The sequence below is a fragment of the Paenibacillus sp. JQZ6Y-1 genome (genome assembly GCF_040719145.1).
GTDB classification, from domain to species: domain Bacteria; phylum Bacillota; class Bacilli; order Paenibacillales; family Paenibacillaceae; genus Saccharibacillus; species Saccharibacillus kandeliae.
Map to the genome: position 1 here is coordinate 57,672 of NZ_JBFDUZ010000005.1, position 57,671 is coordinate 115,342.

Genomic DNA, 57,671 nt, shown 5'->3' on the forward strand with positions numbered 1-57,671 from the left:
AAGCTTTCCACCAGCTTATTTAAAGTAAGATCATTTGTGGAACGATTTGGGAGCGGGCGAATATTAAAGCAGCGTAGCGCAACGAAAAACCCGTCCTTGAGAGCGGACGGGTTGAATTGATTTGGACAAATAATTTTATATGCTGTATCTTACCAATGAAACTCAGCAGATTCATATTCTATATAGGATGACGTTGCCCCTACACTGCTCCAAGAAGCAAAAGATCACTTATTTACGTTCAGGTAATGTAATTTCGTCTACATAATTGGTAGCCATCATTTGCGCTACTTGCGCCGGGTCTTGCGTTTGACCGAGTACCCACATCATCTTGGTCGTTAGCGCTTCCGTTGTCATATCATAACAAGGGATTACGCCTTTTTCCAATGCGCGTTGACCGACCTCGTAGATGGTTAGATCGCCGCCTTCGTACAGACATTGCGTCGTTACGACGATGCTAACGCCCTTTTGCACCAATTCTTCGATCTTGTCGATCAGATTGATTTCCTTGAATGGTACACCGCCCATGCCGAAGCCCTCGACGATAATACCGCGATACCCTAGCTGATGCACCGCATCGAAAATGTCCGGTCGCATCCCCGGAATCAGCTTGATCAGAAACACATCTGGTGAGTAATGGTCGTTATAGCTATGCACTGGCGGATGCGAGATTGCTGGAATCTCGTTATAACGGATATGGTCCTCTTCGAGATAACCGATATACGGATGATTGATGCTTTCAAAGGCATCGTAGCTTTTCGTTTTAACTTTGGAAGCACGGGCGCCGTTAATAATTTTGCCATTGAATACGACAAATACACCGGTCAGCTCGCTAGATGCTGTACGGAACGCATCCTTGATATTTTTACGGGAATCACTGTATTCCGCCAGCACAGACACCTGCGAACCGGTAATCACAACCGGCTTGTCCAGCTTGCCCAACATAAAGCTCAGTGCAGAAGCTGTATACGCCATCGTATCTGTACCGTGAGCAATGACGATGCCATCATAGGCAGGCAGCTGCTCATGCACGGTGCGAGCAATGGTCACCCACTCTTCCGGCTGGATATTGGTGCTGTCGACACTCATTAGATTCATCGCTGCAATATGACAAATATCCTTTAATTCGGGTACAGCTGCTACTACATTTTCCGCCGATTGGGTTGGCGTCAAACCATGACCTTCCGCCGATGAAGAAATCGTACCGCCTGTGTTGATAAACAAAATATTTTTCATTGCCCGCTTCCCTCCGTATCGTATACCTGACAACAACTAAATTTAACACTTTTACGTGGTGGTGTAAATTGATATATACGAATGAATATAAGGAAAATGATACGGGCTTTGATAACTATATCGTTTGATCCATGCGCGAATGCTCCATTTGCAAAAACTCATCCAATCGGCGCTTCTGATGCAAATGATGACGATAGTGCATCTCTGTCAGCATAAACCATTCTGTAGCGGTCAAGTCGCCAAGTCGTGGATGTCTAACCGTGTAATGGGACGGGATATGCTGTACTCGTGCTGCCAATGGCTGAATACGGCTACGTACCTGCTGTAGACCTGCTTGCAGCTGTTCTCGGCTCATAGGCTGCTGTGGAGTATATGCTGGATGGGGCGGTACTCGAACTGGCTCAGGCGGAAAGGAGCCTTTTGCAAACAACATCGTGCCAATATCTGTTTTGCCCTGTGCTTCCGAATGAGTGGCGTTACCCTGAGCCTGCTCCTGCTGCTCCGATTGACGTATACATTCGTCAATATTGGCAAACTGCATACCCAGTGCGGAGCCGATCAAATGATTGTACATTTGCCCCAACGACCATTGCTCCTCGCCCGGCTTCCGTGTTAACTGCTCCATATCATACCGTGCCAGCTGTTCTGTATAGTACGTAATCGACTGCTCCAAGCGTTGTGCGACCATATTCATATCCATTTTCTTTTCCTCCTCTGTGTGTAAGTGGCGACTGCATCTAGAATAGTCTGCGCTACAAGCAGCCACCGCTTTACCTCATACATGAAGTATATAAAAGAGCTACTGACAACAGCATGTCAGTAGCTTTTCAGCATTTGATGAAGTTCTTGGGTAATTTCGGTGCGCAGCTCTTCCGGCTCCAATACGACTGCCCCGCTGCCCCAGCCGATAATTGTATGAATCACATCCTGAACCCGGCGCACACGCAGCGTCGCGACCGTGCCCTGATGCTCTTCCATCAAAGAGTCCAAGTAAAAGCTGCCGCCTTCTTTTAGCCGTGCCGCAATCGCTTGACTGACCTGTACCCTCACTTGGATATGGCGGTCATCTGGCGCTCGGTACTCATGAAATGCAAAGCCTTCTGGCCATACAAACTCCTGCTCCTGCATACTCAGATTCATCATACGTGACAGGCGAAAATGGCGAATCTGCTGCCGCAGCGTACAATATCCAACCAGCATCCAGCAGGTACGTGTCAACACTAGTCCGTAAGGTTCCACCGTGCGTAGCTGCCGACCAGAAGCAGCAAGAGACTCACCCGGTTTCACATACTCAAACTGTATTCGTTTTCTAGCGGAAATGGCTTCGCAGATGAGCGGGATATGACGATTATCCTCTGGCAGTATATCGCCTTGCGTCCCGATCAGCCGAATAGATTCACGAATCGCCGATGCTTGAACCAGCACCTCATCTGGTAAGACAAATGCCAGCTTATTCCCTGCCTGCTCCGCTTCCCGCTTATAATATCCGCCAAAATGCTGCTTCACAAACTCTGTACCTAGCAGCGCGGCAACCGCTTCATTGGCCGTCAAGCTGACCGGTGGCAAAAAGTAGCCTTCCATCAGCGCATAGCCCTGTCCCGGTGAACCCATGAGCGGCACGCCCGACTCGCTTAGCGCCTGCATGTCTCTGTAAATCGTGCGTACGCTCGTCTCGAATGTATCCGCCAGATCCTGTGCCTTGACCATATGTGAACAACGCTGTAGTTCCAGCACAATCGCCAGCATGCGCTCTGTTTTGTTCATCCGCCGTTCTCCCTTCTGATTCGTCGTGGTTTTTTGGATTGGTTATGGGTATTCGAATATCCATTATGTACAGCCTTATCTATTTCACATTACTCGTTAATCTTTTCAGAAATATAATAAGAACCGAATCCTTGTGGTTTATGCAATTAGTAGATCCAAAAGACACGTATCGCAAAAAACACCTGTACCTCTCCTTGTGAAAATTAAACAAGATAAGAATGCTTTTTGAGGTTAATCCCCTGTACATAGTGAAACAAGGTTTAGGTAAGTACTCATGAAGATTAAAAAATATCCTTACTAAATAATGGATAAATGTAAATTAAATCTATTATCCACAAATGCATTCTAGGTATGTTTGTAATTTTTTCATCTGTAGCTGTGAAATCGAAGGCTTACCATTTTGATAAATAATTACAGCTTGCTAAACTTTATTTACTTCAGCTAGGGTAGTTAAAAACTTTAGAAGACGCAGGGTTAAAATCCCATAAAATGTTGGTATGCTTATTCACCTCATATATTTTGTACTTTAAGTTTAAAGTTAAAATAACTATACTTTTTAATTTCGATAAATTCTATTAGGACTATATAGGATATTAAATGCAAGAATAGAGTGTTGGATAGTTTTCTCGCAAATCTACATTCGACTACAACAACTATAAAATTCGGCTATTAAGGTATTGACTACAACTCGAGTAAGTGCTATAGCGTAATTTGAAGCGAAACAGTATACTAATAAAGTACATAAAAAACAATAATTTTCTTTGTGTTCCAAAAATTGTATTTATATTTGAAAGGGAGGTATGCTGCTTGACTAAAGCAGATTTTTTAAAGGTAGTAGCTTCACATGGATATGATATTTACTTTGGTGCGAAGAGGCATCTGGCTACATATGACATTATAGAAAAATTCCCGAAATCGATTGCGTTAATTGGTGTATGTATCGGGGTTGTTCAACTATGGAAGCCGAATCTTCCACACAATGATCTGATTTCAGTAGGCTTAGTATTAATTAGTATTCTTGCATATACGATTACCCAGTATGATGCTGAAAAAGAGAAATATAACAATGTTGGTAAAGAGTTGATACGTCTATATAAAGAGCTTAAAGCGCTGTACTATAAGGCTAAAGGCGATCAGAATTTTAATTATGAGCATTATGAGCTTGAACTAAATCGCATTTTGGATGAGTATAGTAACTTAGGTATATCAAAACAGATTTTTTTCTCTAACACTCGTGCTCATATTACATTTTTTGGAGAATCACAAATTGAATGGATGAATGAGCAGCTAGAGTTTAAACTTTGGAAAGATAAGATTCCAGGAGTATATAAAATATTGATTTATTTATTTTCAATATTAATTGCTCTCCTTATAGTCGGAGGCCTGGTTAAATTATTAATTGATTATCTAATATAAAGGGGACAGAAAATGCTAAAAGATTCATTTAAAGAATTTGCAGACGCTATAGCTGTAAACGTACAAAAGCTAACTGTAGATGGAACTGAAACAGAGGAGCAAAGTGATGATTCTGACAAAGACGATCCTAAAATGTTGAGTCGGTATTATCGTATTGTTAATAAATTAAATGATACATACTGGCAAGAAGATGATGATCAAGATCATGGCCATATTATAGGATCTTTAGGCAGAAAGACAGCTATTAAAGGAATTAGTGATATGGATATGCTCTTTGTATTGCCATCTGAAGTAAAAAAAGATTTTGATTCTCGAGAAGGAAATGTCCAGTCTAAGCTGCTGCAGGAAGTCAAAGGGCGAATTAAAGAAATCTATCCAAATACGATTGTACGTGGCGATGGACAAGTTGTTGTTGTTAGTATGAAAAGTGCTAAATGTGAAATTGAAGTCTGTCCAGTTTTTGAACGGACAGATGGAGCTTTTGATTATCCAGACAGCAATGATGGAGGGCGCTGGAAAAAAACGAATCCCATTCCTGAGGCTACAGAGTCGGAAATTATGATCGATCTTACAAATGCTCACTATCAAAATGTTTGTCGAATAATCCGAGCTTGGAAAAACAACAAAGGTTTTAAATTTGGAGGATTGTTAATTGATACGCTAGTGTATAACTTTTTTAAAGATGAGAGATATATACACTATCAGGAATGTGACTTTGATAGTTATTTACAGTTATTTATTGATCTATTTAAATACCTCAAAGATCAAGATGCAAATAAAAAATATTGGTTGGCTTTAGGTAGCCGCCAGCATGTGTATAAAAGCAACAGTAAATTTATTACTCGCGCTAAAAAAGCTTATAATAAACTAAATGGTTGTACGGAGGAAGACGATAATATTTATGAATTGTTACAAGATGTTTTTGGTACCGCTTTCCCAGCACCTACGCTCATAACCAAAACTTCCAGTGCTACGGCTTCTTTCTCCAAATCCTTTAGTAATACCGAAGAATCCATTACAAATATGTTTTCTGTTGATATTCGTTATGAGCTTGAAATTGATTGTGAGGTTGATCTTTCAGGTTATCGTAGAAAATCACTTCGTGAAATGCTTAGAAATACTCTTCAATTGCCTGCAAGAAAAACGTTAACTTTTAAGATTACGTACAATGAGTTTGAAGAAAAATATAAAAAAATACGCGTTGACGATCAGAAAAATTACAACAGTTATCGTGTGTATTGGAAGGTCCTCAATCGAGGATCCGAAGCTAGAAGTAGAGATTGTATCCGAGGGCAGATTCGTTCAGGGAAAGAAACCAAAGTAGAGGTTACTTCTTTCAAGGGCAAGCATATTGTAGAATGTTATATTGTCCATGATAATGTAGTAGTGGCTAAAGATCGTATTTTAGTACCTATTGATCCAAGTGCCATTTAAGTATAGATTTTAAAACACCTTTATCAACAGAAAATGTTAAATTTATTAGAGTAATATCTAACGCTGCATTCTATAAAGAACAGCACCTATGTGTCTATAGGTGCTGTTTCCATTTATATTGTAATCGATATAATATCACTGAGTTTTAGATATACTGCTTCATAGTCACTCGCGTATACGATCAGGACGCAAATTATTTATAATGACCTCTGATTTTGTGTGATCGATTCACCTGTTTTTCAAGTTATCTTAAAATAATTTTTTTTCACACCCAAGCATCATATATAAAGGCTTTTGACTGAAACGATTATAGGGTTCACATAACATAGTCGATACCCCATCACATGAAGCACCTCCAGAATATCCGCCATTTCAAGTTCGCCGACCAAGAGGAATCTGAAACAGACGAATCCGAACAAGCTTATCGCGTACCTGTGGACGTCTCTACACTAGAACCAGCATTCACACCAAGCCCGACTACCGGTTTTTCTTCCGGCTGCTCTTCCTCCACCGTCCGCTGATCCGACAGCAGCAGATTCAGTACAACCGCTGCAATCGAGCCTGTCACGATACCATTTTGCAGCAATGGTTGTAGGAAGCTTGGCATTTGACCGAAAATTGCTGGCAATACTGCCGAACCGACACCAATCGCAATACTGCATGCCACGATCATCAGATTGCGATCATTGCGCAGATTCACTTCCGCCAGAATCGACATACCGGATGCCGCGACTGAACCGAACATCACAACCATCGCTCCACCCAGAACCGCACTTGGAATCACAGTTGTCAGTGCCGCTAGCTTAGGCAGCAGTCCGAGTACGACCATGATGCCGCCCGCTGCGAAGATCACATTACGCGTTTTTACTTTGGTCAGCGAGATCAGACCGACATTTTGTGAGAAAGCAGTATAAGGAAACGCATTGAAAATACCGCCCAGCATAATCGCCAGACCTTCGGAGCGCAGCCCATTCACGATCCGGCGCTGCTCTACCTTTTGCTCGGTTGCTTTACCGACAGCGATATACACGCCTGTCGATTCCACCATGCTAACGATGTTCACGATGATCATCGTCGCAATCGCCACCCAGCTAAACTGTGGTGTACCAAAATAAAACGGCTGAGCCACACGCAGCCAAGACGCTTCCCCTACAGAAGCAAAGCTGACCATACCCATCGCGGAAGCGAGCAGGGTACCAGCTACCAGACCAACCAATACCGAGATCGAACGCAAAAAGCCAGTCGCAAACCGATTCACTAGCAAGATCACGATCAACGTCACTAGCGCCAGCAACAGGTTATGCAGTGCGCCAAAGTCAGCGCTGCCCTGTCCACCAGCTACATTGTTCATCGCTACCGGAATCAACGATAGACCGATAATGGTTACGACGGAACCTGTCACGATTTTCGGGAAAAAGCGCAGCAGCTTACCATATAATGGTGCAGCCAGCACGACGAATATCCCCGAAATAATAATCGCTCCATACGCAGTTGGTAGATTGCTCGTCGATGCAATCGCAATGATCGGACCAACCGCTGTAAACGTACAACCGAGTACAACGGGCAAACCGCTACCAAAATACCGAGTGCTCAGCACTTGCAGCAAGGTTGCCAGACCGCACGTGAACATATCCGCCGCGATCAGATACGCAAGCTGCTCCGCTGTCAGATGCAGTGCATTCCCGATAATCAGCGGTACCGCGATCGCTCCAGCATACATCGCCATCACATGCTGCAACCCCAGCGACAACACTTTACCCCTATTCATTCTATTTTCCATTGAACTGAACCCCTTTTTCGTAAATGTAAAATATGGTATTTCCCTTGTTGCATTCGGCTACGCTGTGTAAGTATGCTTATCGTAGCTTCAAAATCAGAGCATGTAATTCATTTTGCGATCAATTTCATATGAAGCATAAGTTTTATGTCTATTTTTGTGCATTGGAATATTTTGGTGTAAATAAACATTACATATATAGAGCGTAATTATACGTATGGTGATAATCGCAGTGTATTCCTGTCATCGTTGATTCGAGTTACGTTAGATAGCTATGCTTTCACGGCTACTGGAACGAGCGGCTGTTCATCAATAAACTCCACATGCCCTGGCGACATTGCCGAGATGCGCGCCAGCGATTGTACGGCAATATGGCGTTGCTCTAGCAAGCCGCGTCCTTCCTGAAAGGTCTTCTCAATCACACAGCCTACACCAACCAGATGCGCACCTGCCTGCTCCACAATATCCGCCAGTCCGACTAACGCCGCACCTGTTGCCAAAAAGTCATCCACGATCAGCACACGCTCGCCGGGCTGCAAATAATCCTGCACAATGCTCACCTGATACGTCTCGCCGCGCGTAAAGGAATGTACAGATGCCGCATAGACGCGGTCGCCCTGCGTAATCGCCTTTTTCTTTTTCGCATAAACAAACGGTACATGTAGTGCGATCCCTGTTGCCATCGCGAACTGAATGCCGCTTGCTTCAATTGTTAGAACCTTAGTAATCTGCTCGTGCGCGAACAGTCTGGCAAATTCCTGCCCAATCGCTACCGCTAGCTGTGTATCCACCTGATGATTCAAAAACGAATCGACCTTCAGCACACGGTCGGACAGGATATTGCCTTCCGCCTGTATGCGTTGCTCCAATACTTTCATATCTATCTCTCTCCTCGGTTTGGTATGCGGGGAAACCTATCGTTTCCAAGTGAAACATGCCGTAAAAAACAAAAAAGACAGGTCACCTGAGTTCGTTCCTCAAGTGAAGCCTGTCTGTAGGATTGTTCCAATACAGAATGCCAAAAAAGGCATTCCCGACTGCTGCCGTACGCAAATACAACGGCAGCAGCCAGCACGTTCTTCACTCATAGTCGGACAATTGCAGTGGTCGTCCGGTAGAAACTCCTGGGCCTTATTCCCAATATTATATGAGTGTCACGACAGCATAATGCCAGATGGATTGTCCAGTTTCCGCATGTCGCTTTATGAAATTATATATGTATACTACACGCATTCATGTTAGCTTTCAAGGATAATTTTCATATTTTCATAGATGAGAATGAATGCTGACTTTTTACTGTTATATCGATTCAAATAAAAAAGTTGCGATTTATTAATCTTCTAATCAATAATCTTTCTTATGCTATTTTTAGAATTTAGTATTCTAATTTTCTATCTTATAGACATATGATTAAACACTACTACTTGTAAACTTTTACTTAAAAAATCTATTTTATGTGTACATTTATAATATTCTCATTATGAAAAGGTAAATTAAGTGAAACGTGTAGTGGATTCCGCAAAAAACCTGTTCAGCATTATTGATTCGCATTCTGCACATTACATAGATAAAACTTCACTTGTTGATCTTGGGAACATATTGGATTGTATATTAAAGCAAAACACCCATCCGCACTTTCTGGCAGATGGGTGTTTTGCATTTCACTTTGTACATAGATTGTTTTAACAATATATACCTTTTCTCCTTACACCTTCACCTCAGCACGCCGTGAACGTAGCTTAATCCCCGTCACCAATCCAACACCGAGCAGGATAATCAGCAAACCGAGCAGCATCCCTAGCGACAACGGCTCATCCAGAAACATCCAGCCCCAGAAAATGCCGAACACGGGAACGAGAAACGTTACACTCAGCGTCTTCACTGCTCCCACACTAATAATCAGGCGGAAATACAGCAGGTAGCCGAGCGAAGTAGACAACAGCGCCAATGCCAGTACCGACCAGATGACCGATACGGATGGAAGTTGAGTCGGTAGGAAGAACAGCGCTATCGGCAGCAGCAATAGTCCAGCTGCCAGCTGCTGTCCAATCGCCAGATTTAGCGGCTGCTCCCCTTTAAATGCACGCCCCGAGTAGATGCCGCCAACTCCATAAAAGAGCGCCGCTCCTAGCGACATGGCTATCGCACCTATAGTACCGGTGCTGCCAGCATGTGCATTCCAACTGACGAGTACGATCACACCTGTTAAACCGAGCAGCAAACCAGCGATTTTGCGCGCAGTCAGTGGTTCCTTCATCCATACATAGGCGATGATCGCGGTAAACAGCGGTGTCATCGAATTCAAAATGGCTGCCAGCGAAGCATTCATGCTGAGTTCTGCACCAGCAATTAGGCAAAAGGGAATCGCAGCATTACATGCGCCAAGTATGAGGTATTGCTTCCATTTATGTAACAATTGAGGTCGTTTGCGTAGCAACAACGCATATAGCAGCAGTGCCAGCCCAGCGATGAGCACGCGCAGATCGATGAGTACGAGTGGACCTAGCACTGGCACAGCTACGCGCATAAATAAAAATGACGCTCCCCACATTGCTGCCAGCAATATGAGCATTAGGGTATCTTTTGCTTTCATCTGTTTCGCTCCTTATCTGTAGAGGCTTATCAATATCTTCTATCTCCATTATATCGTGTATGCCAATAGGATACCGCCAAAAAACAGGCAGCACATTCAGAACGATGCTTGGACATGCCACTCCAGCACTACAACACAAAAAAGCGAAGCGTACGGCTGTAAGCCGCATCCACTTCGCTATCCTATGTAGCCCTACTACAAAATAGAATGGAATCACTCTCATCTTCCCATACAGATAGGGCGATTTATCGTCCCTGTGCTCACCTGCTTTATGCTAATAACGATACTTGTCCTTATTTCGATTCTACCTAAACAAAAACTACATAAACTACACAATACCTCGGATCTCTTCCAGCGATTCGATTCGTTGTTCGCGCAGCCATTGTTCCAATCCCTGCACGAACAGCTCTCCTGCTCGCAGATGGGTAAAGTTGTGCGTGCCAATCTGCACAGCCTGTGCACCTGCCATGATGAATTCGATCATATCCTCTACCGAAGCGATACCGCCCATACCGACGACCGGAATGTGTACCGCATGTGCCACCTGATGCACCATACGCAGGGCAATGGGCTTAATGGCTGGACCCGATAAACCCGCATACAGATTGTCAAACGCACTGCGGCGTCGATGAATATCGATCTTCATAGCGGAAAAGGTATTAATCAGTGAGACGGCATCTGCTCCCTCCTGCTCACACATTTGCGCCATCTGCACAATATTTTGTGCATTGGGCGATAGCTTGATCATGAGTGGGATGTGCGTGACTTCTCGTACCGCACGTACGATAGGGCGTGCCATCTCCGTATCGACGCCGAACTGGATACCGCCTTCTTTGACATTGGGGCAGGAAATGTTTAGCTCAATCATCTCCACACCGCGCTTCTCTATCTGGATGCGCCGCTTGCTATCCTCGCTGATCAATCGGGCGCCTTCCACGTATTCCTCTGCATTTGCTCCGCCCAGATTGGCGATAATGCACGGTCCGAGCGTCGCCATCTGTTCCAGCTCATGATGTAGAAAATGCGCGATGCCCGGATTTTCCAAACCTACGCTGTTCAGCATACCTGAAGCTGTCTCCTGCAAACGGCAGCCTCGATTGCCTGATCGGGGATGTAGCGTCAGCCCTTTGCCAGAAATGCCTCCAAGCACACCGACATCGTACAATTTTGCATATTCTTGTCCAAAGCCAAACGTACCGGATGCCATAATAACAGGATTATTTAGAGACACCGCGCCTATTTTACAATGAAGCAAGCTCACGCCACAGCACCTCCCCTGCTGGAAATACTGGTCCTTCTTGACAAGTCCGACGATTGCCGTGGGCAGTTTGAACGGTACAGCCAAGACAAGCACCAATACCGCAAGCCATCCGCTTTTCGATAGAGATATACAATTGCGAATGCGTACATTGGTCTGCTAGTGCCTTTAGCATTCCTGTCGGTCCACATGCCATCACAGTATCGTAGCGATCCGACTGTACATACTCCAAAATGCTGCGCGTGGGATGGCTCATGACCTGAATCTGCTGCGGAGTCGCTGCTGCTTGACGATATTTTTCCACGGCAAACGGCTCTCCGGTATACCCAAGAAATACGTCGGCATGGCGGTAATTTTGCAATACCGGTAGTAACGGTGCCACACCCATGCCTCCGCCAACCAGTGCCATTCGTCCGGGCTGTGCCAGCTGTGGAAATCCGTTGCCAAAAGGACCTTCCAGCAGCACCTGCTGCCCTATATCCAATTCGGCTAGCAATGCCGTCCCTCTTCCATGTACCCGATACAAAAAGGTAATCGTCTCTTCGCTCCGGTCATGGATACTAATTGGGCGTGACAATAACGGATACCGATCTCCACGGTATCCGTCGTCACAGCGCAGCATATAAAATTGTCCCATCTCTCCGTCATAAGTTCCGGCAACGGTCATCCGGTAAATATCGTCAATCAGCCGTATATTGCTCACAATCTGTCCCATTTTCATCCGCCCCCTTTAACCGCCATCTATCATAGCAGGCGAGGCAGATATAGGTTGTAATTCTTCTCACAATAGAATGGGAAAAGAGGCAACATTGGCATTCGATATCATCGCTATCTTTGGTGTGCCATTGAGTGCTTCCTATACTCCTGTACACTTCTGCATGCCATACATACTTCTATATGCCTTTATACATATGGATCTACAGGGAATCGTTCGGCATCACGAATCCATCTCTTACCGCACCAACCAGTGTACAAATGCGGGCATCATCACATACAGCCCGAGAACGCCGAGGATGATCAGCAGCATAATGGTGAAATGAATCCGGCGGTGCATCACCAGCACTGCAATATATTCACGAATAAATGCCCCCGGCAAATAATACGGGGCGGTATGTGTACCGATTCCATCGCCATGAATCCCCGCAATACGGGCATAGATGCCTGCGCGGAATACGTGAAAATTGTTGGTCACAAATACACAGCTATACGAGCGTCCCTGCATAATCTCTTCAATCAGCATACGCGAATAGCGCATGTTTTGCAGCGTGTTGGTAGAGCGATCTTCCACAATGATATGGTTATCCGGGATGTCATACTCTAGCAAATACAGCCGCATCGCTGCCGCTTCGGACACTAGCTCATCTGCCCCTTGCCCACCGGAAACGACGATCATCGGCGCTTTGCCCAATTGCTGTTGCTGACGATACAACTTAATGCCGCCATCGAGTCGGCTGGCAAGCAAAGGCGGCACTCGGTCCTTGATCAGTCCACTGCCAAGTACGATCACATAATCGGTCAGATAGCCCGGTCGGTGAATATTGTATAATAGCGACGAGACAAGATAGCAGATCACGAGAAAGCCAAAATAAATCATATACAGCTCCAGTACAACTACAGGCAATTGCAGCCAGCGTACTGGTGGTACGATCAATGTGAGAACAGGTACAACTACAATCCCGATCCCAACAACGACGGGCAGCAGATTGCGCAGCTTCCATCCTTCTTTACTCAGCAAAATGCGTCCGTTGTATACCAGCCCAATCGCTACACCAAGCAGCAGTACTGGCGACATCAGCAGCACGATCAATAATAGAAAAATACTAGCATATTGCCAGAATCCTTGCAGATTACTGACTACGTACAACGCCACGCCGAATAGCAATGCCAGCAGACCGCTTGTTAAATACACACCATTTTGCAGGCGTCTACGGTCGACTGCATAGCTAATGCCGAACAGTGTCAGCAGGATGGCAGCCAATCCCAGTATATACATTTTCGTTTCTCCCCTATTCCATATCATCTCTCGCTATGTCTTTGTCGTTTCTATTCGACAGCCTTTTCGCTGTCGGTTGTTAGGTGTCTCATGTAGAGGATGCTCTGCTTTCATACTACCACGTTGACAGCAAATATAACCTTACAACAATGTAAGCCACACGTAAGCCAAATCGATCCCACTTCCAACCTATCCGCGATAAGATGAACACATCCAAACACGCGGAAGGAAGTTGATGAAATTGAAAAAATGGATTATTGCATTATCGTTGGTTGCTGTAGCAGGTGTCGCTGCTTTGAGCTTTGGCATGTATCACTTGATGTCTGATCGTGATCGCGCCAAAATGAATCCTTTTGTGCAGGAGCAATACAGTTATGTACAAATAGATAACTCTGCTATTCCCGCAAACATCAAGGATGAAGATACAGTCGAGTACACATTACCCGCTTGGAGCGAAAACGGAACCGTGCAAAACACAAGCTTTATGGGAATGAAAAAATTGCGCGAAGGCGCATATGTACAGCTGATCTCCAAAGGCGGCTATATCGACTCCTACAAGGAAGTCACCGCCGACCAGCTACCTGAAACAGTACGTCAGCATATAACGGAAGATTCCAGCAGCAAGGAAGCCACAAGCAAGAATATGACTAGCAATACCTCTGCTCCATAAGATAACACCCGTTATACTCGCGTAGCTTGCCCTGCGCATGTTTATCCCACTCGGAATCCACTTCGGGTGGGTTTTCTATGTCATAATAAATCATACATCCGACATGATATACCTAAACAAATGGTATGTCGTGAACTTGGACTTCTTCACTGTGACGGAATCTTCTTTTTTATATTGATACCATCAAATCTATACCATCCCATAGGAGACGATAACTATGCAGAAAATTATGATCGTGGAGGATGACCGCAAAATCGCTGGTCTGCTGCAAGCTCATATTGAGCGATATGGCTTCGAGGTGGTGGTCACCGAGCATTTCGACCGTGTATTGGAACAGTTTCAACAGATCAAGCCCGATCTGGTGTTGCTGGATGTGAATTTGCCTAGCTATGACGGGTATTATTGGTGCCGTCAGATTCGCAGTCACTCCATCTGCCCCGTGCTGTTTATCTCGGCACGCGCCGGAGAAATGGACCAGATTATGGCACTTGAAAATGGTGCCGACGACTACATTACCAAACCATTTGATTACGGCATTGTGATGGCGAAGATTCGCAGCCAATTGCGCCGCGCGTACGGCGAATACGCTACGCGCCAAGAGGAACGGTTGGTGCAAAAGCTTGGCTTGACGCTATACCCAGAGCGATTGGAACTGACCTATAACGAACACACCATTCCACTCACCAAAAAGGAAGCAGATATTATCGAAAGTCTGCTGGAACGTCATCCGCGCGTTGCCAGTCGCGAGGCACTGCTGGAAAAGCTATGGGATGATCAGAACTTTGTCGATGAGAATACGCTTAACGTCAATATTACCCGTGTCCGCAAAAAATTGCAGGAGCTGGGCTTGGAGCAGGCGGTGGAGACTGTGCGTGGGATCGGCTACCGCTTGCAGATTGACGATGGCAGCGAAGCGGGGCGTGACAACGTATGAAGCTATTTTTCCGTGAATATCGGTTGCTGCTGTTGATGCAATGCCTTATTTTGTTTGGTGCGCTGAGCATTTACTGGCTGGATGGCTACCATCATTTGCTGCCAGCGCTCTATTCGGTCTTTCTAGGATTGTTTGTGACGGCTCTATATTTGACATATCAGTATATCAGTCGGCGGCAATATTATCGTGTGCTCAGTCAGCCGTTATCCTCGCCAGAGGATCTATTGCTGCGTACTGATCAGACGCCGATTGGCGAAGCATTGCAGACGTTGCTGCGTCATCAGTATCGATATTATCATGAGCAGCTGGATAAGAATCGACGCGAGCAGCAAGAGCATCTGACTTTTATGGATCAATGGGTGCATCAGATGAAGACACCACTGGCAGTGATCGAATTGACGGTACAGCAGGTGGACGAGCCAGAATTTGCTAGTATTCGCGAGGAATTGGAGCAGATGCGTGCCAATCTGAATATGGTGCTGTATATGGCGCGGCTGCGCAACTTTCAGCAGGATTTTCATATCAAATCGCTGTCGCTATCACGGATCATTAGCGAAGTGGTGCATGACCACAAGCGCTCCTTTATCCGCAACGGCGTGTATCCAGAGGTGAAGGAGACTGATGGCGAGCTGGTCGTAGAATCGGACGAGAAGTGGCTCTTTTTTATGTTATCTCAAATTATGCTAAATGCGGTCAAATACTCATCTGGCAGCGGGCAAAAGGTGCATGTCACTTCCTTTATCCGTGCAGGGCAGGCGGTCGTACAAATTCGCGATCATGGTGTCGGCATTCCGGCGGCGGATCTGAATCGGGTATTTGATGCCTTTTTCACCGGAGAAAATGGGCGGCATTTCCGCGAATCGACTGGCATGGGACTGTATTTGACGCAGGAAGCAGCCAAACGATTGGATCATCAGCTGGAGCTGGAATCGACACCGGGCGAGGGTACTACAGTACGCATCGTTTTTCCTTCGTATCAACAGCGTGTACCTGCCAGTGCACAACAAGCGGACAACCTTACAACAGTGTAAGGTACATGAAAGGCAATTCGATAGTTGCACATTCCCCTCTCTTCTATACTGGGATTATAACGTTCCGCTCGCTTGGAACTCACCCATTACTTTTGAAACCCACAGGGAGGATTGACTTATGCTGCAAGTAAACCGAGTCAGCAAGGTATATGAAGGCAAAGTGTCATACAAGGCGCTGACCGATATTCAATTTACAATTCAGGATGGCGAATTCGTCGGCATTATGGGACCGTCCGGCAGTGGCAAAACAACGCTACTCAATATGATTGCTACGATCGATCAACCGACAACGGGCGATATTCTGATCGGTGGACGCAATATCAATACGATGCGCAAAAATGAGCTGGCACAATTTCGACGTCGTGAATTGGGATTCGTGTTTCAGGACTTCAATCTGCTGCATACGCTGACGGTTGAGGAGAATATCGTGCTGCCGCTCACGTTGGACGGACGTCCGGTACGCGAGATGAAGGAAAAGGCAGCTGTGATTGCCGAGCGGCTGGGCATCAGCAGTATTATGAACAAGCGCACCTTTGAAATCTCCGGTGGTCAGGCACAGCGGACAGCGATTGCCCGCTCAATGATTCATTCCCCGCAATTGCTACTGGCAGATGAACCGACGGGTAACCTCGATTCCAAGTCAGCACGCGATGTGATGGAGATGCTGGAGCAGATCAATCGGGAAGAGCAGAAAACGATGATGCTCGTGACACATGATGCGGTCGCTGCCAGCTATTGCAGTCGGGTAATCTTTATCCGCGATGGTCATCTGTACAGCGAGATTCATCGCGGAGACAATCGACAGGCATTTTTCCAGAAAATCATTGATACGCTGTCGTTGTTAGGGGGGCATTCCAGTGACATTTCGTCAATTCGCGTTTAATAACGTCCTCCGCAACAAACGACTGTACGCCGCTTATTTTCTGAGCAGCATGTTCACGGTGATGATCTTCTTCACCTTTGCTATTTTCGCCTATCATCCGGCGATGAGCGGTAGTGATGTGAATCATAATGCGCAGGTTGCCCTATCCACATCCAAATGGCTGATCTACGCCTTCTCGTTCTTTTTCGTGCTGTACTCGATGGGCTCCTTCCTGAAGACACGCAAGCGGGAATTTGGACTGCTAATGCTACAAGGTATGTCGCCCGGTCAGCTACGTCGGATGGTATTTACGGAAAATATGCTGATCGGCTTTGGCGCTACGATTGGCGGCATTGCATTGGGTCTTGTCTTTGCCAAAGCGATTTTGTTAATCGGGGAAAATGTACTCGTACTGAGTCAGCGACTGAGTTTCTACGTACCGATACAGGCGATTGGATTGACTGTATTGTCCTTCATGCTGCTGTTCATGCTCATCTCGCTGTTCATCTCTACTGTACTGCGCAGTGGTACGCTCATTCAGCTCATCCGCAGCAATCGCGCTGGCAAAAGCGAACCGCGTGCATCCATGCTGCTGTCCTTGGTCGTGGTCATCCTGCTCGCCTTGGGTTACGGGCTTGCGCTAGTGGTCACTACGAATATAGCGTTGCAATTGCTGCTGCCGATCGTGCTTATGGTCAGTATCGCTACGTACCTGTTATTCACGCAGCTCAGCGTATATATTATTCGTGCCATGAAGCAGCGAAAACAACTGTTTTGGCGTAAAACGAATATGCTGCTGTTTTCCGATCTGTCATATCGGATGAAGGATAATGCACGGACATTCTTTCTCGTCGCTATGGTATCGACAGTGGCATTCTGCGCTATCGGAACCTTGTACGGTCTACAATCCACCTTCTACAAAAATGTCATTGATACCACTGATTATGACATCACGTATTATTCTGAAACAGGAGGCAAGCAGAGCGCCAATCATGCTCAAATGATCTCCGATCAATTAAAGGCCAACGGAATCGCTACCACTTCACTGGATGCTACATTGAATCGATACGCATTCAAGGATGGGCAAGGCAATGTGACGGTACTCAGTGTCAGCGAATTCAATCGTCTTCTGCAAACATTTGGACAGGAAGCGATTCAAGTAAATGGTCATGACGCTGCCCTGATTACATCCAATGCTGAAAATGAAAAAACGTTGAAGCTGAGTAACCGTGTGTTGGAAACGAATAGCGGTATCGCGGTACAAACGACACGTCCCATCGTCTCCCAAGTCATACCTGACACCACCGTAACACTCGTTATTGCAGATAAGCTGTATGCACAGCTAGGCAAGCCACAATCCAGTGAACAGGTATACGCATGGCAAACCGATGCCAGCAAAGATCAGCTACTGCAAGCAGCCAAACAGATTACAGAACGACTTCCGCAAGCGGATGCCGATGCTTATTTAAGTATCCCTGAGGTCACGCTGTATCAACTTCAGAGCCTGTATGGGATCGCACTGTTTATTGGTTTGTTTATCGGAGTTGTATTCTTCGTCTCGGCTGGTAGCTTCCTCTATTTCCGACTGTATAGCGATCTGGATGATGACAAGGAGAAATTCCGCGCAATCGCCAAGCTTGGTTTGACCGACCGCGAATTGAATCAAGTGTTAACGCGCCAGATTGCGTTATTGTTCTTCGCCCCTATCGTCGTTGCGCTTGTTCATGGAGCGATTGCACTGACCACACTATCGCATCTTCTGGAACGATCGTTAGTACAGGAATCGGCAATAGTACTCGGTATTTTCTTCATCATTCAACTGGTGTATTTCTTCATCGTACGCTTCTTCTATATCAAGCAAATACGCTCTGCCCTGCGTTAAAACGAGTAAGGATCACTCACAGCAATGCAAGCAGATTACTATAAAACCATACAAAAAAAGGCGTCTCCTTTAGAATGGAAGACGCCTTTTTTGTATGGTTTTGATTATGCTATGTTCGCACAGATTGGCATAAGACTACTTCGGCTCGCCTAACCATTGTTCGCCAAACAGCGGAGTTGTACTTTAACCTTCCGTCGAATATGTAGATTCGGCTGATGTACTCTCCGTATTGCCAGCAGTTCCACCATCTCTAAATTTCACATGAATCTGCACAATTTCGGAACGGGTGCCGATACGCAGCGGGCTTCCCCAGAATCCGAAGCCAGATGTAACGATGGAATGCAGCTGCCCCTTTTGCAGATAGCCCCAGTCATTCTCAAAAATACGGTGAGTAATGAGCGAGAACGGTGCCATCTGTCCGCGATGGGTATGACCGGATACGACCAGATCAGTGCCTAGCTTCTGCTCTGCATCCAGTTCATACGGCTGATGATCCAGCACGATGACCGGATGCGCATGATCCACTTCCTCTAGCAGCTTGCCCAGCTCGGTACGCGGCAGATCGCTATGATCGCGACGACCAACCAGAGTGATGCCATTATCCAGCACGACAGATTCGTCGTATAGTACATTCAAATGGCTCTCATTCAATACGTCCACCAGATCGACACCTTTTTCAAAACGATCATGGTTGCCGAGTGAAGAATAGACGGGTGCTTGGAAGCCTTTGAGAATCTCTGGAATCTTGGTCTTGGTGTAATACAACAGATTGTCGTCCATGATGTCACCGGGTATTAGAATCAGATCAGGCTTGAGCGCATTGACCCGTTCTACCAGCCTGCGGGCATGACTTTCATTAGACAACGCCCCAAAGTGCATATCCGAAGCCATTACAATATTCATCTCGGACGGACCGTTGACCGGCTTATCAATGGCAATATTGTAGCTTCGCACCACTGGGCTGTAGGCGTTATACATACCCACCGCAAAGGTCGCAATAAAAGCAGCAATGGATACCCAGCCTGCCCACATGACAATCGTGGACATGGACCACGGCGTTAGACGCAGCACTAACAGCACCAAGTTCATTACCGGCAACCAGAGTACGCAGAAATAAATAAGAGCAACCCAGACAGCGCCAATCCATTTAAATGCGCTGACTTCCTGTTGCCAAAAGCCGAGAAAAATCGAGTACGCCAAAATCAGGAGTACAATGACCCAAATGTAGCGCGGTAACATGTGCTGCGGAAACAGCGTCGCCAGCCATACCCAACCATTCCAACCGATGTAGAGCAATAGCAGATGATACACAATAATAACAACGATTCCTATCCACACAGTCGGTATCTCCCATCTGAGCGTTTCTTTGAATGCAATCGTATCAACAGTCTTTTAGATTTGCAAGCATTGACAGCTCATATCCCTAGTATATAACGTAGGCAAGCAATGTACCAAACGTAACGGAGATAAATAAAGTAAGCGCGTCTGTAGAGAATAGAGCTGTGATAATTACAGATAGCTGTAGAAGAAATGATTGTAGTCAAATAGAGACAAAGATATATACGAAATATGCATATTTTACGTATTTACATCATTTTTATCTTATTGCTTACTAAAGGAAAAATCCAAACTATCGTTTCAATACAATGATAGGATACGCATGTTTACAGAAGCACTTTTATACGCTTCTTTTGTATATTTAAATGTATAAATGTGTAATTATCGGTACTTATGTAGCGAAAATAATTGCTTAAAAACGTGTATTTTCTATTTCTTTTATCACTCATATACGATAAAATACACGTAAATACATAATAATATTCTTATTTAACATTCCTTTACTTCATTCCACCTGGAGGCGTACCTATGAATGAATTACTTGATCCTAAAAATGACTTTCTGTTTAAACGTATCTTTGGCAGTGAAGAAAACAAAGACGTGCTGCTTGCGTTTTTGAATCGTACGTTTACCCATGCTGGTAAGCCACCGCTTTGTGAAATTATTTTGCTCAACTCGTATACGGATAAAGATTCACCGCTCGATAAGCAGTCTATCTTTGATATTCACGCGCGTACGGCTGACAGTCAACTAATCAATATTGAGATGCAGTTGTTTAACAATTATGATATGGAAAAGCGCACATTGTATTATTGGAGCAAGCTGTATTCCAGCCAGTTGTTTGAGGGCAATGCGTACAAACAATTACGCAAATGTGTTACCATCAATGTACTGGATTATTCCTTTTTGCCAAATGAGCAGTATCATAATGTGTTCCGACTGAGTGAAGATGCCAGCGGAATTCATTTAACAGACGATATGGAGTTGCATTTTCTAGAATTGCCCAAGCTGGGCGGGAGCACTCTCGCCGATCAACAGGGCGGATTGATGAACTGGCTGCTTTTTCTGAAATATACGGATTCCGTAAACTGGGAGGAATTAGCGATGAACGAGCCACAATTGAAAAAAGCGATGAATACGTTGGAATTTCTGAGTCAGGATCAACAGGCACGCATGGAATATGAATCTCGTCAAAAGGCATTACGCGATGAAATTTCTCGTCAAGAATATGCACGGGATCGTGGGCTGGAAGAAGGGCGTAAGGAAGGGATTCAACAGGGGATTGAGCAGGGTATCGAACAAACGAAGCTAGACACGGCTCGCAAAATGCTGGCAATGGGATTACCAGCCGACATAATTGCCGAAGCGACTGGATTGTCGCAGCAGCAGATTCAGGATTTGCGTGCTCAAGGAGAGTCACCCACTTCATCCTAACAAGATGATCATATCAATAACAAAGGACGACTCTGATCAATAGAGTCGTCCTTTTTGTCGCTATCGCACATAAGCAGCGGATTAACCGCCGACTTTGATCTCCAGCAGCTCGTAATGGAATGTACCCATTGGCGCTTCAAAGGTAATCTTGTCGCCTGCTTGATGTCCCATCAGTGCTTTGCCCAGTGGGCTTTCGTAGGACAGTTTGTTATTGGACAGATCGGCTTCTGCCGGACCTACCAGCTGGTATTCGAGTACTTCATCAAATTCAATATCCTTCAATACAGCAACCGAGCCGAGCACGACGCGGGATGTGTCGATATTGGTTGCACTGATGACGCGCGAGTTACGCAGCATGCGCTCTAGTGTCAGAATGCGGGTTTCCATAAACGCCTGATCTTCCTTGGCGGAATGATATTCGCTATTTTCCTTCAGATCGCCATAACTGATTGCAGTTTTCAGGCGAGCAGCCAGTTCCTGACGGCGCGGACCCTTCAACTCTTTCAATTCTTCTTCCAGTTTGGCGAGACCTTCTGGGGTCAAAATTACTTCTTCATTTTCGTTTGCCATTTACTCTCAACTCCTTATGTTCCATTATACCTTACCCGCGTCCATTTTCCCCGTTTTCGTACAAAATTAAATCCTTGTCCTGTTATATTTCCGACGATAACACTACGTATACCTTACGAAACGCCGATTTCATGGCAAAAAGGGCGAAAAAACAGGTGATTTTGCAGATGTACACATGATTTTCACCGAATAATGAGCAAATGCCACTTTTTGCTCTTGCTCATATAACATTTATATTATATTCTGTTGGTTCGTCCGTTTGCAGGAGGTGTAAGTACATTCCAAAACATAACCTGACGATCATCTAGAAGCAGATGGCTCAAGAGCGTTTGTCATCTTCAGACGCAAGGTGTGACACAAAGCGATGTTACGCAAGTAAATATCTTACCGCACCTATGGAAGGCTGTCGTGCGGTCTTTTGCTGTCTGCTCTGGAACAACTCCAGCTACAACGACATCAAGGAGGTTCAACGTGTCTAATATTACCAAGCAAGAAATCGTGGATAGCGTTCCACAGCGCGGCTTTTTCGGTCATCCGCGCGGACTGTTCACTCTGTTTTTCACTGAATTTTGGGAGCGTTTTTCCTATTATGGGATGAGAGCGATCCTGCTTTATTACATGTACTATTCCATTAGCCAAGGCGGTCTTGGTATTGACGAAACGACTGCTACGGCGATTATGTCCATTTATGGATCGCTGGTGTACATGTCCGGTATCATCGGCGGCTGGTTGGCTGACCGTATATTCGGTACATCCAGAGCTGTCTTTTTCGGTGGCATACTCATTATGCTTGGGCATATCGTGCTTGCTATACCGGGGGGTGCCAGTCTGCTGTTCACCTCGATGGCACTGATCGTGCTTGGTACTGGCTTGCTAAAACCGAACGTATCTACCATTGTAGGTGAAATGTATAGTGAACAAGATAATCGCCGAGATGCCGGATTTAGTATTTTCTATATGGGGATCAACTTAGGCGGCTTCCTTGCTCCACTGATCGTCGGTACGATTGGAATGAATATTAACTTCCACTTTGGCTTTAGTTTGGCGGCAATCGGGATGTTTATCGGTCTGCTCGTGTTTATCTTTACTCGTAAAGGTAGTCTCGGACTCGCCGGTACTATCGTGCCGAATCCGATGAACCCGCAGGAGCGGAAAAAGGTCTTCTCTATCCTTGCTGTCGGTGCGATTGTGATTGCAGTCATTGCGGCGCTAGCGATTTCGATGGGCTGGCTGACACTGGAATCGTTCGTACTCGTCGTTGCTGTACTGGGCGTATTGATTCCGATTTGCTATTTTGTCGTGATGTATCGCAGTCCGAAAACGACGGATGTAGAGCGTTCACGCCTAACCGCATATATTCCGCTATTTATCGCTTCGGTCATGTTCTGGTCGATCCAAGAGCAAGGCTCAACGATTCTGGCACGATTCGCTGATAAGCGTACACAGCTTGATTTTATGGGCATTCATATTTCGCCCGCATGGTTCCAATCACTGAATCCGCTGTTTATTATTGTGCTGGCTCCCGTATTTGCTTGGTTCTGGCTAAAGCTTGGTGATCGTCAGCCATCGATTCCACGCAAATTCGCTTTTGGTATTTTGTTCGCGGGTCTGTCGTTCCTCGTGATTCTGCTGCCTGCTTACTTTGGCGGTGAAAATGCCTTGGTCAGCCCAATCTGGCTCGTACTGAGTTACTTTATCGTCGTGCTCGGTGAGCTGTGTCTGTCACCGGTTGGTCTATCTGCGACAACCAAGCTGGCTCCAGCAGCATTCTCTGCTCAAACGATGAGTCTCTGGTTCCTGTCAAACGCGGCAGCACAAGCGGTCAACGCTGTACTCGCCAACTTCTATCATGAAGAAACCGAGATGATCTACTTTGGCGTTATCGGGGGTCTGGCGATTCTGCTCGGTATTGTGCTGTTCGCCCTTTCACCGAAGATTCAGGGTTATATGAAGGGTGTAAAATAGCACGCTGCTTCTTTGATCAGCTGCTGTAAACGGCAATTAGCATAAAAATGTACACCAAAAAAGGATGGGTCCAACGCATAATGATGCGAAGACCCATCCTTTTGTATATTCTTCTGCAACATACATCGCAGTTGATGCCACGCTACACCAGCTCATGATACATCTATTGAAACGCATATATGCTAAATGGAATGGATCTGGCTTATACCATTCCCGTACTTCAACCGAAGCGCTTCGTTTTGTACCAGCTGGTTTTGCGACCGGTGAAAATATCCACCAGCAGCGAGTAAAATGCTTTGATCGAGATAATCAGGAACAGCTGCGCATACGTGAAATAGGAAATGCACGATAATACAAAATTCTGCGTATTGCTCTGCCCAATATCCGATGCCAGCGCCAGATTGATCTGCAATACATAAATGTAATACATCAGCGCCCACGAAATGACGAGATAAATATATACGTCGCCAACAAACTGGAACGGTGACACTACATTCGGATTGAACAGCGCGATGATCTGATACACAATATTTGCGATAAAGATAATATCCGAAACGATAATGGCGATCATAAACCAGAAGTAGCTTGCTGCATAATACAACACCTGAATCTTGATCCGCCAACTCGAGCCGTTGAACAGATGATGAATATTATCCAGAATGACGCGGTAATTCCCCTTCGACCAACGCTGACGCTGACTCATATATACGCTCAGCTGCTCCGGTTCCTGCTGATACGCTTCTGCCTGTGGTGCGAGCGCAATCAGCTTGCCGCGGGTCAAAATATCAAATGTAATCGCCGTATCCTCCGTAATCGCATCTGGGTCCCAGCCGCCGATATCCTGAATCAGTGCAGTTTTGACGATAAAATTGGTGCCGGGAATGGTGCCGACTTTGAACAGCTCCCACAGCCCGGTGTGATGCACACGCTGAATGGTCACCAGCTCCAAGTTGATACAACGCGACAGGAAGTTTTGCCCACGGTTACGTGCCTTGTTGCGTCCAAATACAGCGCCGTATCGTCTTGGCTTCTCCAGTGCTTTTTGCACCAAAAACATGAGTGCATTCTTCTCTGGAGCAGCGTCGGCATCGTATACGCAGATCCATTCACCCTTCGTATGCTTGAGCGCTTCATTCAATGCGCCAGATTTGCCGCCTGTGCCTGTACGGTCGATAATCATAAAGTCACGGTGCGCGTACTCTGGGCGCGCTTTTAGCCGATTCAGCGATTCGACCGTGCCGTCGGAGCAGTTGTCCGCGATAACGATCACCTGTACTTTGTAATCGGGGTAATTCATATTCAAAATATGCTCGGTCGTAATGCCGACCACAATCTCTTCATTATGCGCCGGTACCATAACGGTGACAGTCGGGTAATGTTCCATCGTTTCTGGGATGACGATGCCCGTTTTATTTTGCCGATTCATAAAACGGATCGCGCCTGCCATGATGACGATCGCTTCCAGCACTGCAATCCAGATGCTGATGATCGAGAATATCAGTATGCCATCTGCCATGTGCTTATCCCCGCCCCCGTTTATATTTGCGATTGACATGGCTGCGAAACCGCAGTGTTGCTATTGTCAGAATTAAGATGGCAACGCCGAACATTGCACTCACAACAATACATAAAGGTATAAACCAACTGGTATATGCCATATTTCATCTTCTCCCAATCTTCATTTTGAACCGGATCAGATGTATTCACCAATCAGGTCTGTTTCCGTATTGCGTTCCAGTGCGGCGATGACACCGTCTAGACTTTCGTATTTTTCAAATTGTTCCGCGTGGAACACCAATGCGCCTGAGCGAACGACGAGCTGTAGCTCCTGTGCTGACAAATCTGGAAAATACACATCCATCATTGCATCGCGAATCCGGCGCGTCAGCGGCTGCAAATAATCCTTGTCCGTCATCGGGCAAATAATAATAAACCGTCCATTGTCGATCGCAAATTTGTAATCCTCAAAACGAATTTGCTTCTGAATCGTATCTGACAGTAGCAACAGCAATCGTGCGTAGCCTGCTGAACCGACCGATTCGCGCACTAGCGGCAGAAATTCAATCTTGAACATAGCGATGCAGAAATTGTACCGATCTGCATACCGCCGCGCCAGATTCGAGTGCTTAATCAATGCTTCATTCAGCGCTGCCTTATTGCCGAGTGTCGTATCAATATCCAGCTGCGGCGTCACATCTTGCAGCTCTTCCAACCGTTCTGCCAGTCGACGGTCACCGATGAGACTAAGCTTAATCAGCGCTCCCACCAGCACATTCGCCGGAACGAGGAAAAAATTAAAAAAGACGATCGGATTCAGCGGTGCATAGGTGACCATCCAAACAAAATAACTAACCATAAATATAAAAATAAATACGACCGAAATGCCCCGTGGCAGCCATAAGCCTGCTGCCAGTCCAACCAGCGATCCGACGACAATGCCCAGCTCAAGCGCACCAAAGTGCTGGTTCAAATATACATTCCAGAAAACAACCAGCTGCTGGATTACCGCAATGGCAATCAATAGCGAATAGCCGACCAACGTGCGGCGTACCGGTATACGATTTTTCATCCGTTCTCTTCCTTTTCTCCGTGTTTTAGCGTGTATGCTGCAATGACGTTTCGGCGAGTAGTGCCTGCAAATCGTCAAAAGCATGTGTATTTCCATCCGATACATAGCCGCCTGCATATGGGCCTTCTGCCGTTCGGAAGGCAATCATCCGCGTGTACAGCTGCTCTGCCCACTCTCGGTCATCCATTTGCAAGGCCAGTAGAATGGCGAGCCCATACACAGCAGGCGATTCATAATTGACCGCCCGCGTATGGTCAGCCGCGTGATAGCGTCCATATAGCTTGCCGTCCTGTTGAAACTGCTGCTTCATAAAGTTCACCAGTGCTTTCGGTGGCTGCTTCAATTCTGTCAAATGCAGCCCAATGATCAGCTGGTCGATCAGATTCACCTCTTGGTCATACTTGTAGGTGCCTTTTGTCACATCATACAACCGCGGGTAAAATAGTCCATCGTTTGGAATCTGGCGCAATAATTGCAAATGCTTGTCCACCTGTGCGGCAGTTGCCAGTCCATACTTCTGCATCTGCTCCAACGCAACCGTATCGATATACGTCAAACTCAGCTGGTCGGCAGAAGTGTCATGCTGAAAATCATGGTAATCCACCAGATACCCGTTGTTCAGTCCGTCCTGCCAAAGCGTGTCGGTAATGATTTTGGCGGTATCTAGATATTGCGGCTGCTTCCAGCGCTCATACGCATCCAGCAGCGCGCCAACGATACGCAGATCGTCGCCCAATGCGTAGGTGTTCACCCGTGATGTGCCATCCTCCTCTAGCTTCCAACGAATATAATGCTGAGGAGAGATAAAATAGGTCGTTAACAGCTTATATGTCTCGTCAAATGAAGTCTCGTTATCCTGCAACAGATTGTACTGCATCCACAGCCCCACCGATTCAGACAAAGCTTCCCGCCCAGCTACCACATTAGGATCAGTAGACGTTTCCGGTTGTAAATAGGAAGATATCGTGCCGTTGGCGTTACGCATATAATTGTCCATGAATTGTGCAGTTGAAGGGATATTGGATGTCATCGTATAACGCACCATGAAAAAGATCGCCATTCCTAGTACCACGGCAGCAATGATTACCAACGTAATCGTTCGCCTCCGGCGTAATCTCGCTGTGCGCATGCCTTCCTCCTCTACAAACAAAAAAAATGTCGAATTTAGTCTTAATATATAATCCAATTGTACTGATTTTTGGACTTTTATCCTACCCCTATTTGATAATAATTTTTATTTCCAAATTAGGGCTTCCAAATGGGAAAGCGAATCTCAAATCGTGTCCCCTTTCCGATTGCACTTGTGACCTCGATATGCCCCTGATGCGCCAAAACAATTTCTCTAGCAATCGCCATTCCCAGCCCCGTGCCACTGGAATCTGCTGTATTGGCTCCTCTATAATATCGTTCAAATAATCGCTCTTGTTCTTCTTCATTCATGCCAATGCCATCATCCGCAATATCTACTACTGCATGCTGCTCATCGGTATAGATACGAATATGAATGCGTGTATCCGCAGGATTATGCTTAATGCAGTTCATGATGATATTCTCAAATGCCCTCTTCAAATAGTTCTCGTCACCCTCAACCTCGATATGGGCGGGCTTGTGCTCAAACTCAAAATGCTTTTGTTTCGCTTCTTCTAGACTAGTCAGCGCAATTGTCGTCTCTCTCAATACCTCGACTAGCTCCACCTTCTCTTTCCGAAACACAAAGCCATTATTTTGCAAACGGAAGCTCAGGTTAAAATCTTCAATCAAATATTCCATATACTCAATTCTGTGTTGCATCTTATCTGAAAAGGAGCGCACCTGATCAGACTCCCAATGATGATCAGGAGATGCCAGCAATACAGCATATCCTTTGACGACGGATAATGGCGTTTTTAAGTCATGTGATACACCAGTCATCCATTCCTCGCGTGTTTGCTCTAGCTTTTCTCTTTCGGTTTTGTTCTTTTTTAACGTGTCGGTTAATGCTTCAAGTGCTTGCAGCAATTCTGTATACGTTTTGAAGCCAGATTTTAGACGCCCTCTGGCAGAGCGACTGTTCACCTGATTCTTTTTGTTGCGTGGCTCCTGATACACACCTGCTGCTAGATTTTCGATCCACGATACGACGTGCAGCAGCGGTGCGCCAAAGCGTTTCCCAAAATAAACGGCAATGATACAGCCGGAAACGATCATGAATACGATCCAAAGATTGTTTGCCACCAAAAACATCCAGTTTTCATTTTGTATGCGCTCGCCTAAGATCCACGTCAGCTGACGATTATCCAATGACGCATACCACGTAGACAGATGGTATCCGCTTTTCGCGGGATACATGTAATTGGAGACGAGCAAGCCCGGCGTATACTTGGCAGGAATGGATGCAGGGCGTTGAAATCCGAATATTTCGTTTCCGTCCTCGTCCAGAATTTGCAGCCATAACCCCTGTGCTGCCGCCGCTTGAAGCGCGGCAGCGTCTACCTGCACCGTACCCTCTTTCCATGAGGTAGCGCGCACAATATCAGTGATTGGCAGCGAAGTGCTGGCTTGCTTCTGACTAAAAAACGTGCTCAATAACACGATACATATGAATAAAAGAGCAATCCAACAGATCAGCAGCAAAAATAAGCGAGATACAAAATGGTATGCAATTCGATTTCTTAATCGGGTCATAGGTTTGTTCCATTCTGAGGAATATCAAGAATGTAGCCAAGACCTCGAACCGTTTTTAGATATACAGGCTGACTCGGATTGTCTTCAATCTTCTCGCGCAAGCGTCTCATATGCACCATAACTGTGCTATCGCCGCCGTAATATTCGCCCCACACTTCACGGTATAGTTTCTGCTTGCTGATGAGCTGATTCGGTCGATGGCAAAAATATAACAACAGCTTGAACTCCTGCGCTGGACACTCCACTTGCTGTCCGTTCACGATCAGCTTACCGCTATGCTCCTCAACTTTAAAATGACCATAATCAAAGGTGACAGGTGCTTCCTGCTTGTATGTAACCATTCCCGAACGCTTCAAATGTGCCTTAATTCGCGCAGCAACTTCGAGTTGATTAAACGGTTTGGTAATATAGTCATCCCCGCCAAAGCTGAATCCTTGCAGCTTGTCGAGATCGGAATTCTTGGCAGTCAAAAATAAAACAGGTGCATCGGTGAACGAGCGAATCCGGTTGCACAATGTGAAGCCGTCCATATCCGGTAGCATCACATCCAGAACGATTAACTGCGGCGCTTGCTGCTGCACCAGACGGATCGCTTGCTGTCCGTCAGAAGCAAACAATATATGCTGAAAGCCTTCTTTTTCCAGCGTGATCTTGATTAATTCCAAAATATGCGGATCATCATCCACAATCAAAAGATACGGTTGATTCATACCTGTATCCCTTCCTTTCCCACTTAAAGATATTTTTTTACTTTTTTACATTATATTCAACTTGTTGGTTTTATGGCGAATGCGTCTCTTCCTCCGCCTTGTCTCCACCTTCATAAAATCTTGATCTACTTGCATAGCTTCGAGCTTCTTATCTAGCTTACCCATAATGTTTGGAACATCTGCACTAATTCCACCTTTACCAACACTACGCATCTTCTCTAACAACTTCTCAATTTCTCGGTATTCCTGCATTTCCCGATCTCGTGCTGAATTCTATTTTTTACATACGTTGAATAGCATGGCAATCATCCTCTCAGTTTTAATGTAAACGCAAAAAAGCCGATTCTCGCATAGTAAATCTATGCAAAAATCGGCTTTAAAATACGTTTATTCGGTTTTTAATCAGAACTTCCTTTTGAAGAGCCTTTCGGTACTCTTTTCCTTGTCTCCGGCAAAACGGGAGTGACGGACAACTTCTTTTAGCCTTCTTTTACCTCACTCTTCCTCATCTTTCGATAAGTCAGCAGGACCGAGGGGTATTACACATTATTCCGTATCTCCAGCAAATGGAGGTGTCGGGATGGAGCTAAATTACAATTTTATTATAGCTTTACTCGTCAAAAGTAGCAATATAATAAATATTTTAAATCTATAAATCAATTTTTCATATTTATAGAAAAAATCATACGTACTTTATTATTAAAATAAAATATACAAATTGATTAAACCATAAAGCTAGTTTGATCTTTAGATCAAATCTTCTTTAAATTAAGTTCATTTAACGTTTTTTTTATTTTATGTATATTTTTGGTATAATGAATAGAATAATATTTATTGTTATTTCATCTTAAATTAGCTTAGGGAGGAACCCGAATATGAATTTTTCAAAGTTTGTATTAATGCTGGCTGTTTTAACTCTATTATTTTCTGGATGCTCTGAAAAAGAAAAGGTAGTAGATAATCAAGCTCAAGCATTCAAAGTATTACAAACTGCTTTATTAGACACTAATAGTATTTTCGAGCAAACTACCACTCAACAAAATAATGCAGTCCCCATTTTAAATCCTCATTATGGATCTGATTTGAATAAGGTTGAGACTAAATTGAATCAAAATTTCGATCAGAAAATTACTAAAGAATTAATGGAGCACTATTTGACAACACAAAAGAAAAATGAATCTATTGTTTTAAAAGCTAACGAGAATGGAGCTGTGGATTCATATTTTCAGATACACAATCCGACAAAACTAAATCTTAGTGACTTTATTATAGAAGGTGATTCAAAACTGTATAAATTCACCACTAAAAATCATCATACATTTACTATCAAATGGATTGATTCAAAAACTGGATATAAGGTGACTGATTATATTTAAATTATATGAGATAAACTTAATCAAATTTCTTTATAAATACAATACAGTTTGCTTACAACGTTCAGTGTAATGGAAATTCTGCACTTAATATAAAAGCACCTTCTAGCCTGTATGCTCAAATTTGAATTGAGCCAAGGATTCTAGAAGGTGTTTTTTATTTTTATTACATTAGCATTTTAAACTCTTTATTTAGATCAATTGTATACATTACCTGCGCCGTTTACAGGTGCAGTGTTTCTATTAGTGTATTGTAAGGATAGGCTCACACTTGTAGGTACATTACTGAATGACTCATAAATCCAAGTTCTTGAATCACTTTGTTTAGCATCTTTATAAATATCAAGTGCACTTACCTTAGTGTATCCACCAGTTGCAGTTACACGATCCAATTGATATATGATCCAAGCTGTATTGGCAAGAGTAGAAGTTTGCCATCCCTTTATAGTAGTACCGGTATTATAAGGAGCCGTAAAAAAGGATGGATATCTTTGATTTTCTTTAGAAGCTAAAGAGAATGAATAGCCAACAATACTTGTTGCTGTTTTAATTGATTTTTTCGGTTGAGGATCAAACATATCTTTAGACAAGTTAGGCTTAGTCACTAATATATTGTTATTCTCAGCAAGTTTCGTTGATTCGGAGGCTACACTATTAGAATTAGAAGATACCGTTAATTCTTGGATTTTAGGTTCGTAATTGATATTTTCCAGAACAACTACCCAGTCCCCATTTTCTTTAATTACAGGAACTTCATAAGCAGGAATTTTCCCCAAGTCATCAAAAACTTGGCTAACTTCTGCTTCGTATTGATTGTCGCTTACTTTACGGATTCCTTCTATTTCGAAACTTACCAATCTAGAATTTTCTTGATAATCTGCAAATAAAGACTTTATTTGACTCGCTTGTGCCTCTTTAGAATCATAAACAAGATCCTTAGAATACTTTAAATATTGTTCTGCATTGAGATCATGTGCCGCTTGGTAAAATTGTTCAACTGCATATTTTGCCTCTTTCTCTGAATCATTCTGTGTACTAGCAGCATGAACAGACGGTACGGCTGTCCATAACATAGTTGCCGCCAATGCAATAACTCCAATTTTTTTCATTTTGAATCTCCTTTTTGTTATATTTATGTATTACATAAATAAATTTATCACATATTGAAAAAAAAGTAAAATATACAACTATATTGTATAGATTACATATTTATTATTTTTGGACCACTTTAATTATTATAAAATGCGACTATCTTCTATTACATTAGATAGTCGCATTTTATAATAATTAAAATTTCGTTTTCTTAGCAAATCCTATTGGTAATCAATCATTTTTGCATACGATAAAATCACGTTTTAAGATTAAGCTTTTCTAATTAGCAGTTGACAATGCTGGTTTCCCTCTTGTAAGGTATTGCGTTTCAATATATTTACTTCATCACCGCTCATGTTTATTTTGATTATCTGTTTAAGATTTTTGATTTGTTCTTCGGGCAACTTACTATCAATTACTAACTGAAGTAGAAAAAAATAAGAGTCTTCATACTATTTCAAGTTTTTTCGAGCTATTATTTGATCGTCTGAGAATTTCGTTATTTTATTAATTTTATTTATATTATACAACCATTTATGGAAAATATTATCTGTATAATTACGATACGCTAATTTAATTTTTCATCCAAGCTATTTTTCAACTTAACCAAATCATTCACTGTGGCTGAAATAAGTTGATAATTCATCCATTCTTGCTATATCTGTAATTGATCGGCAGAACGAGCCGTTTCTTCGCGTTGCATCTTTAATTCTTCTGCTTGCAGTTCAAGGGCTTCTCTTTGAAGAATTAATTCATCAGTTTGCATCTAAATTGACTTTCGTTTTTCTTGCAGTTCTTGTCTTTAAACTGTGATCGTATAGATAAGTCCAGCAAATGCTAATCCAGAAAATAAAGAGTTGACTGCTCCAAACATATCTCCGAACGTTCCGCGATAATCTACATTTATATATGTATTAATATACCAGCTTGATCCCAACCAAAGAGCAGTAACTACACCAATAATAAATAGTATGATAATTGCTGATATTATTTTGCATTTTGGTTCTGTTATCACTATATTCACCACCTATTATAAAACTTATTTACAAATATATTACATTTAAAAAAATAACTTCAATGTTATACTCACTTTCTTTATACCTTTAATCTACAAGCTTAAAATAAAAAGCGAGTGTTTTCTATTGAGAAAACACTCGCTAATTCTCTTGTTCTTAATGCTACTTTCATTAGATTACTTTGCGTAAAGCTGCTGTGCCATTGCTGAAAATGTAACATCAATAAAATGGCCGTTTCGTAGCAGCAACTTTTCTACGCCGGGTATCGTTTCATTTTGGCTTAAAATGTTAAGAAGGAGGTCGTATTTAAACCTTTGATCGGGAGTCAGCTCATCGCGATGTTCCACAAGAAATAGCCGTTTCGCTTCTATTTTCGGAACTGGATCAGTATCTGAAGCCAAGCTTTGGGTAGTGTAGCGGCATTGTTCTTGTTCTTTAATTGCAACTCAGCTTCCCTCCACTGCATCACGGTATACCCTGCAATCGGTTCCTGCACTGATTGCTGAAGATAATCCAAAATCTCTGATCGGCGCGTGTCACTGAGCGTGCGGCTTGTAAAGATGTACTCAGCACCAACATACGCTTTTCCTTCCCACACATACCCCACGTCAGGATGCTGCGTGCTTTGAGTGCTTTTCATCCAACTCACTTGGCTTTCCACATCATGCACACTTGGACCATCTTGCCATTCAATTCGTACAGCATTGCTTGAGGTATACACACGAAAACGTTGATCGGGAAATTTCTTCCTTAATACCTGTCGTACTTTTTTAGCGGTAGCACTCGGTTTCTCATAGATTCGCATATCCATCTCTCCTTTTTACAATCGGAATGACAAAACAATTGGGCTGGTAGGTATCTCCCTGTTGATGTACATCCAGCACAACGTCTTTATATGGCTGGGGTACAAGCAGCCAGAATAATACTTGTCTCAATCTCAATGTGCCTGCTCCATAATAAAACCAACTTAATCCGGTAAACTGGAGCTGCTCCGTTGTCGTTCGAATCGTAAGACGATACCATTTCTGATCGCTAAAGTTTCCCCGAATGATAACAATATCACTGATACGGATGTGTGCAGATTCAATGAGCCGACGAATAGTTTTCATGCACTCATCCGGGCATTTTTATAATAGTAGCGATATACCATAGCTGTTACACCTTATCAATCGGTTGAAGGAAGTCCATGTATTTACCGCCTGTAGATCATTGAAAGTAAGCTGCCGCTGCCAAGTTCCTTGACTTGGTGCCCATTCAAAACCACGCTTTTTAAGCACATTACGCTGTTCGTCGGTTGGCTTCCGTATTACTCAACACTTTTCCACCTTCAAAATCCCAATCAATAGAAGTCGGGCTTCTGTTTCAAATCATTCAGTCGTGTCTACACTCGTTTGATATTCTGTAGATTATTTGTTAGGTGAAATGGTGGAAAAGGCACAGGTGATGTCCGCCAATCTTTTGACATGGACAGCTTCAGTTCATCCATTCGTTGCTTCGTTAGCTGCGGGCAGCCATCCAGAGTCTTATACTTACGATAATAAGCATTGACCGCCTGTTAAGCTATTGTTAAGGAAATGTTCTCCGCGCGTTTATACAGTATTGGCTATGATAAAAACAGAGGTGATAACGATGGACAATCTGATTATATCCACAACGAATTTGACCAAAAAATACAAAAAGAACACATCGGTCGACGGAATCGATCTGCGAATGAATCGCGGCGAAATTTATGGTTTTCTCGGTCCGAATGGTGCAGGTAAAACAACTACAATCCGCATGCTGCTCGGTCTGATTAAGCCGTCGCGAGGCTCCATCGACATATTCGGGCAAAGTCTGAAGCGAAATCGGATCAATATTTTGCAGCGAGTGGGTTCCTTGGTTGAATCCCCTTCGTATTATGGCAATCTGACTGGCTACGAGAATCTGGAAACCGTACGCCGATTACGAGGGCTTCCAGAAAAGCGTGTACATGAGGTTCTGGATATTGTACGTCTCACCAAAGTTGCCAATCGGCTGGCAAAGGAATATTCACTTGGTATGAAGCAGCGACTTGGTATTGCAGCAGCCCTACTGAGCCAGCCAGATCTGCTCATTCTGGATGAGCCGACCAATGGACTTGATCCTGCCGGTATTCAGGAAATTCGCGAGCTGATCAAAGAGCTGCCCGGCAGACAGGGTATGAGTGTACTCATTTCTAGCCACTTGCTAAGTGAAATCGACCAGATGGCAACGCAGGTGGGAATTATCAATGAAGGCAAACTGATTTTTCAAGATTCCATTGATACCTTGCGACAAAAGCAAAAGCCGCTGTTGAAGATTGGTGTCAATGACATACATGAAGCAAATTCCGTACTTAAAAATAATGGCTTGGCACCTCAAATGCAGAATGAAGCGCTCTGGATTTCGGAAACGGCTCCTGAATTTGTCTCTGAGATCAACTCCATTCTGGTTCATTCTGGCGTGTCCGTATATCGGCTGGAAGAAGTAAAACGAACGCTGGAAGATATCTTTTTGGATATTACGGGGAAAGGAGCCAGCTTATGATTCGAAGCATATTCTGGTCGGATCGTCTCAAGCTGAGACGTACTTCGCTTCCCGCTGTGCTTGTTCTCGTGCCGCTGCTTGTGCTTGCTTATGAGTTGGTCAATCTTACGTATCGTTCCGACTATGTGGTGCGTCAAGCTGCCATGTTTAAAGCCCAATCCATGTGGGAATTCCTTCTGTATGACAACAGTCTTCTGTACGGTCTTGGCTTTCCTCTGGCAGCCACAATCGTCACATCCATGATCGTCAATATTGAACACCAGTCCAATTCGTGGAAAGCGATTCTGGCTCAACCGATTTCCAAAGTAGGCATTTATATGAGCAAATTCGCATGGACCATTTTGGGTTTGACCTTTTCCGCCAGTATCTTCTTTGTCGGTACGATTTTGCTGGGCAAAGGATTAGGATTGGAAGGCAAAATGCCCCTATGGCTGATCTTCGCTGACAGCTATAGCATCCTGATTACCACCTTACCGATGATCGCTTTTCAATTTTGGCTTTCGATTGTATTTAAAAATCAGGCATTTCCCATTATTGTGGGTGCTATTCTTTCTATCATGGGGCTATTTCTTGCCGCTGGTTCCACGACACGCTGGTTGCCGCTGGCGTATCCTGTGCAATCATCCACCGTTACACTGCAATACGAAGGGCTGGTCTACAACGGCGATTTGCCTGCCTACATTACGATCAATATTCTAGTGGGTATCGTGCTGCTTGTGATCGGAATGATTGATTTTAGACGCAGAGAAATGTAGCAGGAGGTCTGTCATGAAAAACATCATTAGCGTCGAACGATTAAAACTCAAACGCTCCAAAATCTGGTTTCTATATGTGCTTGGACCGCTTGTTGGTGTTGTCCTTGCCTTTATCAACTTTAGAAATAATTATGATTTGTTCATGCAGCCAGGCGACAACGAATGGATGGAAGCATGGACACAGGTTGCTATATTCATGGGTCCCTTTGTATTACCGATTATGGTTGGAATCTATGCCGCTATGGTATGCAGAGGAGAGCATGTCGGCGGAGGATGGAAGCAATTGATGGCACTTCCTCTGGAACGACACCAGATCTTCTTAGGCAAACTGATCATGTCCGCTATCATGGTTGCCATAACGCTTGGGATGGTCTTTATACTGTTTTTGGTATTTGGCATCGTCAACCGATTACAAGGATTTCCGCCGATAGGGAGTATTCTCGTGTTTGTCGTACAGGGCTTTCTCGCTTGTATGCCGCTATTGCTGATTCAGTTAATCATCTCTATTCGTTCCAAAACGTTTGGTATCCCATTGGCAGTCAGTATTGTCTTCACTTTACCAGCGATTATTGTCGCTAGTACTCCGCTGGGACAATTTTACCCTTGGACACAGCCGATGCTAGCGATGTCACCCGCGGATGAGTCGCCAATCGAATCGTATGCTTTGTTTTATTGTTTGCTTGTAGGCATATTTGCCGTTTGTCTCATTTTGGGATTAAGAAGCTTTGCCAGACGTGATGTCGCTTGAAGCAGTTGCTGGATTGTAATTCAAAACAAAAAATCGAGATGGAATCGACGACATCTAGTTTCATAGCCTTCAGGCTACAACGCTACTTTTGTGTCATCCTCTGATTCCATCTCGATAGGTAAGCATATGCTAGTACATAACTGATCTACACTATAGCGAATTACGTTTTTGCGCCGTATCAAATACACCCACCGACTGCAGCGTCGGACACCAGCGCGATCCGACAATGGAAATGCGCATATAACGCGCCTGCTGCGGAGCAAGACGGCAGATACATTTGTATCCCACGACTGTACCCATATGGATTACTTGCCACTCCCCGCTCGCCGTCAGCACCTCTACCGTAAACTGCTCGATCCGCTGCCCAGACGCAATATGCTCCCTCAAGACTACCCGATCAAATGTCACCGTTTGCCCAAGATCAAGCTCTATCATTGCCTGCTCCACACCTTCTGCTGATTGCCACCACGTATCCTCTCGACCATCCGTCAGGCAGCTACCATCGAACAGCATAGGCTGTGCATCGGCACATTCGGTCACTTGCACTGCTGCATGAAATGCCAGATCGTTGTCATCATAGACGGCGATGCGTTCGCCCAATTCTTGCAGCACCTGCACATCCTTTTCATGAATCAGCCCACGGCGATCTGGCGGCAGATTGAGCAAAAAGCAGGAATTGCCACCTACCGTGCGCTCGTACAGCTCCATTAGTGTATCGGTATCCTTAACCAGATCATCCTCAGTGGCATGGTAAAACCAGCCCGGACGAATCGACGTGTTCACCTCTGCTGGATACCAGATCAATTTATCTGCTTTGGCGATGACCTCACGGCTGCCCAGATCGTCTTCGTCGGAATTGATGCGACTGGCAAAAGTAGCATCGTCTTCCGTTTGCGACTTTTCCTGAATCTTCTCGTTATCCTGCATGGAAGCAGGCACGACACACCACTCGGATGTACGAGTATGACCAGCTTCGTTGCCGCACCAGCGCACATCCGGTCCGCATACCGAGATGACCGCTTGCGGCTGGTGGCGACGAATGACGGCATAATAGCGATCCCAGTCATATATCTGCCTTTTCCCATTCGGTCCTTCCCCACATGCGCCGTCAAACCACACGCTGAAAATATCTCCATACTCAGTCAGCAATTCTTCCAGTTGATGCACGAAATAGTCATTGTACGCTTCAGAGTCACCATAGCTACGCTCATGCCGATCCCAAGGCGACAGGTATATGCCAAATTTCAATCCATACTTGTGGCACGCTTCCGATACCTCACGTACAAGATCACCCTGTCTCTGCCGCCACGGACTATTGCGAACCGAATGCTCTGTATAACGACTAGGCCACAGGCAAAAGCCATCGTGGTGCTTACACGTCAGAATCAATCCCTTCATCCCAGCCGCATGACAAGCCTGCGCCCATTGACGCGCATCCAACTCCGTCGGATGGAAGATATCCGGCGATTCCGTACCGTCGCCCCATTCGCGATCCGTAAATGTATTGACCGTAAAATGAATAAATCCGTAAAACTCTAACTTCTGCCATGCCAGCTGCCTTGCCGAAGGAGTAACCGTAGCCGCCTCCCGAATGGAAATGCTCATCTGATCCTTCCTTTCGTGACACATGGGACTGTCCGTTAGCAAGCACTTGGAATGACTGCTTGGCATAACCATCCATTCCCGTTCCTCTTGGTATTGCCCCTATTTAACCGAAATCCGATTCATCCGTCAATATGACATAACCATATGTATTGAACAAATGGGAACTGGATGGTGACTGTACTTCATACCTTCATAAGGATGCGCAAAATAACAAAAAAAAGCACCCTATTCAGATGAAACTGAATAGAGCACCTTTTTTAAAAATACATATTAACCGCTAACCAATGTCGTCGAATCATTCTCACGACTGCGCTCGGCTTTTTTCATCTGCTTGCTGCGCAGCTGACCACAAGCGGCGTCGATGTCAGTACCGTGCTCCATACGGATGGTGCAGTTGATGCCGTTCTTTTTCAGTACATCGTAGAAAGCGAGAATGTCTTCCTGCTTGCTGCGTTGGTACTGGCTATGCTCGTCAACCGGGTTGTACGGGATCAGGTTGACGCTGGTCATTTGCTTTTTGTCTGCCAGCAGGGCTGCCAATTCATGCGCCTGCTCCACCTGATCGTTCACGCCTTGCAGCAGAATGTATTCCATCATGATGCGGCGATTGGTTTTTTGTAAATAATAATCTACGGCATCCATCAGCTGCTCCAATGGGAAGGCGCGGTTGATCTTCATGATGCGTGTGCGCAGCTCATTGTTCGGCGCATGCAGCGACAGCGCCAGATTCACGAGCAGATCGCTGTCGGCGAACTCACGGATTTTGTCCGGCAGACCGCTTGTAGAGACGGTAATGCGCTTCGGTGCGATGACGAGACCTTTTTGATCTTTGACGATATTGATAAAGTTGACCATGTTCTCGAAATTATCAAACGGCTCGCCGATGCCCATCACCACGATGTGCGTAACGAGTTTACCTTCGCCTTGCGCATCCAGATGCTGCTGCACCTTCATGATCTGCTCGACGATCTCGCCAGCGTTTAGATCGCGGCTCTTTTTGATCAGACCACTCGCGCAAAAACTGCATCCGATATTACAGCCAACCTGTGTAGTCACGCAGACAGATTGTCCATATTTCTGGCGCATCAGCACCGTTTCGATCAGGTTGCCGTCTTGTAAACGCAGCAAGAATTTCACCGTACCATCAGCGGATTCCTGTTTCACATGCTCCTGCATCGTGCGCATGCTGAAATGCTCTGCCAGCAGCTCGCGAATTTCCGCACGCACGTCCATGTCTTCAAAGTTGTCGACACGCTTCTTGTACAGGCTATCCCACACCTGCACCGAACGCGAGCGTTTATGTCCATTCTGTTCCAGCCAGTCTGCCAGCTGGACCATCGTTAATCCATATATGGATGGTTTATTCATTGTCATGTCCTCTTTTCCGTTACCCGCGGTGTCGCCTATGTACAGCTTGACCGTCCGGGTACATATGTCCTTCCACTACTCATGTATATGCAAAATTCACCCGATTGTCACAATAAAACGCAGTACAGGTCCAGCCCTTATTGCAGCTAGACCCATACCGCTCATGCCTTCTATTGTCCCAAAATTCCTACATGAAAACAATAGAAAACGTACAATTCATGTCTCAAATTTTAGAAAGTTCACGGATTTTCCGAAAAAACACTCTTTCGCTTTACCAGAGAAAAGTGTATAGTAGAAAACTGTCATATGTTTTACAAAGCTGCTATGAACGTCACTCATCATGTGAACGTATGGAAAAATGCTCCCATTTATACGATGATAGCAAAAATATACATGTTTAACGAATCGGAAGGAGTCTTAGCAATGAGTAACAATAGAGTGGGATTCTGGATTCTGACCGCGCTGGTCGTCGGCAATATGGTCGGCTCTGGAATCTTTATGCTGCCGCGTTCGCTGGCGGCGGTGTCCAATCCGGCAGGTACGGTACTGGCATGGAGCATTACAGGCTTCGGTGTGCTGATGCTGGCGCTTGTATTCGGCAATCTGGCACTACGTAAGCCGGAGCTGAGCGGCGGACCGCAAATTTATGCCAAAGAGCTGTTTCCGAACAGCCCCGTCTTATCGCTGCTGTCCGGCTTTATGTCCTCTTGGGGATATTGGGTTGGTAATGTAGCGGGCTTTGTGGCGGTAATTACGACCTTTTCCAGTTATCTGTCCACCTTTATCCCAGCGATGAAAAGTAGTGCGGTCTGGTTTAGCATTGGATCGCTGGATATTAAAACTGGCAATGCGCTGAACTTTATCGTCTGCTCCCTGCTGTTGTGGGGAACGCATGCACTTGCACTGCGCGGCATCGAAGGCGCAGGCAAAATGAATCTGCTTGCTACCGCGACCAAGGTGATCGGATTCGCGCTGTTTATTGTGATCGCCCTGTTTGCTTTTCAAGAGGCGAATATCGGTCCATTCAATGCGCCGCATGTGGACGACGATGGGCAAACGGTTGGTCTGCTGTCGCAGGTGAACGGTGCCGCAGTTGTAACGTTGTGGGCATTCATCGGAGTAGAATCGGCGATGGTATTCGCCGCCCGTGCCAAACGCAAGCAGGATGTGGCGCGCGCGACCATCGTTGGTCTGATTATTGCGCTGGCGCTGTATGTGGGCATTAGTATTTTGACAATGGGACTGCTGCCGGGCGATCAATTGCAGCAATCGCAAAATCCACTTGTTGACGCGATGGCAGCGGTTATGGGACCGATTGGTGGTTATCTGCTCGCTGGACTCGGACTGATCAGCCTGATCGGGTCTACCATCGGCTGGGTGCTGCTCAGTGCGGAAGTGCCGTATGAAGCGGCGCGTCAGGGCGTGTTCCTGCGTCCGTTCCGCGATGTGAACGGCAAAGGTATGCCGCGATTGTCGCTGTGGATCTCCAACATTCTCGGTCAGCTGCTGATCTTCTCCACCATCTCCGGCTCGATCTCGCAGGCGTTTGATTTTATTATCGCGATTGCGACGCTGGCGTATCTGGTGCCGTATCTGATCTCCGCGCTGTATCAATTGCGTCTAGTTATTACTGGCGAGAGCTATGGCCCGCAGGAACGTCGTCTGCGTGACGGTATCATTGCGGTGCTGGCTACGATCTACTCCGCGTGGGTCATCTATGCGGGAACAGCAGATTGGAAAACGTTCTGGTTTGGCGTGCTGCTGATTGTGAGCGGGATTGTCTTTTATCCATTGCTGCTCAAGCAGCTGCGTACGAGCAATGCGTGAGCGAATGGTCAAACGGCTAGCGTAGTAGAGAAAGTAACTTCTTTTCTAATAAAATAGGGCTGTGTACAGTCATGATAGAAATCGCCGGGTCTGGGACATTTCCTTGATCCGGCGGTTTTTTGATATGTTGATCTGTAGTCATCGTTCGATTTTGCCTGCTCTGTGTTACCTATACAATAGAAGAAAATGACTATTTTCCAAATCAATATGAAAAAGTTGAATCGTTTTGCCCCTCTGCTTCATCTAATAGAGAGAAAAGGAGGTACGTCCATTGCCCAATATGCTCAAGCAGGTGGCGCTGGCGAAGCGCGGTGACCCGGAAGCGTTTCAGGCGCTAATGCAGTCAGAAAAGCAAAAGCTGTACCGGATTGCGTTTCTGTATACGCACAATGAACATGATGCACTTGAGATATTTCAAGAAACGGTATATCAAGCATTTCGCAGCATCGCCACTTTGCATAATGACAACTACTTCTCAACATGGCTGACTCGGATTCTGATCAATCAAGCACAAGCGTGGCTTCGTAAACAGCAGCGTATGGTTCCTGTCAGCCCGGATATTCTCCAGCATACACAGCTTAATTCGTCCGTCTCGATCGAGCCTGAAGTACATATGGATCTTATACAGGCGCTGGGGCAATTAGAGGAAACATACCGAACCGTGCTCATCCTGCGCTATTATCGCGATTATACGATTCCGCAAATCGCGGATATTCTGGATTGTCCACGCGGTACGGTCAAAACCAATATCAAGCGCGGGCTGGAACGGCTGCGTATTGTACTGAAAGGAGTGTATCAGGATGAATCAGCAACATCCCTCTTTCAAGCCGGAGATCGATAATATTCCCGTACCGGACATGAAGCTGGATCAGATCATTGTCGAAGCGACGCAACAGTCGGTACCGCAAACGGTTGTCCGTAAGCCTCGTTTACGGCATTGGAAAGGTATGGTTGCCGCGGCGGCTGCCCTGCTGATCTGTTTTGCTGCTCTCATAGGCTCCGCCAGCTTCTCACCTGTTATCGCCAGTATGGTATCACGGATTCCGGTAGTCGGTGATTTTCTGTTAGGATCGCGGGATGTAGGGCTACAGCGCGCCAGCAAGCAGGGGTTGACTGTACCGCTGGATCAATCTCAGATTGCGGATGGCATGACCATTACGCTGCGTGAATTGTACTACGATGACACCCGATTGTCGCTGGGCTATTCCTTACAGGCAGAGCAGCCCGCCGATCTGTCGGATCAACGACTGCTCATGCCAAGATTGTCGATTAACGGTAAAGAAATTCCTACAGGCGGCAGCGGTTCCTTTTCCTCATCAAATGAATATACGCTGGAAGGGGTATGGGACTTCGATCCGCATCAGAAGCTGCCAGATTCATTCTTGGCTACATTCCGTATTGCTGGACCAGACAATCGGGTATGGTCATTTGAGGTTCCCGTTCATATGCAGCAAAAATCGCGGAACATCGCCGTCGATTATACCGGTCGTGCTGCCAATATTACGCTGCATATTCCCTCTATCCGCTCCGGTGTGGCTGAGTTGAATATCCAATACCAAGCAGATTCCGCCATCCCAGAGCGGCTGCGCTCCATGAGTGGGCTTGTCTTTGAAGTGACTGACCAGAACGGCAACTCTTTGGATACGACAGGCAGCGAAAGTCATTTGGATACACTGCAAAACGGCAATGTACAAGCGTCAGGCAAACATCGGTTGGATCCAGTCGATGAACATGCTACGGTGCTGCATATCAAGCCCGTACTGCATGTTGCACGTCCGAATCATGAAAGTATCGCGATTCCATTTCCAGCCTTTGATGTTTCTCTTCCATCACCAATCCATCCATAACCAATCCAACCACGACGAAACGGACAGACGATTGTGATCGCTGTCCGTTTGTCATGGTTGATGATGAGTGGTTCTTCAAGCTTTACTAGGCGCTCCAAGCTCTACTGCCTGCACCTTTAGCCCTTTGGGATCGTTCCAAAGCTGGCGCCATTTCTGGATCGCTGTCACCAGAATGATGGCACCGAGAATAAGCATAATGATGGATAGTACACCATTCAGCACGCTATACCCGGATGCGTCTGGATTCAGATACACATGTCGCACCATCCAGTAGCCCGCATAGTTCACGGTCACATACAGATATGCTAGCGGGATGAGGCAGGTGAGCATATACCGGCGTTTATCCGCGAATTTCAAAATGACCGTCGCTCCGATGATCAGCCCGATGGATGCCATCAGCTGGTTGGATACGCCGAACAACGCCCAGACCGAACCAATATCCCCGGAAAAGAGCAGATAGCCCCACGACAGACATGCCAGCGCACTCGCCAGAATCGCGCCCGGTATCCAGTCCAGTCGTTTGAGCGGCTTGTAAAATTCACCGAAGAAATCCTGAATCAGATAGCGCGATACCCGTGTACCAGCATCAACCGCCGTCAGAATGAATACCGCCTCGAACAGAATAACAAACTGGAAGAAATAAGAGGCGAGACTGGCAAACCACGGAATACTTTTGAAAATATACGTCATACCGACCGCCAGCGTTACCGCACCACCGGTTCTGCCTTCCAGATCCATGCCAATTTCCCGACTCAGTTCTGCCAGATGCACCGTCTGCATTCCGAGTGTATCGAACACGGCTGGGCTGGAATTGATGGCAAAATAATCAGCTGGCTGTAGCGAAATGGCTGCAATCAGCGCCATCACTGCCACTAGACACTCCACCAGCATCGCACCAAAGCCAACCGACTTAATATCCGTCCAGCGCTGTAGCATTTTCGGTGTCGTACCAGAGCCAACGAAGGCGTGAAATCCTGAGATTGCCCCACATGCAATCGTGATCGAAATGAACGGCCAGACCGGTCCCGCGAGAATTGGTCCGCCGCCATGAATGAATTCAGTTACCGCCGGAAAGGAAATCGCCGGATTGACGATAAAGACCCCGATGACCAGCGCCACGAAAACGCCGATTTTCATAATACTGCTCAGGTAATCGCGCGGTGCCAGCAGTAGCCACACCGGTAGCGCTGCCGCGAAGAAGGCATATACAGGAAGGATGATTGCCAGCGTCGACATTTCCAAAGTCAGCCACTGTCCCAGCACCGAATGCTGTATCCACGGTCCAATGCCAACGCCCACCATGATCAATAGAAAGCCAACGATGGATGGCGTTTTCAGATCGCCTGTCTTTTTGTAATACAAGCCGACCATCATCGCAATCGGTATCGTGATCCCGACGGCAAAGGTTCCCCACGGATTGCGTTCTAGCGCATGCAGCACGACGAGTGACAGACCCGCCATCGTAATCGTAATGATGAATAGCATCGCAAGCCCAGTACAGAATCCCGCGACTGGTCCTAGCTCCTTTTTCGCAACTTCGGACAGCGATTGCCCGTCCTTGCGCATGGAGGCAAACAGCACGACCGCATCATGCACCGCACCGCCGACGACCGCACCAACCAACAGCCAAATCAGACTTGGCAAATAGCCAAACTGCGCCGCCAAAATCGGTCCCACCAGCGGACCCGCCGCTGCGATGGCTGCAAAATGGTGTCCAAACGAAACGACCTTGCTCGTCGGTACATAGTCCTTGCCATCCTCTAGTCGATAAGCCGGCGTTTGCGATTGTTCATCCATTTGCTTGAGCTTCAATACTTTGACCGCCATAAATGTTCCGTACAGGCGGTAAGCAATCAACAGAATACAGATCGTAGCGATCATAATCGGAATTGCACTCATTCTGTGTTCCTCCCCTTGACTTCACATTGCAATCTACGCCTTTACGATAGCAAATGTAAGCGTAATCATAAGGATTTCACGATGAGATGCAATATATGCCGGATGAGTTACACAGAGACAAGGCTCGGATACATGTTGTTCCGCCTTACCTTGCGGTGCTGATTTAAGATTTCGGTCTATCGCGCCGTGGGATTAAACTGTATCTCAATGCGATACAACTGTCTTGTGTAAATAGGGCTGCATCTGTATGTGCTTCATCTGGTACGTTTCTTGTCTGTCTGCCATGCAAGAATGGCTCAAAAACCGAGCAAATCGCGCAGCGTTTTTACATAGTTGCGGCTGACTGGTATCCGCGAATCGTCGCTCATCAGCAGCAGATAGGTGGAGTTAAACCAAGGCTGAATTTCCATAATACAGGACAGATTCACGATATAGTTACGATGCACACGCACGAAGCGGCTGTGATCAAGCCGCTGCTCCATCCGAGTGAGCGGTTCGGCGCTTTGGAATGCTCCCTGCGTAGTATGGATCGACATTTTACCCTCCTTGGATGCGAGCACGACTATATGATCCATATCCAGCATCATAATCCGGTCGTCCAGCGATACCGCCAGCTTCTTGAGTAGAGGAACTGCACTGCCAGACATGGAAATGGCAGATTCCTGTTTGAGCATCAGCAGCTTGTCGAGTGCTTGACGAATCCGTCGCTCGTCAAACGGCTTCAAGATATAATCCAGCGCATTGAGATCAAATGCCTGCAACGCATACTCGTCAAATGCCGTCGCAAAAATAACAGCAGGTGGACGATCCAGCTCCATCAACCGCTGCGCTAATTCCAGCCCATTGTGCTCCGCCAGCCCAATATCCAGAAACACCAGTTCCGGTTCGAGCTCCACAATGTCTTCCCATGCCTGAGGCAGATTATCCGCTTCGCCGATCACCTGTACCTTTTTACTTCGTTTGAGCAGATAAATTAGTTCATCCCGCGCCAGCGGTTCATCCTCCACAATAAAGGTTTTGAGCATGGACCATGTCTCCTTCCTATGTGTGCGTTGGCAGAGCGATACGGAAGAACGCCGACTGCCCTTCGATGCTTGAGGGATACCAAAGTCTGCTTCACACGCATCCAGCATTTCTAACCGCTGCTGGAAATGGTCGTTCCTTTGCATCCATTATGTATAGGCGACAGCACTGCCGCCATGAGAATCGCAAGATAATGTCAGTGTAGCATGTAAGCGTATACCATTCTATATGATGTCTATTACATAGCGAGTAGATAGCGGGCAGTATAGGGGCTTGTCGCGATCTGTCTACTTCTATAAATACAGCTACCGTTCTCACTCACTTCGCCACTGCTTATTCCGCTTCCTTGTATATATTCGCCGATCACAGCAGGAACGAAAAACAAAGCCTATCAGGCATATACAACAGGGCGTATACAACAAAAAGGACAGGAGGCAGCTGTTCTGCTTGTCCTGTCCTTTGCCATACATCTCTTATGTCTACAGTGATGGTGACAGCGAGATCAGAAGAATCAGCGCCGCTGCCATAATCAGCAGACCCAATGCGTAAGCATAGTCCCTTTTTGTCATCACTGGCTGTACATAATACGTCCGCTCCCGTGTTCCCGTAAACCCGCGTGCTTCCATCGCAATCGCAATTCGCTCCGATTTGCGCACGCCCTGCGTAAATAACGGCAGCGCATACCGCATAAATGCCTTGCCACTGTTGCGCTGACGATACCCACGAATCCGATGCGCTGCCTTCATCTGCTTTAATTCGCTCTGAAATAGGGGGATAAAGCGAAAGCCTGCTAGCATGCCGTATGCCCATTTGGGCGACAGTCTGCATTGATGCACCAGACTCATCATCAGTCGATTCAGATCCGTGGTAGAGGTAAAGAGCAGTCCATACGTGACAAATCCGAGCATCCGCAGCCCGATCAGCAGACCGTTACGCAAACTCTCCTCACTCACTCGAAACCACGCCCACTGCCACAACACCTGCTCCCCTTTACCAAATGCCGCTAGCATCCAGAACACCATTACGAAGAATAGCAAATACGGCACCAGTCGGCGCAGCAGATACGACGGTGTCCAGCCGCCCAGCGTCACACCGATCACTACCGCCAACAGCCATAACACCAGCGTCAACACTGGGTCTTTGATGCCCATGAGCGCGAACATGACCAGCAGATGCACGAATAGCTTGCACGACGGATTGAGCGTGGACAGCCATGAACCATTACTTTTCATATGACATGACGCTCCTTCCGCTCCGTATGCAGCTGGTAGCACAGCGGTGGAATGATACTGCTGTCACGCAGCAGATGTGGATGTAGAAACAGCCCCGCTGGCGGTCCATCATACGCGATACCACCGTTGGAGAATAGCAGCACCCGATCTGCATAATCATCCACCAGCTCCATATCATGCGTCACCATGACAATCGTCGTTCCTTGCTGCTGCCGTTCTTGCAGACGATGAACCAGCTCGGCGGATGTACGCGCATCCTGACCGAAGGTTGGTTCATCTAGCAGCAGCAGCTTTTGGTCAAATAACAGCATTGTCGCCACGCTCAACCGACGCTTTTGCCCCAGACTCAGGGTAAATGGATGCTCATCCGCACTATCCTCCAGCCCGAATTCGTGCAATAGCTGCATCGTCTTCTCATCAATCTGCATCTCATCCCAGCCGCGCTGCCTACCGCCAAAGGCGATCTCGTCATACACCATATCCGTCACGAATTGCAGCTCAGGATTTTGGAAAACAAAGCCTGCTTCGTCGTATAAGTCACGATCATACCATTTGCGCAGCTCTTTCCCTTGAAATAGAATGTTGCCAGATAACGCTGGTTCAAGTCGCAGCAGACTTTTGAGAAAGGTACTTTTGCCACTGCCATTTTCGCCGACGATGGCAACCCACTCGCCCGGCTGACAGCTCACATTCAGCTCGTTCATGACCGTACGACGACCGTAGCCGATGTTCAGTCTGTGCGTTTGCAGGATCGGTGCTGTCATCTTGGTCACGTCAGTTTGCCGTGGTTGCGAAAGTGGAGCCTCGCTGGATCGCTTCACGGGATGGGAATCAGCGCTGTTGCTGTTTATTCTAAATTCCAGCTGCCTTGTCAGCTCTAGCGCTAGTGGATGAGCGGGATTGGAACACACGTCTTCCCAGCGGTACGGAAACAAACGCGGCAGCCAGATACCCGCTGCCTCCATCTGCGTTCGGTACTGTGTCATGATCTGTGCAGGTGCACCATCGGCGATCAGTTGTCCGTGTGCATCTAGCAGAATGACTCGATCCATCCATTCCACACAGCCATCCAGTACATGCTCCACCACGATCATTGTGTGACGCTTCTCCTGACCCAGCCCTTCCAGCAGAGCGAAGATGTCACGACGACTGGCAGGATCAAGCTGCGCGGTTGGCTCGTCGAAGAACAGCACCTCCGGCTCCAGCGCCAGCAGACAGGCAAGTGCCAAGCGTTGCTTCATACCGCCAGACAGCGTCTCGATATAGGTATGACGATCCACACGCAGACCAACACGCTGCATCACCTCGTCGATGATATGATCCATCTCGGCACGCGGCACAGAGCGATTTTCCAGACTAAACGCAATTTCCTCATCCACCCTCAGCATACAAAATTGCGAATCCGGGTCCTGAAACATTACGCCGCAGGCAGGCTGACGAAATACATCTCCCGACAACTCCGCCTCCTGATGCTCTGGAATTATACCTGCCAACACCCACAACAGCGTAGACTTACCGCCGCCGCTAGGTCCGAGAATCAATACCTTTTCCCCCTGCATAATATTCACATTCAGCTGATGCAGCACCGGCTGCTCCCGATTGTAAAAGCGTACCGACATGTCCCGGCAACCGACATACAGTTCTTGATCGTCAGGATGCGATGCCATGAGCATTTCCTTTTCTGCGGCGCGATTTCATCATTTCGTACGAGTCCAGCACGCCAGTACGACCGAGTGCCTCGACTACCATCTTGGCAAGCAGACCACCGAGAATGATGCCGCTAATCACCTGAATGCCCAGCGTCAGTAGGAACATGGTGGTTGTGTAATAGCCGAATCCGTTGGCGATCACGCTGTACACCATACTGCCAACCGCTGCCAGCGCACCTGACAGCATCATCGTCCACACATTGAATGTGCGATATCCAAAGATGGCAAAGGCGATCTCTGCACCCAGCCCCTGAAATACGCCGATCAACAGCGCCGACAATCCAAAATGACTACCAGTCAGCATCTCCACCGCCGCTGCCGCCACCTCGGCGATTAGCGCTGCACCCGGCTTGCGAATGATATACGCCACAATCGGGCTGGCGATCACCCAGATGCCGAACATAAAGCCTGCGCCAACCGGACCGACTACTGCCGAGATCGGAATCCATAGCGTCGACCAGCCGAGATAGATCACGCCGCAGGCAACGGATAAAATGACGGTCAGCACAACCTCTTTCATTTTCCAATTCCAGCTCATACGGTTGCCACCTCCAACGATACTGGCCAATCCTGCAAGGTATATGCCATATCCCAGAACATATATTCAAACTGACAGCTCAGTATAAAATGCTGCTTCATCCGCTCACGATGCGCTGGTGTAGTCTGCTCTGCCAGCTCATCCAGCCGCTGACAAAAGCGTGCTGTAATGCTGTCCGTCCGATTGCCATAGAAGTCGATCCATTCGTAAAAGGGATGACTCTGATCCGGCTTCACTTCTTCCCACAGCCGTGCACCAATTTCCCAGTACGTCCATGGACAAGGCAGCAGCACCGCCAAAATATCGCCCAGATCGCCCTCCTGCGCAGCGGTCAGCATATGGCGGATATAATGATGCGCGGCTGGAGCGAGCGGATACCCTTGCAAATCTTCATATGCTACACCTGCCACCTTGCAAAAGTTGTTATGCGGGTGAATCTCGCTGTGCAGCACAAACGAAATCTGCTCGTTAAATACCGCCATATCCTCGCGCCGCTCACACTTAGCAATCGCTGTTCCATAGATGCGCATAAACGCATTCAAATATTCAAAATCCTGCTTCACATAATGCGCCAGCTGCTCCGGCTGCAATGTACCCTCTGCAATGCCCCGCACAAACGGATGATCAAAAATCGCCTCAAAAATCGGATCTGCCGCCTGACGAAGCTCCTGTGAAAAACTCATGATTCATCTCTCCCCTGCCTGAAGTGTGTGAAAGCACCTCCTGACCGGAAAATGGATCGCTATCGACCAATATACGCAAAAAAGCCGCCCCAAATGGAGCGGCAGTATAAACGGCATCAACACATTGATCCCTGCACGGTCTCCACTTTCCTACGCTAGTACGAACTAGATCAGGTTCCAAGGGTCCGGGACAATCCCGTCTCAGCCAGTATATGGCTCCCCTAGTGGTCTTTCGATTATGAGCCCTGCATCAGTGCCTATCGAAGCATCTGATGCAGAACTGTTTAATTGCCTTTTACTCTACACAGCGAGATTCTGTCTGTCAAGCCAATATCCTAGCGATCCGATGTCCATACGCTTATCTTACAAATTGATACGTGTCCTTCGGATACTTATTCCACTCATAAGACACATTGAACTGATTCGATCCATAGCCGATGCCATCTTTACGCAAAATCGTGCCGCCGTTTGGCAGTATTTGATTTTGCGAAGTAGGATCGCCGATCACATCCAGCACGGTGTTCCCACGCTTGAGCACGACACCAGTCAGATTGTAATCGGCTGGCGAATAGATCATTACCTCGTCATTGTAATACGAAGCTGCTGTAATATCGAAAAAGTCATAAAATGTGGAGTTGATTACGATGTAGTTCATCCCTTGCGATGTGCCATCGTACACTAACGGAAGGGTAACGCTGCTGATCGTATTCGTTTGTTTCATCCATTTGTAGAATGTAAGACTGTAATCTTTATTTTTACTTGCAGCGGAGACTGTATTCATCAGCAGCACAATTCGTCCATTGGAGCCCTCTACATATTGCGAGAAGTACATATCCTTGGTTGTGATCGGGTCCTGCTTCACCACGAATACGACAGCGCGTCCATCCGCCCCAATCACCCACTGCATCACAGGTAGCGAAGTGAGCTGTAGCATCGAACCATTCAGCGCTGTAGGACCTGTAAACGTAGAATCTGCTGTACCCATGTACGTTGTGAAGGAGGTCTGTCCTGGGAATAAATCGGACAGATCATAGTCCATCGCATTCATACCATATTTCAGATTCACTGTAATGACTGACGTATTCACCAGCAGTGCATTACGCACATTGAGGGTATATTGAACCGTTCCACCATTCCCATCATCCGCTGTAAGGGTAACAGTTGTCACGCCGCTAATCGTGCCTGCTTTGAGCGTGAGGGTATTGCCGTTGACCGACGCATTTGCCACATCCGTATTGCTGGAAGTCAACGTATAGGTCAGTGCGTCTCCATCCTCATCATTGAACAGTTGACTCAGATCGTAATCACGGTCGTTTGTTACACCTGGCGTTAGTATCTGCTCCGAGATGGAAGCAGCAACGGTCGGTGCATGATTGATTTTGACAACCTGCAAGGCAAAGGAGGAGCTATTGCGGCGACCGTATTGATCATATACGTCAAACGTAACGGTCGTATCTCCAATCTGCATCGGTGTCAGCAGGATACGCGCCTGTTTGGCAGATACGGTTGCTATCGAATGATCATACGTATCGGCGGTAACACTGATCGAATCTAGATCGATATTTTGCAAATACGGCATCAAGCCAAACCATACCGGTGGCTTGTTCAAATTGACAATTTGCTGTGGAATGAATGAGATCGAAGCTTCTTCCAGTACCGTTACTGGAATATCGGTAGTAATCTCACCGCCGCGTCCATCGCGTGCATAAACCTTGATCGATGTCATGCCTGCTATGCCCGGCGTTACGCTAAGCATGCTGGCATGTACCGAAGTGTGGACCGCATACACATCCAACGATACCGCTTCATAGGTTAGTACATCCTCATCTGGATCGGAGAACAGCTTCGACAGATCCACATCGGTTGCCGAGCGTCCGACAATCAGAGTCAATGCTTGCGATGTATCTGCAACTACCGGACTGCGGTTCGGTGCGGGCAATACGGTAACAAGCAATTCAACTACCATTTCACCACTGCGCCCATCCTTTGCCGTAATCGCAATCGTTGTGGTTCCTTCCTTCACTGCATGAACGGACAGTTGCGTACCGCTGAGTGTTGCACTAGCAGTGCCAGCAGCCACTGAAGCAGCAGATAATTGGAGCGGATCGCCATCGGGATCGGTAAATATACCGCTCAGGTCGACCGTTTCATCGTCTCCGCGCACCGTTACCGTTACTGGCAACAAGGGAGTAGCAACGGGCTTACGGTTCGGAACGGGCAATACCTCGATCTGAAATGTCATCGTCGATTGTCCAAGCGTACCGTCATCGGTTACGGCATGATCCTTTGCTGTTACCGTTACTTTCGCTTTGCCTACCTGCAAAGGGTCAAGCTGTAGCGTACCGTTATTGTTCAGCGTTGGCTTCGCTACATTCGGCTGATCAACGATGACGCTGTACGTCAATGCTCCCTGCTCAGGATCAGTAAAATAATCACTCAATGTCAACGATACGCCAGGCTGCTCCAAGGTAAGCGTCTGATCTGACGCATTAGTGACGATTGGATTGCCATTTACAGTTACCTTAAATGTCGTGTTGGAGCGTTTTCCTTTACCATCATTGGCAGCAACCGTAATGGTCGCTGTTCCAGCGGATAGGAAGCTGACGGACAGCTCGCCGCCATTTATCGATGGTTTGGCAATCAGCGATTTGGATGAGGATGCCGAGTAAGTCAGCGTATCTCCATCGGGATCGCTAAAATACCGATTCAGATCAATGATTCGATCTGCACGTTTCTCAGTAGCAGCCATCTCTTGAAACGAACTTGTCAAAACTGGCGCCCGGTTGCTAGAGCCGGACGAACTGGAGCTTGTCGGTCCTGTCGTTGTGCCTGGCGAACCAGTTGTCGTCGACAGCCCTGTCACATTGCTGCTCGCTACGCCGTTTGACAAGGACAGATTGCTCACCTGCGTCGTAGAGCTTACATTTACCAGTGCTGACGGATGGGTCACCTGCAAGGTTTGTACCGTGCCTGTTGTATTTAGCGCCAGTGATCCCGAACCGCTCACAGTCAGCTGCGAAATAGAGCTGTTTCCAGTTAACTGAGTCGCTTGGCTACTGCTCACATTGAGATTCTTGACATTTCCTTGCAGTTGTACACTACTTGCACCGTTCGTGACATTCACAAGCGGAAGGGTCGAGCCAGTCTCGATATTGGCATTTGTATTCACATTGACGGTAGATACAACCGAGTTCGCATCCATAACCACATGAACATCCTGCTTGCTCACATTCACATCGTTCAGCACTGCACTGTTGAATACAACGGTGTTATCATCTCCACCTTTGACATTGGTTGTGCCTTCCACCTGAAGCCCTTCCGAATAAAAGTCATTCGCCACACGTTCGGTAATCGTTAGATTGCCCTGAATATGTGCGTGTAGCACAGACATATAATCGCCAGCTATTGTCATATCTCCATAAATGACCGTATCTCCTGCATCCAGCTTCACATTGCCACTGAATTCCGCAGCATCGGCTACAGCTGGCTGACCAGACGCATTCAGATGCAAGGAGCGAATCGCGGTGATGGTGCGTCCATTCGTGTCAAAGGTCAGCTGCGCTCCCTTCAATGCTGCTGCATTCTTTTCATTCAGCAGACCTTGTACATCCTGCCCCAATCCGTAGCTGATTCCGTTGATCTGTACCTGCTGATTCGATACGGCTTGCAGTGCAGACATGCGCTGCTGTGGAAACAGTGCCGACAATAATAGACTTGCCGCATCTACACGATTCACAGCCGCTTTCGGCTGTAGCTTGCCACTATATTCGCTCAATAGCTCATGCTGAGAAGCGGCAATTAGCGAAGGAGCCGCCCATGCACTTGCTCCGCTCCATAGATCAGGCAGTGTTGTACTCGTATCCACTTCCAAATCCGTGTGTGAAACACGCACAGTCAGTGCGACCAATTCCTGCACTGTTACCGAATCCTGCGGGCGGAAGCGTCCGTCGCGATCTCCCTGCATCAATCCTGCCTGCTTCACTGCCTCGATGGCAGACAAGCTCCATGCTGATGCCGTAACGTCGCGGAATGAGGAGGTTGGCTGTGCTGTCACAGGTAGGTTCAGTGCTTGAACGAGTAAGGATGCCAGCTCCTGACGACTCAATGCTGCCTGCGGACGAAACTGTCCATCCGGCGAGCCCTGAATCAATCCGACCGCAAACGCGCGATGCAGCTGCTCTTGTTGTGCGGCGGATAGTGCGCCAATATCGGTGAGCATTTGCGCCGAGGATTGCATACTCTGTTGTGCAGACGGAGCTGCCTGTACGACTGCCGGAATAGGTAATGACGGCATCGCAACCAATAATGCCGCAGCCACTTTCAGCGCAATGGTTTTATTTTTTTTCATGAACCGATCCTACCTTTCTCTTTTCCGAAAATGGGATATGTCGATGATACAGATGCAAAAGCTACGCATAACGCTTATGGCTGTGCCGGTTCATAGACACCCAGATCCGTATCGTCTGCGCCGGAAGTAATCGTCCACTCGGAGGTGGTAAAGCTAGCAGGATTGCCTGCGGTACGTGCTTGTCTGCGAAGCATTTGATCGGATGAGAAGGTAGCAATATCCATCAGCTGATTTTTGTAATATAGCTTGAGTGTAACCGGTTCTTCTACATCGCTCAGCTCAAGGTCACCATAATAGACATCACCTTGGCTCAGCAGATCGTTCCCGGTATTTTCTTGCACAACGAGCGTAGATTTCGATTGTATGACTGCTTGCGCATCATTCAGTATGAAGGTGCGGTTCATTTGCGATGTGGATATGTTCAGTACCAGATCGCTGTAATGAATCGGCGTCGTTGTCGGATTGTATAGCTCGATGGCTTGGTTTTGCGCATCCTTCCATACCAGTTCCGAGATGAACGGTCCATTTTTCACTACCGAGACGTTTACACTCTGGACATTCGTCCCGCCTTGCCCATCATTGACTGTGAGATTCAACGTTGTTTCTCCTGCACCAACAGGCGTTGCCGTCAGGATGGAGCCATTCATCGATGTCTGCATGACGCTCGAATCGGAGCTGGTGGCGGTATAGCTCAGTACGTCATTGTCCTCGTCGCTAAAGAGTGTTGCCAGATCGATAGTAAACGGTTGATCCAGCAAACCGATGCTGAATGGAGCCAACGTTTGTTGGATAGACGGAAGATGGTTCGATTTAGGAGCTGTCAGCTTGACCTTAAATATCTGGGTTGCATACGTACCCTGCGGATCAAAGGCACGCAAAATCACCGTCAATTCTCCCTCGCTGATCGGCATCAAATTCAGCTTGTCGCCCTCTATCGTTGCCTGCATATATGGCATCGTCACCAAAGCATCATAGACCAGTGGATCACCATCGGGATCACGGAATAGCTCGGAAAGGTTAATCGAATATACGTCTGGTGTGGCGCTTAATGTCAGGTTATCCATCTGGCGTATAACCTCTGGCTTGCGATTCAACTGTATGATTGGTTGGACCTGTACATGGAAGCGCACATACGCCGTACCGCCGCGACCATCGCTAGCATTGATCGTCACCTGTGCCGTACCGGCATGTTGCCCAGATAATACAAGCTGATCTTCTGTCATGGATGCACTCACTACATTCGTATCATCAATCGTATACGTGTAGCTGAGCGAGTCACCATCTGGATCACTAAACAGGCTGGAAAGGGACAGCGGATCGGAAGAATTCCCTGCCAGCAGATTCAGATCACTCGGCGTATACAGTACTAGCGGATTCCGATTGGGTTCTTCTTGATACGTGGAAGCAACTACGGTATACGTAAACGAGGTTTCTGCCATCTTGCCTTTGGCATCTTGGGCTGTAACCGAAATACGCGTATGTCCCGCAGCATTCGGATGAATGATCAGACGGGAATGGCGAATCATCGCATCTGCCACATACACATCCGAGCTTACCGTTCCATAGGTTAATTCGTCTCCATCCTCATCGTGGAACAATCCGTCCAGCTCAATGTCACTCTCATCTTCGCCAAGCATTACCGAACGATCTGACAATGGATGAGTAACGACAGGCGCTTGATTACTCTTCTTGTCATCTGCACGATTGCTATTATTATTGGATGGTGTAGTAGAGGAACCGCCCGCATTCGGAACAGCAGCTAAGATCGGATTGCCGAAAATAACTTGCTTGTCCGTCACCCCAACTGGCAACTTGATCGCATCTGGTACAATGCGCTGATCCATATTGATCCGTGCATTGGGAGAAGTAACCTGAATCTGTTCTACTTTGCTGATACCTGTAATTTGCAAACGCTGATCGGTATTGATGATCAACTGCTTCGTATTGGCTTGCAAATCTACACGAGT

At 46.5% G+C, this 57,671-nt stretch carries 46 protein-coding genes and 2 riboswitches (1 of these 48 only partly in view); of the genes, 16 read left to right on the plus strand and 30 right to left on the minus strand.

The features are described from left to right. Positions 1 to 228: 228 nt before the first annotated feature. From ABXR35_RS20355 to ABXR35_RS20365, 3 genes are all read right to left on the minus strand, one after another. Positions 229 to 1,233, minus strand: coding sequence for an asparaginase (locus tag ABXR35_RS20355; RefSeq protein ID WP_367063885.1), 1,005 nt, complete (start codon positions 1,231 to 1,233; stop codon positions 229 to 231). A gap of 115 nt (positions 1,234 to 1,348) precedes the next feature. After that, positions 1,349 to 1,933, minus strand: a complete 585-nt coding sequence (locus ABXR35_RS20360) for a DinB family protein (protein ID WP_367063886.1) — start codon at positions 1,931 to 1,933, stop codon at positions 1,349 to 1,351. 116 nt (positions 1,934 to 2,049) lie between these two features. Beyond that, the gene (locus ABXR35_RS20365) at positions 2,050 to 2,997 is read right to left on the minus strand and encodes a helix-turn-helix transcriptional regulator (protein WP_367063887.1); all 948 of its coding nucleotides are present in this window, start codon (positions 2,995 to 2,997) and stop codon (positions 2,050 to 2,052) included. An 807-nt stretch (positions 2,998 to 3,804) separates the two neighbouring features. On the opposite strand from ABXR35_RS20365, the gene ABXR35_RS20370 reads away from it, so the two are divergent. Beyond that, positions 3,805 to 4,413 (plus strand): SLATT domain-containing protein, encoded by a 609-nt coding sequence (locus tag ABXR35_RS20370; protein ID WP_367063888.1) that lies wholly within the window; start codon positions 3,805 to 3,807, stop codon positions 4,411 to 4,413. 12 nt (positions 4,414 to 4,425) lie between these two features. After that, complete coding sequence (locus ABXR35_RS20375) at positions 4,426 to 5,847, plus strand: nucleotide-binding domain-containing protein (RefSeq protein WP_367063889.1); 1,422 nt, start codon at positions 4,426 to 4,428, stop codon at positions 5,845 to 5,847. Between the two features lie 421 nt (positions 5,848 to 6,268). Here the strand turns inward: ABXR35_RS20375 and ABXR35_RS20380 are convergent, their stop codons facing one another. The 6 genes from ABXR35_RS20380 to ABXR35_RS20405 form a co-directional block, all read right to left on the minus strand. Next, positions 6,269 to 7,627, minus strand: coding sequence for a nucleobase:cation symporter-2 family protein (locus ABXR35_RS20380; RefSeq protein WP_367063890.1), 1,359 nt, complete (start codon positions 7,625 to 7,627; stop codon positions 6,269 to 6,271). A 269-nt stretch (positions 7,628 to 7,896) separates the two neighbouring features. After that, positions 7,897 to 8,502, minus strand: a complete 606-nt coding sequence (locus ABXR35_RS20385; RefSeq protein ID WP_367063891.1) for a xanthine phosphoribosyltransferase — start codon at positions 8,500 to 8,502, stop codon at positions 7,897 to 7,899. 189 nt (positions 8,503 to 8,691) lie between these two features. Next, positions 8,692 to 8,795: riboswitch (purine riboswitch) on the minus strand. Positions 8,796 to 9,329: 534 nt separating this feature from the next. Beyond that, positions 9,330 to 10,217, minus strand: a complete 888-nt coding sequence (locus ABXR35_RS20390; protein ID WP_367063892.1) for a DMT family transporter — start codon at positions 10,215 to 10,217, stop codon at positions 9,330 to 9,332. A gap of 328 nt (positions 10,218 to 10,545) precedes the next feature. Further along, on the minus strand, positions 10,546 to 11,478 hold the full coding sequence (locus ABXR35_RS20395) for a dihydroorotate dehydrogenase (protein ID WP_436669398.1): 933 nt from the start codon (positions 11,476 to 11,478) through the stop codon (positions 10,546 to 10,548). Continuing rightward, positions 11,459 to 12,190, minus strand: a complete 732-nt coding sequence (locus ABXR35_RS20400) for a dihydroorotate dehydrogenase electron transfer subunit (RefSeq protein WP_367063893.1) — start codon at positions 12,188 to 12,190, stop codon at positions 11,459 to 11,461. Before ABXR35_RS20400 ends, ABXR35_RS20395 begins: the two co-directional genes overlap by 20 nt. Before the next feature lie 237 nt (positions 12,191 to 12,427). Next, complete coding sequence (locus ABXR35_RS20405) at positions 12,428 to 13,468, minus strand: YdcF family protein (RefSeq protein ID WP_367063894.1); 1,041 nt, start codon at positions 13,466 to 13,468, stop codon at positions 12,428 to 12,430. A gap of 235 nt (positions 13,469 to 13,703) precedes the next feature. On the opposite strand from ABXR35_RS20405, the gene ABXR35_RS20410 reads away from it, so the two are divergent. From ABXR35_RS20410 to ABXR35_RS20430, 5 genes are all read left to right on the plus strand, one after another. Next, on the plus strand, positions 13,704 to 14,138 hold the full coding sequence (locus tag ABXR35_RS20410) for a YxeA family protein (RefSeq protein WP_367063895.1): 435 nt from the start codon (positions 13,704 to 13,706) through the stop codon (positions 14,136 to 14,138). Positions 14,139 to 14,355: 217 nt separating this feature from the next. Beyond that, positions 14,356 to 15,072 carry a response regulator transcription factor gene (locus ABXR35_RS20415; protein ID WP_367063896.1) on the plus strand — a complete coding sequence of 239 codons (717 nt, stop codon included), beginning with the start codon at positions 14,356 to 14,358 and terminating at the stop codon, positions 15,070 to 15,072. Then, positions 15,069 to 16,103, plus strand: a complete 1,035-nt coding sequence (locus tag ABXR35_RS20420) for a sensor histidine kinase (RefSeq protein WP_367063897.1) — start codon at positions 15,069 to 15,071, stop codon at positions 16,101 to 16,103. The genes ABXR35_RS20415 and ABXR35_RS20420 overlap by 4 nt, the downstream gene beginning before the upstream one ends. Before the next feature lie 118 nt (positions 16,104 to 16,221). Further along, complete coding sequence (locus ABXR35_RS20425; RefSeq protein WP_367063898.1) at positions 16,222 to 16,986, plus strand: ABC transporter ATP-binding protein; 765 nt, start codon at positions 16,222 to 16,224, stop codon at positions 16,984 to 16,986. After that, on the plus strand, positions 16,961 to 18,847 hold the full coding sequence (locus ABXR35_RS20430; RefSeq protein ID WP_367063899.1) for an FtsX-like permease family protein: 1,887 nt from the start codon (positions 16,961 to 16,963) through the stop codon (positions 18,845 to 18,847). Before ABXR35_RS20425 ends, ABXR35_RS20430 begins: the two co-directional genes overlap by 26 nt. A 183-nt stretch (positions 18,848 to 19,030) precedes the next feature. Here ABXR35_RS20430 and ABXR35_RS20435 read toward each other — a convergent pair whose 3' ends face one another. Then, positions 19,031 to 20,185, minus strand: a complete 1,155-nt coding sequence (locus tag ABXR35_RS20435) for a metallophosphoesterase (protein WP_367063900.1) — start codon at positions 20,183 to 20,185, stop codon at positions 19,031 to 19,033. A gap of 528 nt (positions 20,186 to 20,713) precedes the next feature. Between ABXR35_RS20435 and ABXR35_RS20440 the strand changes: the two genes are divergently transcribed. After that, positions 20,714 to 21,619 (plus strand): Rpn family recombination-promoting nuclease/putative transposase, encoded by a 906-nt coding sequence (locus tag ABXR35_RS20440; protein WP_367063901.1) that lies wholly within the window; start codon positions 20,714 to 20,716, stop codon positions 21,617 to 21,619. An 81-nt stretch (positions 21,620 to 21,700) separates the two neighbouring features. On the opposite strand, the gene greA is transcribed toward ABXR35_RS20440, so the two are convergent. Further along, a complete protein-coding gene (gene greA, locus ABXR35_RS20445) occupies positions 21,701 to 22,189 on the minus strand; it encodes a transcription elongation factor GreA (protein WP_367063902.1) in 489 nt (162 codons plus the stop codon). Positions 22,190 to 22,660: 471 nt separating this feature from the next. Between greA and ABXR35_RS20450 the strand changes: the two genes are divergently transcribed. Then, entirely contained in the window at positions 22,661 to 24,154 is a 1,494-nt protein-coding gene (locus ABXR35_RS20450; RefSeq protein WP_367063903.1) for a peptide MFS transporter, read from the plus strand. Between the two features lie 220 nt (positions 24,155 to 24,374). Here ABXR35_RS20450 and ABXR35_RS20455 read toward each other — a convergent pair whose 3' ends face one another. The 5 genes from ABXR35_RS20455 to ABXR35_RS20475 all read right to left on the minus strand — a co-directional run bounded on the left by ABXR35_RS20455 (position 24,375) and on the right by ABXR35_RS20475 (position 30,097). Continuing rightward, positions 24,375 to 25,670 (minus strand): glycosyltransferase family 2 protein, encoded by a 1,296-nt coding sequence (locus tag ABXR35_RS20455; RefSeq protein WP_367063904.1) that lies wholly within the window; start codon positions 25,668 to 25,670, stop codon positions 24,375 to 24,377. A gap of 177 nt (positions 25,671 to 25,847) precedes the next feature. Continuing rightward, complete coding sequence (locus tag ABXR35_RS20460) at positions 25,848 to 26,723, minus strand: diguanylate cyclase domain-containing protein (RefSeq protein ID WP_367063905.1); 876 nt, start codon at positions 26,721 to 26,723, stop codon at positions 25,848 to 25,850. Between the two features lie 25 nt (positions 26,724 to 26,748). After that, on the minus strand, positions 26,749 to 27,852 hold the full coding sequence (locus ABXR35_RS20465; protein WP_367063906.1) for a glycosyl hydrolase: 1,104 nt from the start codon (positions 27,850 to 27,852) through the stop codon (positions 26,749 to 26,751). Positions 27,853 to 27,968: 116 nt separating this feature from the next. Next, a complete protein-coding gene (locus tag ABXR35_RS20470; protein ID WP_367064122.1) occupies positions 27,969 to 29,294 on the minus strand; it encodes an ATP-binding protein in 1,326 nt (441 codons plus the stop codon). A gap of 89 nt (positions 29,295 to 29,383) precedes the next feature. Next, positions 29,384 to 30,097, minus strand: a complete 714-nt coding sequence (locus tag ABXR35_RS20475; RefSeq protein WP_367063907.1) for a response regulator transcription factor — start codon at positions 30,095 to 30,097, stop codon at positions 29,384 to 29,386. A gap of 875 nt (positions 30,098 to 30,972) precedes the next feature. Between ABXR35_RS20475 and ABXR35_RS20480 the strand changes: the two genes are divergently transcribed. Continuing rightward, the gene (locus ABXR35_RS20480) at positions 30,973 to 31,473 is read left to right on the plus strand and encodes a hypothetical protein (RefSeq protein WP_367063908.1); all 501 of its coding nucleotides are present in this window, start codon (positions 30,973 to 30,975) and stop codon (positions 31,471 to 31,473) included. A 194-nt stretch (positions 31,474 to 31,667) separates the two neighbouring features. On the opposite strand, the gene ABXR35_RS20485 is transcribed toward ABXR35_RS20480, so the two are convergent. From ABXR35_RS20485 to ABXR35_RS24070, 4 genes are all read right to left on the minus strand, one after another. Further along, positions 31,668 to 32,579 carry a hypothetical protein gene (locus ABXR35_RS20485; protein WP_367063909.1) on the minus strand — a complete coding sequence of 304 codons (912 nt, stop codon included), beginning with the start codon at positions 32,577 to 32,579 and terminating at the stop codon, positions 31,668 to 31,670. Positions 32,580 to 33,945: 1,366 nt separating this feature from the next. Further along, positions 33,946 to 34,383, minus strand: a complete 438-nt coding sequence (locus ABXR35_RS20490) for an LPD29 domain-containing protein (protein ID WP_367063910.1) — start codon at positions 34,381 to 34,383, stop codon at positions 33,946 to 33,948. Beyond that, a complete protein-coding gene (locus ABXR35_RS20495; protein WP_367063911.1) occupies positions 34,370 to 34,687 on the minus strand; it encodes a hypothetical protein in 318 nt (105 codons plus the stop codon). Before ABXR35_RS20495 ends, ABXR35_RS20490 begins: the two co-directional genes overlap by 14 nt. An 18-nt stretch (positions 34,688 to 34,705) precedes the next feature. Continuing rightward, positions 34,706 to 34,885: a DUF8626 domain-containing protein gene (locus ABXR35_RS24070; protein ID WP_495525206.1), complete on the minus strand. Its 180-nt coding sequence runs from the start codon at positions 34,883 to 34,885 to the stop codon at positions 34,706 to 34,708. A 322-nt stretch (positions 34,886 to 35,207) separates the two neighbouring features. Between ABXR35_RS24070 and ABXR35_RS20500 the strand changes: the two genes are divergently transcribed. The 3 genes from ABXR35_RS20500 to ABXR35_RS20510 are packed head-to-tail and all read left to right on the plus strand — an operon-like array spanning position 35,208 to position 37,625. Beyond that, positions 35,208 to 36,122 carry an ABC transporter ATP-binding protein gene (locus ABXR35_RS20500; RefSeq protein ID WP_367063912.1) on the plus strand — a complete coding sequence of 305 codons (915 nt, stop codon included), beginning with the start codon at positions 35,208 to 35,210 and terminating at the stop codon, positions 36,120 to 36,122. Continuing rightward, a complete protein-coding gene (locus tag ABXR35_RS20505) occupies positions 36,119 to 36,877 on the plus strand; it encodes an ABC transporter permease (RefSeq protein WP_367063913.1) in 759 nt (252 codons plus the stop codon). The genes ABXR35_RS20500 and ABXR35_RS20505 overlap by 4 nt, the downstream gene beginning before the upstream one ends. Before the next feature lie 13 nt (positions 36,878 to 36,890). Beyond that, positions 36,891 to 37,625 carry an ABC transporter permease gene (locus ABXR35_RS20510; protein ID WP_367063914.1) on the plus strand — a complete coding sequence of 245 codons (735 nt, stop codon included), beginning with the start codon at positions 36,891 to 36,893 and terminating at the stop codon, positions 37,623 to 37,625. A gap of 150 nt (positions 37,626 to 37,775) precedes the next feature. On the opposite strand, the gene ABXR35_RS20515 is transcribed toward ABXR35_RS20510, so the two are convergent. After that, positions 37,776 to 39,230, minus strand: coding sequence for an alpha-L-fucosidase (locus tag ABXR35_RS20515; RefSeq protein WP_367063916.1), 1,455 nt, complete (start codon positions 39,228 to 39,230; stop codon positions 37,776 to 37,778). A gap of 270 nt (positions 39,231 to 39,500) precedes the next feature. Continuing rightward, positions 39,501 to 40,598, minus strand: coding sequence for a dual-specificity RNA methyltransferase RlmN (gene rlmN, locus ABXR35_RS20520; RefSeq protein ID WP_367063917.1), 1,098 nt, complete (start codon positions 40,596 to 40,598; stop codon positions 39,501 to 39,503). Positions 40,599 to 41,021: 423 nt separating this feature from the next. Between rlmN and ABXR35_RS20525 the strand changes: the two genes are divergently transcribed. The 3 genes from ABXR35_RS20525 to ABXR35_RS20535 all read left to right on the plus strand — a co-directional run bounded on the left by ABXR35_RS20525 (position 41,022) and on the right by ABXR35_RS20535 (position 44,272). Next, the gene (locus tag ABXR35_RS20525; protein ID WP_367063918.1) at positions 41,022 to 42,425 is read left to right on the plus strand and encodes an amino acid permease; all 1,404 of its coding nucleotides are present in this window, start codon (positions 41,022 to 41,024) and stop codon (positions 42,423 to 42,425) included. 280 nt (positions 42,426 to 42,705) lie between these two features. Further along, positions 42,706 to 43,266, plus strand: a complete 561-nt coding sequence (locus tag ABXR35_RS20530; protein WP_367064123.1) for a sigma-70 family RNA polymerase sigma factor — start codon at positions 42,706 to 42,708, stop codon at positions 43,264 to 43,266. Then, positions 43,226 to 44,272 (plus strand): DUF4179 domain-containing protein, encoded by a 1,047-nt coding sequence (locus ABXR35_RS20535; RefSeq protein ID WP_367063919.1) that lies wholly within the window; start codon positions 43,226 to 43,228, stop codon positions 44,270 to 44,272. Before ABXR35_RS20530 ends, ABXR35_RS20535 begins: the two co-directional genes overlap by 41 nt. A gap of 75 nt (positions 44,273 to 44,347) precedes the next feature. Here the strand turns inward: ABXR35_RS20535 and ABXR35_RS20540 are convergent, their stop codons facing one another. The 8 genes from ABXR35_RS20540 to ABXR35_RS20575 form a co-directional block, all read right to left on the minus strand. Beyond that, positions 44,348 to 46,171 (minus strand): carbon starvation CstA family protein, encoded by a 1,824-nt coding sequence (locus tag ABXR35_RS20540; RefSeq protein ID WP_367063920.1) that lies wholly within the window; start codon positions 46,169 to 46,171, stop codon positions 44,348 to 44,350. A gap of 296 nt (positions 46,172 to 46,467) precedes the next feature. Beyond that, entirely contained in the window at positions 46,468 to 47,196 is a 729-nt protein-coding gene (locus ABXR35_RS20545; protein WP_367063921.1) for a LytR/AlgR family response regulator transcription factor, read from the minus strand. A 477-nt stretch (positions 47,197 to 47,673) separates the two neighbouring features. Beyond that, positions 47,674 to 48,426: an energy-coupling factor transporter transmembrane component T family protein gene (locus ABXR35_RS20550; protein ID WP_367063923.1), complete on the minus strand. Its 753-nt coding sequence runs from the start codon at positions 48,424 to 48,426 to the stop codon at positions 47,674 to 47,676. Next, a complete protein-coding gene (locus tag ABXR35_RS20555; RefSeq protein ID WP_367063924.1) occupies positions 48,423 to 50,093 on the minus strand; it encodes an ABC transporter ATP-binding protein in 1,671 nt (556 codons plus the stop codon). The genes ABXR35_RS20550 and ABXR35_RS20555 overlap by 4 nt, the downstream gene beginning before the upstream one ends. Further along, positions 50,077 to 50,673 (minus strand): ECF transporter S component, encoded by a 597-nt coding sequence (locus ABXR35_RS20560; protein WP_367063925.1) that lies wholly within the window; start codon positions 50,671 to 50,673, stop codon positions 50,077 to 50,079. The genes ABXR35_RS20555 and ABXR35_RS20560 overlap by 17 nt, the downstream gene beginning before the upstream one ends. After that, entirely contained in the window at positions 50,670 to 51,356 is a 687-nt protein-coding gene (gene tenA / locus ABXR35_RS20565; RefSeq protein ID WP_367063926.1) for a thiaminase II, read from the minus strand. Before tenA ends, ABXR35_RS20560 begins: the two co-directional genes overlap by 4 nt. A gap of 130 nt (positions 51,357 to 51,486) precedes the next feature. Further along, positions 51,487 to 51,589, minus strand: a riboswitch (TPP riboswitch). A gap of 125 nt (positions 51,590 to 51,714) precedes the next feature. Further along, positions 51,715 to 55,704 carry an S-layer homology domain-containing protein gene (locus ABXR35_RS20570; protein ID WP_367063927.1) on the minus strand — a complete coding sequence of 1,330 codons (3,990 nt, stop codon included), beginning with the start codon at positions 55,702 to 55,704 and terminating at the stop codon, positions 51,715 to 51,717. 74 nt (positions 55,705 to 55,778) lie between these two features. After that, a protein-coding gene (locus ABXR35_RS20575) for an S-layer homology domain-containing protein (protein WP_367063928.1) crosses the window boundary here: on the minus strand, positions 55,779 to 57,671 show its 3' portion. The gene runs 996 nt beyond the window's last position; 1,893 of the gene's 2,889 nt are visible here — the last part of the coding sequence; its start codon lies off the right edge, out of view; its stop codon occupies positions 55,779 to 55,781.

Excerpts from the sequence above, each read along its gene's own strand:
- ABXR35_RS20355 (WP_367063885.1), bottom strand. The coding sequence starts at position 1,233 with ATGAAAAATATTTTGTTTATCAACACAGGCGGTACGATTTCTTCATCG.
- ABXR35_RS20360 (WP_367063886.1), bottom strand. The coding sequence starts at position 1,933 with ATGGATATGAATATGGTCGCACAACGCTTGGAGCAGTCGATTACGTAC.
- ABXR35_RS20365 (WP_367063887.1), bottom strand. The coding sequence starts at position 2,997 with ATGAACAAAACAGAGCGCATGCTGGCGATTGTGCTGGAACTACAGCGT.
- ABXR35_RS20375 (WP_367063889.1), top strand. The coding sequence starts at position 4,426 with ATGCTAAAAGATTCATTTAAAGAATTTGCAGACGCTATAGCTGTAAAC.
- ABXR35_RS20380 (WP_367063890.1), bottom strand. The coding sequence starts at position 7,627 with ATGGAAAATAGAATGAATAGGGGTAAAGTGTTGTCGCTGGGGTTGCAG.
- ABXR35_RS20385 (WP_367063891.1), bottom strand. The coding sequence starts at position 8,502 with ATGAAAGTATTGGAGCAACGCATACAGGCGGAAGGCAATATCCTGTCC.
- ABXR35_RS20390 (WP_367063892.1), bottom strand. The coding sequence starts at position 10,217 with ATGAAAGCAAAAGATACCCTAATGCTCATATTGCTGGCAGCAATGTGG.
- ABXR35_RS20400 (WP_367063893.1), bottom strand. The coding sequence starts at position 12,190 with ATGGGACAGATTGTGAGCAATATACGGCTGATTGACGATATTTACCGG.
- ABXR35_RS20405 (WP_367063894.1), bottom strand. The coding sequence starts at position 13,468 with ATGTATATACTGGGATTGGCTGCCATCCTGCTGACACTGTTCGGCATT.
- ABXR35_RS20410 (WP_367063895.1), top strand. The coding sequence starts at position 13,704 with ATGAAATTGAAAAAATGGATTATTGCATTATCGTTGGTTGCTGTAGCA.
- ABXR35_RS20415 (WP_367063896.1), top strand. The coding sequence starts at position 14,356 with ATGCAGAAAATTATGATCGTGGAGGATGACCGCAAAATCGCTGGTCTG.
- ABXR35_RS20420 (WP_367063897.1), top strand. The coding sequence starts at position 15,069 with ATGAAGCTATTTTTCCGTGAATATCGGTTGCTGCTGTTGATGCAATGC.
- ABXR35_RS20425 (WP_367063898.1), top strand. The coding sequence starts at position 16,222 with ATGCTGCAAGTAAACCGAGTCAGCAAGGTATATGAAGGCAAAGTGTCA.
- ABXR35_RS20440 (WP_367063901.1), top strand. The coding sequence starts at position 20,714 with ATGAATGAATTACTTGATCCTAAAAATGACTTTCTGTTTAAACGTATC.
- greA (WP_367063902.1), bottom strand. The coding sequence starts at position 22,189 with ATGGCAAACGAAAATGAAGAAGTAATTTTGACCCCAGAAGGTCTCGCC.
- ABXR35_RS20455 (WP_367063904.1), bottom strand. The coding sequence starts at position 25,670 with ATGGCAGATGGCATACTGATATTCTCGATCATCAGCATCTGGATTGCA.
- ABXR35_RS20460 (WP_367063905.1), bottom strand. The coding sequence starts at position 26,723 with ATGAAAAATCGTATACCGGTACGCCGCACGTTGGTCGGCTATTCGCTA.
- ABXR35_RS20465 (WP_367063906.1), bottom strand. The coding sequence starts at position 27,852 with ATGCGCACAGCGAGATTACGCCGGAGGCGAACGATTACGTTGGTAATC.
- ABXR35_RS20475 (WP_367063907.1), bottom strand. The coding sequence starts at position 30,097 with ATGAATCAACCGTATCTTTTGATTGTGGATGATGATCCGCATATTTTG.
- ABXR35_RS20480 (WP_367063908.1), top strand. The coding sequence starts at position 30,973 with ATGAATTTTTCAAAGTTTGTATTAATGCTGGCTGTTTTAACTCTATTA.
- ABXR35_RS20485 (WP_367063909.1), bottom strand. The coding sequence starts at position 32,579 with ATGAAAAAAATTGGAGTTATTGCATTGGCGGCAACTATGTTATGGACA.
- ABXR35_RS20490 (WP_367063910.1), bottom strand. The coding sequence starts at position 34,383 with ATGCGAATCTATGAGAAACCGAGTGCTACCGCTAAAAAAGTACGACAG.
- ABXR35_RS20495 (WP_367063911.1), bottom strand. The coding sequence starts at position 34,687 with ATGAAAACTATTCGTCGGCTCATTGAATCTGCACACATCCGTATCAGT.
- ABXR35_RS20500 (WP_367063912.1), top strand. The coding sequence starts at position 35,208 with ATGGACAATCTGATTATATCCACAACGAATTTGACCAAAAAATACAAA.
- ABXR35_RS20505 (WP_367063913.1), top strand. The coding sequence starts at position 36,119 with ATGATTCGAAGCATATTCTGGTCGGATCGTCTCAAGCTGAGACGTACT.
- ABXR35_RS20510 (WP_367063914.1), top strand. The coding sequence starts at position 36,891 with ATGAAAAACATCATTAGCGTCGAACGATTAAAACTCAAACGCTCCAAA.
- ABXR35_RS20515 (WP_367063916.1), bottom strand. The coding sequence starts at position 39,230 with ATGAGCATTTCCATTCGGGAGGCGGCTACGGTTACTCCTTCGGCAAGG.
- rlmN (WP_367063917.1), bottom strand. The coding sequence starts at position 40,598 with ATGAATAAACCATCCATATATGGATTAACGATGGTCCAGCTGGCAGAC.
- ABXR35_RS20525 (WP_367063918.1), top strand. The coding sequence starts at position 41,022 with ATGAGTAACAATAGAGTGGGATTCTGGATTCTGACCGCGCTGGTCGTC.
- ABXR35_RS20530 (WP_367064123.1), top strand. The coding sequence starts at position 42,706 with ATGCTCAAGCAGGTGGCGCTGGCGAAGCGCGGTGACCCGGAAGCGTTT.
- ABXR35_RS20535 (WP_367063919.1), top strand. The coding sequence starts at position 43,226 with ATGAATCAGCAACATCCCTCTTTCAAGCCGGAGATCGATAATATTCCC.
- ABXR35_RS20540 (WP_367063920.1), bottom strand. The coding sequence starts at position 46,171 with ATGAGTGCAATTCCGATTATGATCGCTACGATCTGTATTCTGTTGATT.
- ABXR35_RS20545 (WP_367063921.1), bottom strand. The coding sequence starts at position 47,196 with ATGCTCAAAACCTTTATTGTGGAGGATGAACCGCTGGCGCGGGATGAA.
- ABXR35_RS20550 (WP_367063923.1), bottom strand. The coding sequence starts at position 48,426 with ATGAAAAGTAATGGTTCATGGCTGTCCACGCTCAATCCGTCGTGCAAG.
- ABXR35_RS20555 (WP_367063924.1), bottom strand. The coding sequence starts at position 50,093 with ATGGCATCGCATCCTGACGATCAAGAACTGTATGTCGGTTGCCGGGAC.
- ABXR35_RS20560 (WP_367063925.1), bottom strand. The coding sequence starts at position 50,673 with ATGAGCTGGAATTGGAAAATGAAAGAGGTTGTGCTGACCGTCATTTTA.
- tenA (WP_367063926.1), bottom strand. The coding sequence starts at position 51,356 with ATGAGTTTTTCACAGGAGCTTCGTCAGGCGGCAGATCCGATTTTTGAG.
- ABXR35_RS20570 (WP_367063927.1), bottom strand. The coding sequence starts at position 55,704 with ATGAAAAAAAATAAAACCATTGCGCTGAAAGTGGCTGCGGCATTATTG.